The sequence below is a fragment of the Clostridia bacterium genome, from assembly GCA_017554615.1.
GTDB lineage: Bacteria > Bacillota > Clostridia > UMGS1840 > HGM11507 > SIG450.
On the sequence record JAFZHY010000013.1, the window covers coordinates 115,344 to 162,754 of the forward strand.

Annotated in this window: 56 protein-coding genes and 3 tRNA genes (1 of these 59 only partly in view); 5 read left to right on the forward strand and 54 right to left on the reverse strand. The window is 32.9% G+C overall.

Translation table 11 applies throughout. The features are described 5' to 3' along the window. The 24 genes from IKZ35_03210 to IKZ35_03325 form a co-directional block, all read right to left on the reverse strand. On the reverse strand, positions 1 to 207 hold the 5' end (the start) of the coding sequence (locus tag IKZ35_03210; protein MBR4892971.1) for a pyridoxal phosphate-dependent aminotransferase. 996 nt of this gene lie to the left of the window's left edge; the window shows 207 of its 1,203 coding nt (coding positions 1–207); the start codon lies at positions 205 to 207; its stop codon lies beyond the left edge, outside the window. An 89-nt stretch (positions 208 to 296) separates the two neighbouring features. Further along, complete coding sequence (locus tag IKZ35_03215) at positions 297 to 650, reverse strand: YraN family protein (protein MBR4892972.1); 354 nt, start codon at positions 648 to 650, stop codon at positions 297 to 299. Beyond that, positions 647 to 1,240: a ribonuclease HII gene (locus tag IKZ35_03220; protein MBR4892973.1), complete on the reverse strand. Its 594-nt coding sequence runs from the start codon at positions 1,238 to 1,240 to the stop codon at positions 647 to 649. Before IKZ35_03220 ends, IKZ35_03215 begins: the two co-directional genes overlap by 4 nt. Beyond that, on the reverse strand, positions 1,237 to 2,082 hold the full coding sequence (gene ylqF / locus IKZ35_03225) for a ribosome biogenesis GTPase YlqF (GenBank protein MBR4892974.1): 846 nt from the start codon (positions 2,080 to 2,082) through the stop codon (positions 1,237 to 1,239). The genes IKZ35_03220 and ylqF overlap by 4 nt, the downstream gene beginning before the upstream one ends. Beyond that, on the reverse strand, positions 2,079 to 2,783 hold the full coding sequence (gene lepB, locus IKZ35_03230; GenBank protein ID MBR4892975.1) for a signal peptidase I: 705 nt from the start codon (positions 2,781 to 2,783) through the stop codon (positions 2,079 to 2,081). Before lepB ends, ylqF begins: the two co-directional genes overlap by 4 nt. Before the next feature lie 80 nt (positions 2,784 to 2,863). Continuing rightward, the gene (gene rplS, locus IKZ35_03235) at positions 2,864 to 3,205 is read right to left on the reverse strand and encodes a 50S ribosomal protein L19 (protein MBR4892976.1); all 342 of its coding nucleotides are present in this window, start codon (positions 3,203 to 3,205) and stop codon (positions 2,864 to 2,866) included. A 106-nt stretch (positions 3,206 to 3,311) separates the two neighbouring features. Continuing rightward, positions 3,312 to 4,049, reverse strand: a complete 738-nt coding sequence (gene trmD / locus IKZ35_03240; protein ID MBR4892977.1) for a tRNA (guanosine(37)-N1)-methyltransferase TrmD — start codon at positions 4,047 to 4,049, stop codon at positions 3,312 to 3,314. Beyond that, positions 4,046 to 4,543 (reverse strand): 16S rRNA processing protein RimM, encoded by a 498-nt coding sequence (rimM, locus tag IKZ35_03245; GenBank protein ID MBR4892978.1) that lies wholly within the window; start codon positions 4,541 to 4,543, stop codon positions 4,046 to 4,048. Before rimM ends, trmD begins: the two co-directional genes overlap by 4 nt. Next, on the reverse strand, positions 4,540 to 4,767 hold the full coding sequence (locus IKZ35_03250; GenBank protein MBR4892979.1) for a KH domain-containing protein: 228 nt from the start codon (positions 4,765 to 4,767) through the stop codon (positions 4,540 to 4,542). The genes rimM and IKZ35_03250 overlap by 4 nt, the downstream gene beginning before the upstream one ends. Positions 4,768 to 4,777: 10 nt before the next feature. Then, positions 4,778 to 5,020, reverse strand: a complete 243-nt coding sequence (gene rpsP / locus IKZ35_03255; protein ID MBR4892980.1) for a 30S ribosomal protein S16 — start codon at positions 5,018 to 5,020, stop codon at positions 4,778 to 4,780. Positions 5,021 to 5,062: 42 nt separating this feature from the next. Continuing rightward, entirely contained in the window at positions 5,063 to 6,388 is a 1,326-nt protein-coding gene (ffh, locus tag IKZ35_03260; GenBank protein MBR4892981.1) for a signal recognition particle protein, read from the reverse strand. 21 nt (positions 6,389 to 6,409) lie between these two features. Next, a complete protein-coding gene (locus IKZ35_03265) occupies positions 6,410 to 6,772 on the reverse strand; it encodes a DNA-binding protein (protein ID MBR4892982.1) in 363 nt (120 codons plus the stop codon). 181 nt (positions 6,773 to 6,953) lie between these two features. Beyond that, positions 6,954 to 7,487 carry a ribosome-associated translation inhibitor RaiA gene (gene raiA / locus IKZ35_03270; GenBank protein ID MBR4892983.1) on the reverse strand — a complete coding sequence of 178 codons (534 nt, stop codon included), beginning with the start codon at positions 7,485 to 7,487 and terminating at the stop codon, positions 6,954 to 6,956. A gap of 272 nt (positions 7,488 to 7,759) precedes the next feature. After that, a complete protein-coding gene (locus IKZ35_03275) occupies positions 7,760 to 8,983 on the reverse strand; it encodes a U32 family peptidase (protein MBR4892984.1) in 1,224 nt (407 codons plus the stop codon). Positions 8,984 to 9,002: 19 nt separating this feature from the next. Next, on the reverse strand, positions 9,003 to 9,647 hold the full coding sequence (locus tag IKZ35_03280; GenBank protein ID MBR4892985.1) for an O-methyltransferase: 645 nt from the start codon (positions 9,645 to 9,647) through the stop codon (positions 9,003 to 9,005). A gap of 9 nt (positions 9,648 to 9,656) precedes the next feature. Next, positions 9,657 to 10,676 (reverse strand): endolytic transglycosylase MltG, encoded by a 1,020-nt coding sequence (mltG, locus tag IKZ35_03285; protein MBR4892986.1) that lies wholly within the window; start codon positions 10,674 to 10,676, stop codon positions 9,657 to 9,659. Further along, positions 10,670 to 11,626, reverse strand: coding sequence for a CPBP family intramembrane metalloprotease (locus tag IKZ35_03290; protein MBR4892987.1), 957 nt, complete (start codon positions 11,624 to 11,626; stop codon positions 10,670 to 10,672). The genes mltG and IKZ35_03290 overlap by 7 nt, the downstream gene beginning before the upstream one ends. Then, entirely contained in the window at positions 11,623 to 12,147 is a 525-nt protein-coding gene (locus IKZ35_03295; GenBank protein MBR4892988.1) for a 5-formyltetrahydrofolate cyclo-ligase, read from the reverse strand. Before IKZ35_03295 ends, IKZ35_03290 begins: the two co-directional genes overlap by 4 nt. Position 12,148: 1 nt before the next feature. Continuing rightward, positions 12,149 to 12,685, reverse strand: a complete 537-nt coding sequence (locus tag IKZ35_03300; GenBank protein MBR4892989.1) for a DJ-1/PfpI family protein — start codon at positions 12,683 to 12,685, stop codon at positions 12,149 to 12,151. Positions 12,686 to 12,694: 9 nt separating this feature from the next. After that, positions 12,695 to 13,495, reverse strand: a complete 801-nt coding sequence (locus IKZ35_03305; protein ID MBR4892990.1) for a GNAT family N-acetyltransferase — start codon at positions 13,493 to 13,495, stop codon at positions 12,695 to 12,697. Then, a complete protein-coding gene (locus tag IKZ35_03310; protein MBR4892991.1) occupies positions 13,482 to 14,351 on the reverse strand; it encodes a DUF2156 domain-containing protein in 870 nt (289 codons plus the stop codon). Before IKZ35_03310 ends, IKZ35_03305 begins: the two co-directional genes overlap by 14 nt. After that, positions 14,341 to 15,012, reverse strand: a complete 672-nt coding sequence (locus tag IKZ35_03315; GenBank protein ID MBR4892992.1) for a thymidylate kinase — start codon at positions 15,010 to 15,012, stop codon at positions 14,341 to 14,343. Before IKZ35_03315 ends, IKZ35_03310 begins: the two co-directional genes overlap by 11 nt. Continuing rightward, positions 15,012 to 15,773, reverse strand: coding sequence for an FAD-dependent thymidylate synthase (locus IKZ35_03320; GenBank protein ID MBR4892993.1), 762 nt, complete (start codon positions 15,771 to 15,773; stop codon positions 15,012 to 15,014). Before IKZ35_03320 ends, IKZ35_03315 begins: the two co-directional genes overlap by 1 nt. Further along, positions 15,773 to 16,498 (reverse strand): WecB/TagA/CpsF family glycosyltransferase, encoded by a 726-nt coding sequence (locus IKZ35_03325; GenBank protein MBR4892994.1) that lies wholly within the window; start codon positions 16,496 to 16,498, stop codon positions 15,773 to 15,775. Before IKZ35_03325 ends, IKZ35_03320 begins: the two co-directional genes overlap by 1 nt. A gap of 147 nt (positions 16,499 to 16,645) precedes the next feature. Here IKZ35_03325 and IKZ35_03330 point away from each other — a divergent pair, with 147 nt between their 5' ends. The 3 genes from IKZ35_03330 to yajC all read left to right on the forward strand — a co-directional run bounded on the left by IKZ35_03330 (position 16,646) and on the right by yajC (position 18,966). Further along, entirely contained in the window at positions 16,646 to 17,590 is a 945-nt protein-coding gene (locus IKZ35_03330) for a Gfo/Idh/MocA family oxidoreductase (GenBank protein ID MBR4892995.1), read from the forward strand. A gap of 18 nt (positions 17,591 to 17,608) precedes the next feature. Continuing rightward, positions 17,609 to 18,601 (forward strand): hydroxyacid dehydrogenase, encoded by a 993-nt coding sequence (locus IKZ35_03335; protein MBR4892996.1) that lies wholly within the window; start codon positions 17,609 to 17,611, stop codon positions 18,599 to 18,601. Between the two features lie 107 nt (positions 18,602 to 18,708). Next, entirely contained in the window at positions 18,709 to 18,966 is a 258-nt protein-coding gene (yajC, locus tag IKZ35_03340) for a preprotein translocase subunit YajC (protein MBR4892997.1), read from the forward strand. 177 nt (positions 18,967 to 19,143) lie between these two features. Here yajC and pyrE read toward each other — a convergent pair whose 3' ends face one another. From pyrE to IKZ35_03490, 30 genes are all read right to left on the reverse strand, one after another. Then, positions 19,144 to 19,725: an orotate phosphoribosyltransferase gene (pyrE, locus tag IKZ35_03345; GenBank protein ID MBR4892998.1), complete on the reverse strand. Its 582-nt coding sequence runs from the start codon at positions 19,723 to 19,725 to the stop codon at positions 19,144 to 19,146. 18 nt (positions 19,726 to 19,743) lie between these two features. Beyond that, on the reverse strand, positions 19,744 to 21,147 hold the full coding sequence (locus tag IKZ35_03350; protein ID MBR4892999.1) for a peptidoglycan-binding protein: 1,404 nt from the start codon (positions 21,145 to 21,147) through the stop codon (positions 19,744 to 19,746). A gap of 26 nt (positions 21,148 to 21,173) precedes the next feature. Further along, positions 21,174 to 22,865 (reverse strand): arginine--tRNA ligase, encoded by a 1,692-nt coding sequence (locus tag IKZ35_03355; GenBank protein MBR4893000.1) that lies wholly within the window; start codon positions 22,863 to 22,865, stop codon positions 21,174 to 21,176. A gap of 11 nt (positions 22,866 to 22,876) precedes the next feature. Further along, on the reverse strand, positions 22,877 to 23,293 hold the full coding sequence (locus tag IKZ35_03360; GenBank protein ID MBR4893001.1) for a DUF1934 domain-containing protein: 417 nt from the start codon (positions 23,291 to 23,293) through the stop codon (positions 22,877 to 22,879). Positions 23,294 to 23,296: 3 nt separating this feature from the next. After that, positions 23,297 to 24,103: a glutamate racemase gene (locus tag IKZ35_03365; protein ID MBR4893002.1), complete on the reverse strand. Its 807-nt coding sequence runs from the start codon at positions 24,101 to 24,103 to the stop codon at positions 23,297 to 23,299. A gap of 21 nt (positions 24,104 to 24,124) precedes the next feature. Continuing rightward, positions 24,125 to 25,174 (reverse strand): D-alanine--D-alanine ligase, encoded by a 1,050-nt coding sequence (locus tag IKZ35_03370; GenBank protein ID MBR4893003.1) that lies wholly within the window; start codon positions 25,172 to 25,174, stop codon positions 24,125 to 24,127. A gap of 29 nt (positions 25,175 to 25,203) precedes the next feature. Further along, a complete protein-coding gene (locus tag IKZ35_03375; protein MBR4893004.1) occupies positions 25,204 to 26,742 on the reverse strand; it encodes an ABC transporter substrate-binding protein in 1,539 nt (512 codons plus the stop codon). An 8-nt stretch (positions 26,743 to 26,750) separates the two neighbouring features. Beyond that, entirely contained in the window at positions 26,751 to 27,536 is a 786-nt protein-coding gene (gene pgeF, locus IKZ35_03380) for a peptidoglycan editing factor PgeF (protein MBR4893005.1), read from the reverse strand. Next, a complete protein-coding gene (locus IKZ35_03385) occupies positions 27,526 to 28,449 on the reverse strand; it encodes a bifunctional riboflavin kinase/FAD synthetase (protein MBR4893006.1) in 924 nt (307 codons plus the stop codon). The genes pgeF and IKZ35_03385 overlap by 11 nt, the downstream gene beginning before the upstream one ends. Positions 28,450 to 28,505: 56 nt before the next feature. Further along, complete coding sequence (gene truB, locus IKZ35_03390; GenBank protein ID MBR4893007.1) at positions 28,506 to 29,420, reverse strand: tRNA pseudouridine(55) synthase TruB; 915 nt, start codon at positions 29,418 to 29,420, stop codon at positions 28,506 to 28,508. Then, entirely contained in the window at positions 29,421 to 30,371 is a 951-nt protein-coding gene (locus IKZ35_03395) for a bifunctional oligoribonuclease/PAP phosphatase NrnA (GenBank protein ID MBR4893008.1), read from the reverse strand. Continuing rightward, on the reverse strand, positions 30,371 to 30,724 hold the full coding sequence (gene rbfA / locus IKZ35_03400; GenBank protein MBR4893009.1) for a 30S ribosome-binding factor RbfA: 354 nt from the start codon (positions 30,722 to 30,724) through the stop codon (positions 30,371 to 30,373). The genes IKZ35_03395 and rbfA overlap by 1 nt, the downstream gene beginning before the upstream one ends. Before the next feature lie 6 nt (positions 30,725 to 30,730). Beyond that, entirely contained in the window at positions 30,731 to 33,079 is a 2,349-nt protein-coding gene (gene infB / locus IKZ35_03405; protein ID MBR4893010.1) for a translation initiation factor IF-2, read from the reverse strand. Between the two features lie 20 nt (positions 33,080 to 33,099). Further along, entirely contained in the window at positions 33,100 to 33,393 is a 294-nt protein-coding gene (locus tag IKZ35_03410; protein ID MBR4893011.1) for a ribosomal L7Ae/L30e/S12e/Gadd45 family protein, read from the reverse strand. Continuing rightward, positions 33,383 to 33,649, reverse strand: coding sequence for a YlxR family protein (locus IKZ35_03415; protein ID MBR4893012.1), 267 nt, complete (start codon positions 33,647 to 33,649; stop codon positions 33,383 to 33,385). The genes IKZ35_03410 and IKZ35_03415 overlap by 11 nt, the downstream gene beginning before the upstream one ends. 21 nt (positions 33,650 to 33,670) lie before the next feature. After that, on the reverse strand, positions 33,671 to 34,708 hold the full coding sequence (gene nusA / locus IKZ35_03420) for a transcription termination/antitermination protein NusA (GenBank protein ID MBR4893013.1): 1,038 nt from the start codon (positions 34,706 to 34,708) through the stop codon (positions 33,671 to 33,673). Between the two features lie 3 nt (positions 34,709 to 34,711). Further along, positions 34,712 to 35,185, reverse strand: a complete 474-nt coding sequence (locus IKZ35_03425; protein MBR4893014.1) for a ribosome maturation factor RimP — start codon at positions 35,183 to 35,185, stop codon at positions 34,712 to 34,714. Positions 35,186 to 35,299: 114 nt separating this feature from the next. Further along, on the reverse strand, positions 35,300 to 35,896 hold the full coding sequence (locus IKZ35_03430) for a hypothetical protein (protein MBR4893015.1): 597 nt from the start codon (positions 35,894 to 35,896) through the stop codon (positions 35,300 to 35,302). Between the two features lie 17 nt (positions 35,897 to 35,913). Further along, a complete protein-coding gene (locus IKZ35_03435) occupies positions 35,914 to 36,990 on the reverse strand; it encodes a citrate transporter (protein MBR4893016.1) in 1,077 nt (358 codons plus the stop codon). Between the two features lie 27 nt (positions 36,991 to 37,017). Next, the gene (gene nadE, locus IKZ35_03440; GenBank protein ID MBR4893017.1) at positions 37,018 to 37,749 is read right to left on the reverse strand and encodes an NAD(+) synthase; all 732 of its coding nucleotides are present in this window, start codon (positions 37,747 to 37,749) and stop codon (positions 37,018 to 37,020) included. Between the two features lie 70 nt (positions 37,750 to 37,819). Continuing rightward, positions 37,820 to 38,281, reverse strand: a complete 462-nt coding sequence (locus tag IKZ35_03445) for a hypothetical protein (GenBank protein MBR4893018.1) — start codon at positions 38,279 to 38,281, stop codon at positions 37,820 to 37,822. Between the two features lie 91 nt (positions 38,282 to 38,372). Next, positions 38,373 to 38,456 (reverse strand) — tRNA-Leu (locus tag IKZ35_03450). Positions 38,457 to 38,490: 34 nt separating this feature from the next. Next, positions 38,491 to 38,898 carry a methylglyoxal synthase gene (locus tag IKZ35_03455; protein ID MBR4893019.1) on the reverse strand — a complete coding sequence of 136 codons (408 nt, stop codon included), beginning with the start codon at positions 38,896 to 38,898 and terminating at the stop codon, positions 38,491 to 38,493. A 32-nt stretch (positions 38,899 to 38,930) separates the two neighbouring features. Further along, the gene (gene minD, locus IKZ35_03460; protein ID MBR4893020.1) at positions 38,931 to 39,713 is read right to left on the reverse strand and encodes a septum site-determining protein MinD; all 783 of its coding nucleotides are present in this window, start codon (positions 39,711 to 39,713) and stop codon (positions 38,931 to 38,933) included. Between the two features lie 70 nt (positions 39,714 to 39,783). Beyond that, entirely contained in the window at positions 39,784 to 41,826 is a 2,043-nt protein-coding gene (gene mrdA / locus IKZ35_03465) for a penicillin-binding protein 2 (GenBank protein ID MBR4893021.1), read from the reverse strand. Then, positions 41,826 to 42,338, reverse strand: a complete 513-nt coding sequence (gene mreD, locus IKZ35_03470) for a rod shape-determining protein MreD (GenBank protein MBR4893022.1) — start codon at positions 42,336 to 42,338, stop codon at positions 41,826 to 41,828. The genes mrdA and mreD overlap by 1 nt, the downstream gene beginning before the upstream one ends. A 4-nt stretch (positions 42,339 to 42,342) precedes the next feature. Beyond that, a complete protein-coding gene (mreC, locus tag IKZ35_03475; protein ID MBR4893023.1) occupies positions 42,343 to 43,176 on the reverse strand; it encodes a rod shape-determining protein MreC in 834 nt (277 codons plus the stop codon). Positions 43,177 to 43,236: 60 nt separating this feature from the next. Continuing rightward, positions 43,237 to 44,268, reverse strand: coding sequence for a rod shape-determining protein (locus tag IKZ35_03480; GenBank protein ID MBR4893024.1), 1,032 nt, complete (start codon positions 44,266 to 44,268; stop codon positions 43,237 to 43,239). A gap of 173 nt (positions 44,269 to 44,441) precedes the next feature. Next, positions 44,442 to 46,505 (reverse strand): U32 family peptidase, encoded by a 2,064-nt coding sequence (locus tag IKZ35_03485; GenBank protein MBR4893025.1) that lies wholly within the window; start codon positions 46,503 to 46,505, stop codon positions 44,442 to 44,444. 61 nt (positions 46,506 to 46,566) lie between these two features. Further along, positions 46,567 to 46,983: a hypothetical protein gene (locus tag IKZ35_03490; GenBank protein MBR4893026.1), complete on the reverse strand. Its 417-nt coding sequence runs from the start codon at positions 46,981 to 46,983 to the stop codon at positions 46,567 to 46,569. 232 nt (positions 46,984 to 47,215) lie between these two features. Here IKZ35_03490 and IKZ35_03495 point away from each other — a divergent pair. Beyond that, positions 47,216 to 47,289 (forward strand) — tRNA-Gly (locus IKZ35_03495). Positions 47,290 to 47,295: 6 nt separating this feature from the next. Continuing rightward, positions 47,296 to 47,372: transfer RNA gene (locus IKZ35_03500), tRNA-Arg, on the forward strand. Positions 47,373 to 47,411 lie beyond the last annotated feature (39 nt).

Genomic DNA, 47,411 nt, shown 5'->3' on the forward strand with positions numbered 1-47,411 from the left:
TGATGCAGGGGTGTACTTTGTAGCCCCGTCCATTATTGCTTTAATAGCAGCATCTTTTATATGTTTAGGTGTATCAAAATCAGGTTCTCCTGCTCCAAAGCCTACAACATCAATGCCTTCTTGCTTCATCATTTTAAATTTTGAATCGATAGCAAGGGTTGGAGACGGTGAAATACCTGCTGCTTTATTACTTATGGTTAAGCCCATTCTCATTTCCTCCGTGAATTTTAAAGATAAATTTATTTCATTTTATCATAAAATTCCATATATTTCAAGCAATTTTTGAAATTTCTAGATTAAAAAATTTCAAAAGCGTGTTTAATATGATTAATTTTAAGTTTTGGAAGATAAACTTCGATTATATCAAACCTTACCTTTTTATCAAATAAAAAATTTTTATTTAAAAATACTTTGGTTCCATATATTATATGCTTTGCTTTATTTTTATCAACTGCTTCTTTCGGAGCGCCAAAATTATCATTTTTTCTTGTTTTTACTTCTATAATTACAATTTCATCATTTTTTGAGGCTATTATATCTATTTCTCCGCCTTTTAGAGTATAATTTCTTTTTAAGATTTTATAGCCTTTTAAACTAAGGTATAAAGATGCAATACTTTCGCCTAAGTTACCTTTTTCTCTTTTTTTCATAGGTTTTTTAAAAAAGTCTTTCTGTGAATTTTTAAAGGCCCGTATTTTCTTAATGCTTCCATATGCTCTTTTGTACCGTAGCCTTTATGATTTTTAAAACCGTATTCTGGATAGATTTCATCCATTTTTAAAATAAATCTGTCCCTGCTTACTTTTGCAATTATAGATGCTGCTGCAATATTATATGATTTTGCATCGCCTTTTACCACTGTACGGTTATTTAAGATAATACCTCTGTTTTGGTTTCCGTCAATCAAAGCTAAATCAGGCTTTATTTTAAGGTTATTTATAGCCATATCCATTGCTTTTAATGTGGCATTTAAAATATTTATCCTGTCAATTTCTTCCTCGTCTACTGATGCGACAGAATAACAATATGCGTTTTCTAAAATTATATCGTAAAGCGCTTCTCTTTTCTTCTCGGTAAGTTTTTTAGAGTCGTTAACATCAGGTATTATGAAGTCTTCTTTCATAATTATTGCACAGGCATACACAGGACCTGCAAGAGGACCTCTTCCTGCTTCATCTACCCCGCATATTATATTATATCCTTCTTTTTTAATTTCTCTGTCAAATTCTATAAGGCTCATAATGGTTTCTCCAGACTTATTCTGCCAAGTTTCAATCCTCTGAATTCATCTAAAATTGTATTGGCGCATCTTGTTAAATCAATTTCTCCCCCTCTTATAACAAAGCCTCGTTTCTTTGCTATTTCTTCCATAAGTTCATAAGTATCAGCCTCAGGGGTAAAATCAACCTTATATCTATCCTTTAAATTATCAGGATAATTATTTTTTAAAAAATCGAGAAGATAAAAAGCAAGTTCTTCAATATCTAATATCTCGTCTTTTATAGAGCCTACAAATGCAAGTTTTCTTGCGACAATTTCATCGCTGAATTTATGCCATAAAATACCAGGAGTGTCAAGCAATTCATACCCTTTTTGAAGCCTCACCCATTGTTTGCCTTTTGTAACGCCCGGTTTATCGCCTGTTTTTGCACCTGCTCTTTTGGAAATCTTATTTATAAAAGAAGATTTACCCACATTAGGTATTCCTACTACCATCATTTTTATAACAAGATTAAGGTTATTTTCTTTATATTTTTCTATTTTTTCTTTTAAAACTTCGTTTATGCCCTCATATACATTGCTAAAACTTTTTGAGTCAATCGAATTTGTTTTAACCACTTTAATATTCTGTTTTCTGTAATAGTTTATCCAGTCGTTTGTGATATTATCGTCTGCCATATCCGATTTATTAAACACAACAAGACGAGGCTTATTTTTAATAATCTCGTCTATCAAAGGGTTCTTGGATGCAAGAGGAACTCTTGCATCAACAAGTTCAATTACTATATCAACTAATTTTAAGTTATCTTTTATAAGCCCCTCGGTTTTTTTCATATGACCGGGAAACCAGTTTATATTCATTTTATTCCTCCGAATTTATTTAACGGTAACAGTCTGAAAACTGCTTTTCCTACAATCTGCTCTCTTCTTACAATGCCGACTCTTGCGTCTCTGCTGTCTGAAGAGTTGTTTCTGTTATCTCCCATAACAAAAACACAATTTTTCGGAACTGTTAAAGGAAGTTCGGTAGACTTTTCTAAAGTGAATACGCCCTCATCAAGATATGGCTCATCAATTAAAGCACCGTCTACATAAACTCTGCCGTCTTTAATATCTATTGTCTGCCCTTCGGTTGCAATTACTCTTTTTATATATAAAGGCTTTTCTTTTGAATTATAGGAAATAATGCTTTTTCCTACAATAGTGCCTTCTTTTAGGGTAGGCGCAAGTACCACTATATCAGAATTTTTCGGTGTGTAAAAAAGCCTTGAAACAAAAAGCCTGTCTCCATGTGTTAAGGTAGAATTCATTGATGCACCGTCTACCTCAACATTTACAAAAACGTATAGATGAAGAACGGTTACTATAAGCAGAGCAACAGCGATTGACACTACCCAGTCAAAAAGTTCTTTAATAAAACTTTTCTTCTTTTTCGGCTCATTTTCTTCAAATACTTCAAATATTATTTCCTCGGAAGAATCGTTTTTTACATCTTGTTCGTTATTTTCTATATTTTCAAATGTTTCATCATTCATATTGTTGTTTTCAATATTTTCGCTCATTAAAATACCTCCAAAAAGTAAAACAGGCTTAAAAACATCTCACACATAATGCAAGTGCTTTCAAGCCCCTTTTTTTATTATTAGATTCTTTCTTTAACTTTAGCTGCTTTACCAACTCTGTCTCTAAGATAATAAAGTTTAGCTCTTCTAACTTTACCTTTTCTAATAATTTCGATTTTACCTATATTAGGTGAGTTAACAGGGAATGTTCTTTCAACACCTACACCGTAAGAAACTCTTCTAACTGTAAATGTTTCTGCGATTCCACCATTTTTCTTTCTGATAATAGTTCCTTCAAAAGCCTGAAGTCTTTCTCTGTTACCTTCACGAACTTTAACGAAAACTCTAACAGTATCACCAATATTTAATTCAGGCAAATCTGTTCTTATAAGATCAGCAGTAATAGATTTAATGATATCCATTGCTTTATCCTCCCTTCTTGCCTGGGAATTCATAAATAGCCCTTAAGCAAAATTCATTGCTAACTATCAGAGGAACACCCTAATACAGTTTAACATTGTATCATAATTATTTGTCTTTTGCAAGACTTTTTTTAATATTTTCTAAAATTTCTTCCTGTTTTTTACTTAAATTGGCATTTTCAAGAAGATCCGGCCTTTTTTTAAATGTTGCTTCCAATGATTTTTCAAAACGCCAGTCTTCTATGTTTTTATGATGGCCTGATAATAAGACCTCGGGAACTTTATGCCCCTCATATTCTTCGGGCCTTGTATATTGCGGATATTCCAAAAGATTATTTTCAAAAGATTCTTCTTTTATAGAATTTTCGTTTCCCAAAACTCCCGGAAGAAGCCTCAAAATACTATCGCATATAGGCATTACAGCCAGTTCGCCACCTGTTAATACAAAATCGCCTAAAGATAATTCTTCAGGGTTTAGTATATCAATAACCCTTTGGTCCACTCCCTCATAATGACCGCAAAGAAATATAAGGTGTTCTTCTTTTGAAAGTTCTTTTGCCATACTCTGATTAAAGGTTTTACCGTGAGGAGTTAAAAAGATAAACCTTGAATTTTCTTTTTTTACATGGTTATACGCTCTTATAACTGGTTCAACCTGCATAACCATTCCGTCTCCTCCGCCATACGGATAATCGTCAACCCTTCTGTGCTTATCCAGTGTGAAATCTCTTATATCAACTAAGTTAAGTTCAAACAGGTTGTTTTTAAGGCCACGCCCTGTAACCGATTCTCCCAATACTCCCATAATCATATCTGGAAACAAAGTTAAAATATCTATTCTCATATTTCATCTAAGCCCGGTATAATATGCACAGTCATACGGTTAGAGTCAAGGTCTGTGTTAATAATAACATCCTTAATAGCAGGAAGATACATAGGCTTTTTACCGTCTCTTTCAACTTCGTAGACATCGTTGGAACCTGTTCTTAAAACATTTTTTATAATTCCTAACTTTTCTCCGTCGTCTTTTACAACTTCCATGCCCAATATATCTTTTATATAAAATTCTCCGTCAGAAAGTTCTGGCAAATCTTTAACATACACTTCTGCTAATTGATTTTTTAAACTTTCTGCCGCTTCAACAGAGTCTACACCAAAAAAGGTAACAAAAACCATATTTTTAAAGAATTTTATTCCTTTTATTTTATATTCCTTATTATCAACTAAAAGATATTCAAACTCGTTAAATACCTCAATCTCGTCTAAATAAGGATATATTTTGACTTCGCCTCTTAAACCTCTTGTATTGACAATTTTGCCAACTTCAACTTTACTCATATTATATCAACTATAATCCTTTTATCAGTTTTTGCACCGGCGGCTTTCATAAGAGTTCTTATAGCCTGAGCATTTTTGCCCTGTTTACCGATGATTTTACCCATATCTTTTTCGTCAACTTGAAGGGTATAGTAAATAGTTCTTTCTTCTTCTCTTTCCTCAATTTTAACACTTTCTGGGTTGTCAACCAATGAGGAAGCAAGATAGTTAAGTAAGTCTTTCATAACTTCACCCTTAAATTATGTTGTTCTTTTTAAGTAAATCTCTAACAGTATCTGTAGGCTGAGCACCGTTTGCAATCCATTTCTTTGCTTTTTCAGCATCTACTTTGAATTCTTTTTCCTTTGTTAAAGGATTGTATGTGCCGATTTCTTCGATAAATCTACCGTCTCTTGGTGATCTTGAATCTGCTACTACTACTCTGTAAAAAGGTGTTTTCTTAGCACCCATTCTTTTTAATCTGATTTTAACTGCCATGTTAAATTCCTCCATTTTTTTATTTATTTATTTTTTTATTAACTAAAACATACCTCGAAAATGCTTTGGAAGTTTTTTACCTGAAAACTGCTTCATCATTTTCTTCATTTGCTCAAATTGTTTTAAAAGAGCATTTACTTCGGGAACGGAAGTTCCGCTTCCTTTTGCAATTCTTTCTTTTCTTGAAAGATTTATAATTGACGGATTTTCTCTTTCCTTTAATGTCATAGAAAGGATAATCGCTTTTGTTTTATCAAACTGATTTTCAGGAATTTTTACTCCTGCAAGTGCTTTTTTATTAACACCCGGAAGCATTCCTAAAATATTTTCAATAGGCCCTAAATTCTTTATCTGATCTATCTGGTCAAGAAAATCTGTGAAAGTGAAAGTTTTGGTTTTCATTTTCTTTTCAAGTTCCTGGGCTTTTTTTAAGTCGAATGCTTCTTCTGCTTTTTCAATAAGAGTAAGAACATCGCCCATTCCTAAAATTCTTGACGCCATTCTGTCTGGGTAAAAAGGCTCAAGTTCGTTAAGTTTTTCTCCCATACCGACATATTTAACACTTTTGCCTGTAATCGCTTTAACTGAAAGAACGCTACCGCCTCTGGCATCACCGTCAAGTTTGGTAACAATTATGCCTGTAATATCAAGCCTTTCGTCAAACTTAGTTGCAAAATTAAGCGCATCCTGACCTGTCATAGCATCTATAACAAGCAAAATCTCGGTAGGTTTAACACTTTCCTTTATGGCTTCTAACTCTGCCATTAAATCCTCGTCAATATGAAGACGCCCTGCTGTATCAATAATTACAACATCATTTAAATCTCTTTTTGCTTTTTCTATTGCATTTTTTGCTATTTTAACAGGCTCTTTTGAATCTTCCTCGTAATATACGGGAACATTAAATGATGAGCCTACTGTGATAAGTTGTTTAACTGCTGCAGGACGGTAAACATCACAGGCTACAAGCATTGGGCGTTTACCCTGTTTTTTAAGTATGCCTGAAAGTTTTGCGCAGGTAGTGGTTTTACCTGTACCCTGAAGACCGACAAGCATTATAACCGTAGGCGGACTGTCTGAAAACTTTATTTTCTCGTTTTCTCCCCCCATAAGAGCACATAACTCTTCATTAACGATTTTTATAACCTGCTGACCGGGAGTAAGACTTTCTAAAACCTGCTCTCCGACTGCTTTTTCACTTACTGATTTAACAAAATCTTTTGCAACTTTAAAGTTAACATCTGCTTCCAAGAGTGCAACTCTTATTTCACGCATTGCAACCTTAACATCATCCTCGGAAAGTTTACCCTTTTTTCTTAAATTTTTAAATATATCGGATAATCTGTCTTTTAAATTATCAAATGCCACTATATCTCACATCCTTTATAATCAAAAATCAAGTTCCAAAATAGTATCGGCAATTTCTTTTATAAGGTTACTGATATGACTGTTTTTTACTTCTTTATTATTAAGAGTGTCAATCTCTTCTAAAATTACCCCTATTTTTTCTAATTTTATACGGTTTGCAAGAAACTTTTCGCTAAGTTTAAGTTTTTCTTCACTCTCTAAAATACTTTGCTCTGCTCTTTTTATTGCATCTCTTACTCCCTGACGGGTAATATTTAACTGCTCACTGATTTCTTTAAGAGAATAATCCTGATTATAATAATAATCCATCACTTCATATTGCTTTTCGGTGATAATCTCTCCGTATATATCAAGAAGAACACACATTTTTAAATCTTTTGCCAAGAAACTCACCTCTTATTTCGGCAATGTAAAGTACTTTGCCTTTACAACCTAAGTTATTATATTACACCAGTCTTAGTTTGTCAATACTTTTTAGGTAAAAAAATTTGATTTTTCTTTTTTAAAAAGTAACAAAAAAGCAGAGGGCAAAAACCCTCTGCATATATTAAAAAATTCTTATTATCTATTTAGTTTCTATTAAACCGTAATCTCCGTCTTTTCTTTTATACACTATATCGGTAAGACCTGATTCTGCATTTTTAAAGATAAAGAACTGGTGGTTAAGAAGATTCATCTGAAGTATTGCCTCTTCTACAAACATTGGTTTAACGGAAATTGTTTTAGTTTTTATAATATTGAAATCTTCTTCGGAGTACTCATCCTGAAAATCATATGGCTCCCAGTCGATTGCTTCAATTTTCTTTCCTTTAAAACGTTTTTCCAGTTTTGTTTTATATTTTCTTATCTGTTTCTTTAAATTTTCAATACATTCGTCAAAAGATTCATACATATCTCTTGTAGACTGCTCTACTCTAAAGATAGTATCTTTTGTGTGAATAGTTATTTCAACTATTTCTCTTTCTTTTTCCTTAATCAAAACAACCTGGGCTTCTGAATTGTCTTCGAAAAAATTATCGAACTTAGAAAGTTTCTTTTCCATTTTTTCTTTCATTTTTTCGGTTGCGTTGTATTTTTTTTCGATTATTTTGATTTTCATAATAAGTCCTCCAATGTTACAAAATATTTGTAATATGCCTTTTAAATAATATATATTAAAGGCATATTATAATTCCTTAAAGGAATGTGAGGCACTTATATATAGCGAAAAATGCACCGTTTTATCCGCATATATATACATACCTTTAAACTCTTTTTCTTCTAAGTCTTGCGGTCTCAACGGTAACACCTCTTTTCGTTGCTTTCTATATTATAATTTCGACAAATTAAAAAAATATCCTTTTTATCAAAGGATATTTTTTTAGCATTACTTTAAAGTAATTTTTCTTTTCTTACAAACGAACCAGGTTTAATTTCTATATCACAAGGAATTCTTACTTTATTCATTGGATGAGGAGCAATATCTATTTCTTCATTATCTTCATTTATAATTTTTGTTGCCTTTAATTTTAAACACGGTTGGTCAGGCATTAAAATTTCAAGTTCGTCGTCTTTAAAAAATCTGTTTCTTTGCTCTATTACCACTTCTTTTGTATCTTTTAAATACTCGGTTACAGTGCCTATAAGTTCATAACTTCTTACATATGAATTAGTTGTATAAACCTGTGCTGTGTTATCAGGTTTTCCAAAATAAAAACCTGTGGTATATTGTCTGTGGCTTATTTTTTTAAGTTCGTCTTCTAATTCCTTATTGAACGGTTTATTGTTAAAATAATCGTCTATGGCGTCTCTATATGCTTTTACAACCGTTGCAACATAATATTCGCTCTTAACTCTTCCCTCTATTTTAAAACTTGAAACTCCTGCTTTTACAAGTTTATCAATATGCTCTATCATACATATATCTTTTGAATTAAAGATAAATGTTCCTCTCTCATCCTCATAAACTGGAAGATATTGTCCCGGGCGTTTTTCTTCCATAAGATGATACTTCCATCTGCAAGACTGAGCGCAGTCCCCCTCGTTTGAGTTTCTGCCTGTCATATAGTTAGATAAAAGGCATCTTCCTGAATAGGATATGCACATCGCTCCATGCACAAAACATTCTATTTCAAGGTCAGGGTTATTATCTTTTATTTCCTTTATTTCTTCTAATGACAGTTCCCTTGCAAGAACAACTCTTGTTGCACCAAGCGCTTCTTTATAAAACTTAACTGTTTCGTAATTGGTTATACTTGCCTGAGTGCTTACATGAAGATTTAAAGACGGTGCATATTTTTTAATAGTATTCATAATACCTAAATCGGCAACTATTACTCCGTCAACCTTTAACTCTTCAAGTTGCTTTAAATATTCTGTGAGATTATATAAATCTTTGTTATGGGCAATTATATTTAATGCAACATACACCTTCTTACCTCTTGTATGCGCGTACTCTATTCCCTCTTTCATTTCATCATAAGAAAAATTATCTGACGCAACTCTTAAGGAAAAGGCTTTTCCGCCTATATATACTGCGTCTGCTCCATAGTCAATGGCTGTTTTTAATTTTATTAAATCTCCGGCGGGTGCCAGAAGTTCAGGTTTTTTACACATTTTTATCACCTTTTTAAAATCACTTTTTTATACTTATTGCAACTCCGTCGCCCATTGGGATAAACGAAGTATCAAAATCTTTATCTTCTGATAACATTTTATTAAAATCCATAAGGTCGTTAACTATTCCTCTTTTATTTTTCTGGACAATACTTTCGTTTGCAACCATTCCTTTAAAGAGGATATTATCACTCATTAAAACTCCGCCTGTTTTTACAAGTTTTTTTACAGGTAAGTAATAGTCGGTATACTGCCCTTTTGCCGCATCCATAAAAATAAAGTCATATGATGTTTCAAGATACGGAAGAACATTTCTTGCATCGTCTAATATTAAATTTATCCTGTCGCTGTACCCTGCTTTTTTAATATTTTTATATGCCAAATCAAACATTTCTTCGTCAATTTCAATAGTTGTGATTTTTGCGTCAGGAAGGATATTTGCAAAGGTTATTGCAGAATAGCCGATGGCTGTTCCTACCTCCAAGATTTTTTCAGGTTTTAGAATTTTTAAAAACACTTCTAAAAATCTTCGTGTGTCCTTGGTTATTATAGGCACATGATTATAATAGGCAAAAATCTCTAATTTTTGCATAAACTCACTGGTAGGAGGAGTTAAATCTTCTATATACTTTTTTATATAATCGTAGTTAATAAGATTTTCCATTATTTACTCCTAATTTACATATACATTTTTAACTTTGTTATGCTCGTCTAAAGTTTTGGAAAAATAAAGTTTCCCGTTTTCGTCATTTAAAAAATAAAGATAGTCTGTGTTATTCGGGTTAATTGCCGCATCTATTGCTCTTTCTCCAGGGGAGGATATAGGGCCTATCGGAAGACCTGGGTTTATATAGGTATTATACGGTGAATCAATTTTAGTGTCGGCAACCGATAAAACTGCTTTTCTGTCTTTTAAGATATACTGCACGGTAGCACATGACTGAAGACGGTTAAGATAATCGGTTCTTTTTAGTCTGTTATGAAAAACGGAGGAAATATTATAAAAATCTTCGTTTGATTTTCCCTCTCTTTCAATTATTGATGCTAATGTTATTATTTCATAAACAGAATATCCCGAATTGTTATTTTCATATTTTTCATAAATTTCTAAAAATCTTTGAAGCATTGTTTTAATTATTAAAACTTCGTCTGTTCCTTCTTTTGCAAAAATATAGGTGTCAGGAAATAAAAAGCCTTCCAGTCTGTTTTTTTTGTTTTTTATTTCGCTTTTATATTTAAAGTCAAAGTCATAAGTGTCTGCAACTTTTAAAAACTTTTCTTTATCACATAAGCCTTTTTCTTCAAGAAGTGCTGCAATTTCCCTTAATTCAAAACCCTCAGGGATAGTTACGCTGACTGTTCCATATTGAGGCTCGTTTGATAAAATCTTTATAATGTTTTCATAACTTAAGTTTTTACCAAAAGTATATTTTCCTGCTTTTATGTTATTTATTTTATCGCTGTGAAAAACTTTGGCATAACCTTTAAAAAGAGTTTTAGAAAAAATCATATCTTCTTCTTTTAGTGTAGATAAAACATCCGAAAAAGTTTCTCCGCTTTTAACTTCTATCACGCAACCGTCATTTTTAGTAAAAACTCCGTTTATTTCTAAAACAACAAGTAAAGACAAAGCAAGGATAAGTGATATAAAAACACCAAGTATTCTAAAAAGTTTCTTACCTTTTACTACCATAAGTTACTTCCTCCAAGATAGATAAAGAGCGCTATTATAATATAAACATACACTGTTGAAAACAGTTTGGATAAAGCCATAGGAAGATTATTTTCCTTAACACTATGCTCAATAATTTTAATACTGCTCTCTTCGTTTATTTTAACAACACTTTCTACCTTTTTTTCGTATTTTTCCATATCCTTATAAGGAAGATACTCTGCCCTGTCTCTTACAACTGTCAAAAGATAGATAATAAGAGGAATTGCCACAATAAAGAGTGCAGGTAACCAATCGTTATATAAATCGGTTAATACATTTGATTTTAGTATGTAAGAAGAGGATAGGGACACAAAATTTACCATAAAGTGAATAATCATTGAATAGACTATTCTGTTGGTTTTAGATACGGTATATGCACATATTGCTCCTATTAAAAAGGTTGCAAAGAAATTAGTAAAATCACAATGCATAAGCGCAAATAAGAATGATGATATTAAAATTGCCGCCTTTTTACCGTACTGCCTAAAATAGTTAAATACAACCCCTCTAAACATTACTTCTTCATACACTGCAGGAAGTACACAAACAGCAAAGGTTGCTAATAAAAACATTCCAAAACTGTTAATCGGCAGGTTATATGATGAAATAATCCCTCCGAATTTTTTAACAAGTAAAACTGACGGAATGTTTACAAGAATGGAGGCATACTGACCAAACAAGCCTATAAGTAAGCAAACTGCCATTAACATATTGGGTTTAACACCTGAAAAACAGTCTGTAAAATACCCTCTTTTTTTATCTTTTAGATATAAATAGGCAGGTAAAAATATGCTTAAGGTTGATACTATCATAAGTTCAACATAATAAACAAATGGTATTGATAAAGCGCTGGATAACACTAATTTAACAATCAGCCTTATAAGCAGTTGAATTATCAGTGAAAGCACTAAAATAAAACTCACATTCATATTTTTATCTCCTTGGTCGGTGTGATAATCATATCAAGTTTAACATCAAAAGAATCTGTCGGAATTTTGTCAAATAAAAGTTCGTCAGAAGACAAACCGACAGAGAAAGTTTTATGGGTTTTTAAAAACCTGTCATAATACCCTTTCCCATAGCCTATTCTGTATCCATCCTTTGAAAAGGCAACCCCAGGAACAAGAGTAAAATCAATATTTTTTGTATATTCTATCGGGTTTTTTGGCTCTAAAATAGAAAATCTGCCCTCTTTAACATCACTTAAACTATCTATTTTACAGGCTATCATATTTCCTTTGTCATCAACACAATAAGGTACAAGAACTGTTTTTTCCTTAAGTGCTTTATGAAGTATTCCCATAGTATCAATCTCAAATGGGGTGGAAAGATATATAAACACCGTTTTTGCATTTTTATATTCTTCTAAACCAAATACTTTTAAATCTAAGTTCTGCCTTTTAATTTTCTCTCTTTTTTCAAGGCATTCTTTTCGGAATTTACTCTTCATTTTATTTTGCGAATATTCCTTCCATAATTTTTTCTGCCAACTCTTCGCCTTTAAAATATTTAACTATTTCTCTGCCGAATAAAAAACTTGCACCCATACCTTTTGCAGTAATAATATTACCGTCTCTTACTACCTTTTTATCTAAAATATCTGCTCCTTTTAAGTAAGACTCAAAACCTGGAAAACAGGTTGCACTTTTTCCTTTTAAAAGCCCCATTTCTCCTAAAATATAAGGTGCCGCACATATCGCACAGATTAACTTATTTTCCTTATATGAAAAATTTATAAGTTCTTTTGTTTTTTCACAGTTAAAAAGATTGTCGCTTCCTGGTTGTCCTCCGGGTAAAATTACGCCTGTTAACTTTTCTTTATCGATATCAGAAAATAAAATATCTGTATAAACCTTTATTCCGTGAGTACCTGTTACAACATCTTTATCCCCCACGGTAACTATATCTATATTGCCTCTTTTTATAAAATCATAAGTTGCAAGTGCTTCGGTTTCTTCAAAACCGTCTTTTAAAATCATATAAAGCATAATTCTCTCCTAATTAAGCATTAAATTAACATATTTTTTTGACACCTTTTCTACGGGTAAATCGGTTATACATACACTAAAGGGTTTATCTCCCCATTTTTTATATAAAAACCCCTCGTCTAAATTCTTTTTATTAAGTATTCCTTTTAGTATTTCTTTTGTTCTCTCTTCACTAAAGGAATATTCTACAAGATGTAAAACACCTTCTTCAATAAAATAGATTACATATCCGTCATTAAAAATCATTATGTTTTTATAGCAATCATATATTGCCCCAAAAAACTTTTCGTCTCTTTTTATATAAAGATGGTTTCTAGAATTTTCGTAAAATTTATTTAACGTATTATAATCGTAATCTTTAGTATAAGATGGAAGTGTTACCCTTTCATCCTTTAAAACTTTTTCTTTATCAAGATGGGTAAAAACCTTAAAGCCGCATTTTTTATAAAACTCAAAAAGAGATTCGTTTGCAGGGATAAGATATATTATATCCACATTTTTTATATTCTTTTTAGCATACTCTATAAGTTTTAGGGCATACCCTTTGTTTCTGTATTCTTCCAAGGTTAAAATTCCGCAAAAATATGCACCCTTATATATTTTAGAGTCAATAAAAACATCATTATACTCAACATACAGGGTGGAAACTATCCTGTCTTCTACTCTTAAAACAAAAGTGTTCCCTTCCTTAAATTTATAAGAAAAATACAAATCTATATACGAATCGGTATCTTTAAAGATATCTTTCCATAATTTTTTAAGATAAGGTATTTCACTGCTCTTTGCAGTATCAAATTTAATCTGTTCCATACATTTTCAGTAAAAAGCAAGGCTTATAAGAAAGTTTTGCCTTTCTTAAGCCTTCAGAGCCCATATCTTCCTCTCTGTTTATAAGATTTAAATGCATACATTCGTTTTTAACAAATTCCATAAACATAGTCTGAAATACTCCTTTATACTGAGTATCTCCTTTTTCAAAATGTATTATAAAAGACTCGGTATTAAATTCTTCGCCTAAGGAAAAAGCAACCACCTTAGAATCAACCCTTAAAACCCCGCCTTTTAGGTTAAGAGCATCCATATTTTCAAGGGCAATTTTACAAGCATAAGATTCTGCTTTAAGCCCTGCATCTTCGCTTTCCTTTTTCTCACACCATAAATCAAGAAGTTTTATACATTCTTCTTTTGTTTTTTCATCTATTTTTTCATACTTATAGTTATTTTCTTTTTTGAATCTGTTAACAAAATTTCTTTTAGAATGAAGTTTCTTTCCAGACAGAGTTGCCATATCTAAAACATTGTAATAGTAATTATCACTGCTTCGTTTATGGGAAAAGGAAAATTTCTCAGGATAAAGTTTTTCTATAATATCCACCTGATTTTTAGTTAAATTAGAAATTCTTACCTCTCCTAACGAAAACAATTTATCCATAACTGTTTTTGTAGCGGTTTCATCCGTTTCAGGAAGAAGATAGTATTCATTATTGTTTTTATAACTGTCAAACTTAATTACAATATGCCCTAAAATAAGAGCATATCTAAAATTGACAATATGCTCCCATGTATAAAGGTTTACAAAACTTAAAAACCCTGAATACTGGGGATATTTTTTATAATACTCATCAAAGATAACTTTATCTTCCAAAGTGATTTTTTTAAATTCCATCTGCTATCTTTCTAATTTCCTCCTGAATGTCATCAATAGTTCTTAATTTATTATCCTTTACGCAGTTTATAATATTAAAACCGTAATTTTCGGCAACAAACTTTGCGTTTTCATATGTTTTTTCTAAATACCCTTCGTCTCTTTCGTGGATATCCTTTGCTTCTTCTCCTGAGAATTTATTAAGCCTCTCTTTCATAAGTTCACGACTTATAGAAACAGGAACATCTAAGAAAATTTTAATATCAGGCTGAGGAAGAGAATATAGTCCGTACTCATAATCACAAAGCCAGTTTATAAATTTTTCTTTTTCTTCTTTAGTGTTAAATTTAGACGCCTGATGAATCATATTCGCAGTAACATATCTGTCTAAAACTATAATATAATCTTCTTTATAGAATTTTTCCCATTTGGTTTTATAAGAGGCAAACCTGTCCGCAGCGAAAAAAGTTGATGCAACATAAGGGTTTACATCGTCTGCAGTTTCTCCAAACTCTCCGTTAAGATACATTTTAACAAGTGAAGAAGACGGACTTTCATAATCAGGAAATTCTATTTTTAAAACATTGCCTTTTTTATTTAATAAATACTCATATAAAAGTTTGGTCTGGGTGGCTTTTCCTGAAGCGTCCACACCTTCTATAACAATAAGTTTTCCCATTATTATTCCCCTTTATAAAACTTAATCATTTCCTGCCTTTTCCCGCAACTTTTTGCTCCTTCAGGGCAAGGACCACTCACACATTTAGGTCCGCAGTTTGCAAATACGGTAGGTGCAACCTCTTTAACAAGCCTTAACATTTCGTCTGCCAATGCTTTTATTTCCCACTGCGCTCTTGTACAGCATCTGTGATGGAAGAAATTAAATAAGCTTCTTGCGTTAAATGTTGCCACAATTTTTGTCTCACAAGAGTTAGGAAGAACAAATCTTGCATCTTCTATTGCAGTTTTTTCTGCTATAAGTTTTGCTTCTTTTTCTGTTTTTCCTTCTTTTATAAGGCACTCAAAATGCTCGTTAAAAAGAATTTCGGTAAGTTCATCATAAACTCTCTGGTCATCTTCCATCGCCTTTATGTAAATTTCTTTTGCTTTTTTATTGTTTTCAATATAAGGAGGGGTTACATACGAAAATGAGCCTTCCTTAACATATCTTTGGCTTTTTACAGAATATGAGGCAATTCTGTGCCTTGTTATCTGCGCTAAAAGGCTTCTTGAAACGCCCTCTATTCCAAATGTGAAACTCATATGCTCAAATGGGCTTTCATGGTTCATAGAGGCAAGTCTTTCTAAAAAACTTGCAGTATTTTCGTCATTAAGATTTTCACAAATATCATCAATTCCTGCCGGAGAGTAGCATAGTTTTGCCGCAGCGGCAACAATTTTTTCACAGTCCTTTGTATAGGTAAGTAATTTTACATTAAGCATTATTTATCTCCCTTTCTTGATTTTATTACTGCAAATCCAAATTTAGGAAGTGCCATCATTCTTCCTATTCTTGACGGGTTTTTTAAAAGGCGGTAAAGCCACTCTATGTTAAGTTTTATAAAAATCTCAGGTGCTCTTTTTGCTTCGCCCGAAAACACATCCAAACTTCCGCCAATTCCCATAAGCACTTTTGCTTTAAGTTCTTTTTTATATTCGTTTATCCATTTTTCCTGTTTTGGTGCGCCTAAGCAGACAAACACCACATCAGGCTCTTTTTCATTTATACTGTCAATAATTTTTTTGGAACTTTCAAAATATCCGTTTTCTATACCACAAATATCAATATCAGGATATTTTTTTAAGATGTTTTCCTTTGCTCTTTCTCCCACTCCTTCTTTTCCGCCGAAAAGAAAAAGTTTTAATTTATTTTCGTTTAGATATGGTAAAAGAGCACATGCTATATCATACCCTGCCACTCTCTCATCAATCGGGTTTTTTAAAATTTTTGAAGCATATACAACGCCGATACCGTCTGCAGTGTTCAGGTCTGAATTATTTAATATATTCTTAAACTCTTCGTCATCCTTTGCAAGATATATAATTTCTGAATTAGGCGTAAAAACAGAACAAGCCTTGTCCCCTTTTATAAATTCCTTTATTTTTAAAATAGCCTCTTTAATATTAACCTTATCAATTCTTACTCCTAAAATGTTAATACTATCCATATATATCTCCTTTTCTCATTTTTTAATATCCTGCTTCACTTTATCATAACACAAAAATCAAAAATGTACAACAAAAAGATAAAAAAAACTAAATACAATCAAAAAATATTGTGATAAAATTAAAAAAAATGAAAAAAGGGTGATTTTATGGTAAAAGTTGGTTTAGTTAATTTAGACATTACCCATCCTAAAGCATGGGGCGAAAGAATGGAATATTTTTGCATGGATATTAAATACCATTATCTTTGCAATAAGGGCTTTCGTAAGGCAGACGAGGAAGACTGGTTTGTTAAAAGATACAATCTTGAAGGCAAGGTTAATGAAATTGAAGATATGGTTGATAAAGTTGATATCGGATTTATTCAGTCTTGCAACTGGGATAACCATCTTGACTATGCAATGCCTTTTATCAAAAAAGGAAAGCCTGTATTTATAGACAAACCTATGGTAGGCTCTGTAAAAGACATTAAAAGGGCTAAAGAACTTGTTAAAAATGGTGCAAAAATCATCGGCTGTTCATCAGTAAGATACGCTAAGGAAATAAGAGAATTTTTAGCAAAGCCTGTTGAAGAAAGAGGCGAGATAATTTCCGTATTCGGCACAAGCGGTGTTGATGAATTTAACTACTCTGTTCACATTGTTGAAGCGTTATCAAACATTGTTGGATGTAAAATTGTCAACAATAAATTTGTAGGAAAAACTGAAAAAGATGGTTTTAGCTGCGAAATTTATAATATGGAATTTGAAAACGGTGTTGTCGGTACATATCACGTTGGCTCAGGCATGTGGCGTCCTTTCCACATTGTTATTTTCACTACAAAGGGTACATTCCATATTGATATTGATACTAAAGATATCTATGTTAACTTTATAAGAGAAATATATAAAGAAGTTATGGGTAAACCAAACGAAATTGCAGATATTGATACAATTCTTAACTGCACAGAGGCTATGCTTTGCGGCAAAATTTCCAAAGAAGAGAAAGACGGAGAAAAGATATGGGTTAAAGATTTACCCCAAGATGCTGCTTTTGACGGTAACGCTTTTGAAAAAGAATATGCCGCTAAATCTTTAATAGTTTATAAAGACTAATTACAGGAGGAATAAAGAATGAAAATTACAGTTTTGGTTAATAAAGACAGAAGAGATACAATATTCAGCGAAAAATACTATGAAAGACTTAGAAAACAGGGCGAACTTAAAATTTTTGACAAAGATGATTTTTCCGATATGGACTATGTTCATGACTTTGTTAAAGGAAGTAATGTTATTATTACTTCATGGGCATCCCCTGTTATCTCAAAAGAAATTTTAGATTTATGCCCTGACCTTCAGCTTGTTCTTCACGCTGCAGGTACAATTAAGCCTATTATGTCTGATGAATATCTTGCAAAGAAAATTCCAATCACAAACTCTGCATGTGCTATCGGCGAAGGTGTTGCAGAAACTGCTTTAGGTTTTGCTTTATCTGCATGTAAAGGTTTTTATCAGTTAAACGCCAACACTTCAAAAGGGTTATGGGCTGAAAGCAAAACTTTAATTGTTAAAGACTTCTATGACATTAAAGTTGGGGTTATCAGTGGTGGCTTTGTTGGAAGACATATGGTTAAACTTCTTAAAAACTTCCACGTTGATATTTTAATGTATGACCCTATTCTTACTAAAGAACAGATTGAAGAAATAGGTGCTACAAAAGTTGAACTTAACGAACTTATGTCAGAATGTGATGTTGTATCAATTCATGCACCGTCTATCCCTGCAACAGATAATATGATAAATAAAGATAACTTATCTCTTATGAAAGAGGGCGCTGTTTTAATCAATACTTCCCGTGGTTCTGTTATAAACGAAGCGGACCTTATAGCCGAACTTCACAGACACAGAATTTTTGCTTGTATCGACGTTACAAACCCTGAACCACCTCTTGCAAATAATGAATTAAGATTTATGGATAATGTTGTTCTTACTCCTCATATTGCAGGTACTGTTTCAAACGGTCTTAAGAGAATTGCTCTTCACGTTTGCGAAGAACTTGAAAGATTTGTAAACGGCGAAAAACTAAAAGCAGGAGTTAACTTAGACAACCTTGATAAACTTGCTTAAAATTAGTTTTTAAAAAACACTTGTATAATTGGTAAAATTTGTGTATAATATATACAGTAAATTTTGGGAGGTATCATAATATGGGACAGTTAGGTCAACTTGCTCCAATGATAGGTCTTGTTGTATTCTGGGGTATCATTTTTTACTTTATGTTAATAAGACCTCAGAAGAAAAAAGATAAGATGTTCAAAGAAATGATTGCAAGTATGGAAGTAGGAGATAAGATTACTACAATCGGTGGTTTTCGCGGTAAAATTACTAAAATCAAAGATGATGAAGTAGTTTTCAGTTGCGGTCCTCTTGGCTCTGAATCTCAGTTAACTATTTCCAAACAGGGAATCAGCAAAGTTACAAAAAAAGACTAATTGGAAAACTAAAAAAGTCTGAAACAATAATATTGTTTCAGACTTTATTTTTTTAAGTGATATTCTTTACTTTGTAAAGAGTGATATTTTATTCGTTTCTTAACTGAGAAAGCAATATAACTTGCAAAGCAAATATCACTTACACAGTAAATATCACTCGCCATAAGGCGAATAAAACTATTTTTTTATGTTACGACTTCCAGGTTTAACAACAGGAATTTTTCCTTCTTTACAGATAGGGCAATCTTCAGGCTCAAATGCTTCAACATCAATTTTAATAACTGAAGAGAATGGTACGCCAAAATCTGCGCTTCCGCCGCTTCTGTCAACAATAGAGCCAACCCCTACTACAACGCCGCCCATATCGGTTAAAAGTTTAATAACTTCTTTAACAGAGCCGCCTGTTGTAATAACATCTTCAACAACTAAGATTCTCTGCCCTTCTTTAATTTCAAAGCCACGTCTTAAAGCCATTTCGCCATTTTCTCTTTCAGTAAAGAAATTTGGCACTCCAAGATGTCTTGAAACTTCATAACTCATAATAACTGCTCCCATAGCAGGGCCGACAACAACATCAATATTTTTATCCTTAAACTGCTCTGCAAGGTCTTTGCATAAAACTTCGGAATATTTTGTATTCTTAAATATTTTTGCACACTGTAAGTATCTGTTACTGTGCTTTCCTGATGTTAAAAGAAAATGACCTTCAAGCAACACTTCTGCTTCTTTTAAAATTTCTAAAACTTTTTCTCTTTCCATAATTTAAACCCCTTTATATTATTTTAATAATTCTATTGCATATTTTAACTGGCTGTCCTCAGTAAATTCAGCCTCTGCATACGCTGATAAAAGATATGTCTGAGTGGTTAAATCACATACTCCGTACGGATAAAGATTCTTTTCACTCTGGAATTTTGTAACAGCCGACATTGTATTTTCATCATAAACTGTATCAGGTGTAACTGACAGGTAATTTAAATTATACAGCATTGTTTCAATTTTTTCAACCTCTTCGTTGGTATCCCCGTTTTTAAATTTATAGGTATAACTTAATTTTGGCAGTTGGTCTTCTGAAAGTTTATATTTTTCGTTTTCTACAAAGTGGGTAACCTTTATTCCCTCTTTGTTAATAAACGTTCCGTTTGGTGTGTAATAATTAAGCACGGTTAGTCTTAATGCTCCACCTACTGCAATCGGATAAAGCCCCTGTGCACACGCTTTGCCAAACGTTGTTTTACCAACACTTACAGCGTATCCGTTATCAATAAGGGCACATGCAAAAATTTCTGATGCAGATGCAGTGTATTCATTGGTAAGAAGAACTGTGTTAAAATCATATCCGTCTTTTTGGGACATATAATATTTAATCTCATCATCTTTATCTTTTGTAGATATTATTACCTTATCCTTTTCCATAAAGAGTTCGGCAGTGGCAATTCCTGAATCCATAACACCGCCACCGTTATATCTTAAATCGATAATAAGGTCGTCAATTTTTTTATCCTTTAATTCTTTAAGTACCTTCTCAACTTCTATATGAGTGTTTTCTGTAAAAGAGTTTATAAGTATATAGCCAATACTGTCATCTAAAACAGTATTTGTTACAGACGGAACAAGCACCTTTCTTCTTTGGAGGGTATAGGAAACTATATCTCCGTTTGGTTTTTTAACCTTTAAGTTAACATAAGTTCCTTCCTCGCCTGTAATATAGGAAGAAGCATTTTCTGCTCTTTGACCTGTTATATCCACTCCGTCTGCTTCTATAATTTTATCTCCTCGCTCAATTCCTGCCTCTTTGGCAGATCCACCGTCAAGAAGGGTAACAACCATAAAAGCACCGTCTTCTACAATGGCAGTAACACCTATTCCGTATACTGTTCCTGATATGTCTTTTAAAAACTCATTATATTCTTCTTCAGGGTAGTACACAGAATACTCGTCAACAGTAGATGCTATAGAATTTAAAACTCTGACAAGAGTCTCTTTATCTTCATTTGCTAAGTTCGAAAGTGCTTCTTTAATAATCTGACTATCGCTTTTATCTGTAATACCAAATAAATCTATAAGCTGTAAGGTTATAGCAATACCTCGGTCAGATTCAGTATATCCTTTGGCATTTACGCTGACTCCCGATCCCATTATTAAGACGAATGTTATTATAAATGCTGTAATTCTCTTCATGTGTTCATTCCTCCTATATTAAAGTATTACATTCTCTCAGGTGCAGAAATTCCAAGAACGTCCAAAGCGTTTTTAATAGTTACTTTTACTGCTTTAATAAGCATTATTCTTGCCTTCATTAAGTTTTTATCTTCCACTTTTACTCTCTTTGCGTTATAGAAAGTGTGGAATAGGGAAGCAACACCCACTACATATTTTGTAATCTTTGACGGGTCAAAACTTAGGGCTGCATCTTCTATTTCCTGAGGGAAGCAACTTATTTTTTCTATAAGTTCAAGCTCTTCTTTATCCTTTAAAAGAGAAAGGTTACTAAAGTTATCTTCGTCTATGTTTATACCCTCTTCTTTAAGAATGGAAAGAATACTCTCAATTCTTGCGTGGGCATACTGAACATAGAAAACAGGATTTTCATTTGTTTTAGAAACTGCCAAGTCCATATCAAAATCAAAATGGGTATTGGCTTGTCTTAAATTAAAGAAAAATCTTGCGGCATCTGTGCCGATATCTTCTAAAAGGTCGGTTAAAGTAACTGCCTTTCCTGACCTTTTGGATACTTTGTAAACCTCTCCGTTTTTCATAAGACGGACAAGCTGCATAAGAATAACATTTAGTTTTTCCCCGCCTAAGCCTAAAGCAGTCAACGCTCCCTGCATTCTTGCAACATGACCGTGATGGTCTGCCCCCCATATATCTATAAGGGTTTCATAGCCTCTTTCAATTTTATTTTTATGATATGCTATATCTGCCGCAAAGTAGGTAGGAATATTATTACCTCTAATAAGAACAACATCCTTTTCAGAGCCGAACTCTGTTGCCTTAAACCATACTGCGTCATCCTTTTCATAAGTATATCCATTTTCGGTTAATTCTTCTATAACCTTTTTAACTGCTCCACTTTCGTGAAGTTCGCTTTCAAAAAACCATTTATCATATGTTATACCATACATTTTGGTATCATTTTTAAGTTTTTCTATATTCTTATTAAGCGCAAATTTTACAAGATGTTTTTTTCTTTCCTCTTCAGGCATATTGATATAATCTTCGCTGCCGAATTTTTCTATAAAATCATTCACATTATCAATTATATCCTGTCCGTGATATGCATCTTCAGGGAATTCTATTGCATCTTCTCCATAAATTTTCTGTATAAATCTTGCGTTTAGTGAAACTGCGAATTTTTCTATCTGGTTACCGTAGTCATTTACATAGAACTCTTTACTTGCCGAAAATCCTGCAAAGGATAAAAGGTTTGCAAGGCTGTCCCCCAACGCTCCCCCTCTTGCGTTTCCTATATGCATAGGGCCTGTCGGATTGGCTGAGATATATTCTACCATTACCTTTTTCCCGTTACCTACTGTAACTTTACCGAAATCTTCTTTATTTTTTAGTATGTATTCTACATTCTTATAAAGCCAGTTATTGTTAAGAAAGAAGTTTATAAAACCAGGACCTGCAACTTCAAGTTTATCAATTAAATCAGAGTTTCCCATTTCCTCTGCTAATATTGTTGCAACTTCTCTTGGGTTCTTACCTAATTGTTTTGACATTTTAAGCGAAAAATTAGTTGCAAAATCACCGAATTTTTTTTCCTTTGTATTGTCTATTTCAATAAAAGATACTTCTGCTTCTTCAAGTTTACCCTTTTCGCAAGCAGTTTTATATGCATTTAAAATTACTTCTCTTAAACTGTCTTTAACCTCTTTAATAAGATTTATCATTTTTATCACTCCTATAATTCTTCAAACTTAACATCTATTGTATTCTGTGTTGTAAGCACATTATTAAACTCTACACCGTATTTTAAAAGGATGCTTCCCTTTTTTTCTTTAAGGTTTATATCCACCTTATCTCCGTATATGCCCATAAGGAAAGTTCCCTCGCCTGTTTCGTAATAATTAAGATGCTTTTTCCCCTGTTCTACGGTTATCTGGGTATTAACCTCGCCAAATCTCATTATAGTAACTTTTTTATCTTCTATTTTTAAAGTGTTTGCCACTTTATTATCGTTTATCTCTTCGCTGTAACTTAAGTAATACTTTCCGTCTTTATTATAAAATGTACCTGCAGTCTGGAAAACTACTGCATCATTTTCGTTAAATTCATAAGCATTAGAACTGCTGAAAGTAACTAAAACTTCCTTTTTCATTTTTTACCATTCCTCAATATTTATTTTTTCAACCGTACCTGTTATTTTCTCATTTAAGAACATTGATGCAAGATAAGAAAATTTCTTAGTATCATCACTTACATAATATTTGGTTTGACCTTGTTTATTTGCAAGATTAATAATGCCTTCTCTTTCAAGTAAATCTTTAGTATAAACTGCAGTTTCTACCCCGGGGCTTATAAGAGAAACTTCGTCCCCCATAATATCTTTTATCACATCTGTTAAAAGAGGATAATGGGTGCAACCTAAAATAAGCGTATCAACTCCCTTTTCTTTTAGCAAAAGAAGATAGTCGTTTGCTATTATTTTTGTTGCTTCGCTGTTAAAATACCCGTTCTCTACAAGCGGAACAAATAACGGACAGGCATTTTCAAAAATTTCAAAGTCGGCTCTTTCTTTTAAGATTTTATTCTTATAAGAACCACTTTTAATTGTTCCCTCTGTTCCGATAATTCCTATTTTACCGTTTTTGGTAATATTTATCGCCTTTTTACAAGTTGGCTCTACCACACCTATTATAGGAACATTTACTTTATCCTTAACCTTATCAAGCGCAACAGAACTTACAGTTCCACAGGCAACAACTATCGCTTTTAAAGGGAACGAACTTAAAAATCTTAAGTCCTGAAGCGTATATTTAATTATTATATCATCAGAGCGTGTTCCGTAAGGAACTCTTCCCGTATCTCCGAAATATATTATATTTTCGCCGGGCAGAATTTTATGAAGTTCTTTAACATTGGTAAGTCCGCCAAGACCTGAGTCAAAAACTCCTATGTATTTATTCATGCTTTTTACTCCCTTTTTAAGTTATAATGACGCTATTTTTATAAGTTCTCTTACTAATTCTTTATAACTTAAGCCTTTATTTATAAAGAGTTTCGGATACATACTGATATTTGTAAACCCTGGAAGAGTGTTTATTTCGTTTAGGTATATATCCAATGTATCTTTATCTATAAAAAAGTCGATACGCGATAACCCTTTACAGTCAAGAACTTTATATGCTTTTTTAGCATATTCTATAATCTTTTTAGAAACATCTTCTTCCAACTTTGCAGGGATATCATATCCCACGCTGTCAGTATGATATTTGGTGTCATAATCGTAAAACTCGCTCTGGGAAATTATTTCCCCAGGCCCTGCAACTTCGATATCGTCATTTCCTAAAACTGCAGTTTCAATTTCTCTGCAGTTTATAAATTTTTCAACCATTACTTTTTTATCGTGTGAAAAAGCATCGTCTATTGCTTTTTTAAGGCTTTCTAAATCACATGCTTTAGATGCACCCATGCTTGACCCTGCATTAACAGGCTTTACAAAACAAGGAAAGCCCAACTTATTTTCAATTTCATCTGTAACTTCTTTTTCATTTTTCCAGTCGGATAATTTTATGGACACATAAGGAGTCTGAGGTATATCATTTTTTTCAAGCACAATTTTAGTCATAACCTTATCCATACATAAAGCCGAAGACATATAAGAGCAACCTACAAACTTTATTCCTGCCAATGTTAACAAGCCTTGAACTGTACCGTCTTCTCCGTTTTTTCCGTGAAGCACAGGAAAGCAGATATCAATATTAACTTTTTTAACTTCCTCATCAAATATTATTATACCTTTATGAGATTTGCAAGGAGAAATAATTGCCTTGGAAAGTTTTTCATCTGACCATGTGGCATCTTTTATTTTTTCTATATCCTTATCATAGTAAAACCATTCTCCCGATTTGGTTATACCGATTAAATGTATATTAAATTCATCCCTGTCTACCGCATTTAAAATATTATATACGGATATGCAGGAAATTTCATGTTCGGAAGATTCTCCCCCAAATAGAAATAACACATTTTTTTTCATTAAACACACTTTCCTTCCGATAATTTACTTTATTTAAAAGACCAGTTTTCTATATTATTAAACATATTAAACTCTGTCGGATTAAGACCTTTTTTAACTTTTCCTGAACTGTAAAGCACTTCTTTTGTATAATACAGGCTTATATGAGGTGCATCCTCTAAAAAAAGATTCTGAAGTTCTCTTAAATAACTTTTTTTAATACTTGCATCTTTTTCAAGCGCTGCTCCGTTTATGATGTTTTGGGCAGTAGAATTTTTATAATTGCTGACATTTTCTTCCCCCATAAACAAGGATAAATCAAAATCATAAGTCATAGGCACTGAGCCTAAAAATGCTTCATATGTTTTATTTATATAACTGTCTTTATATTCTTCAAAAGATACTACTTTAACCTTACAGTCTATTCCTATATATTTTAAATTTTCGCTTATTTTATTTGCAACCTGAATTCTGAAATTATTATCGCTGTTAACTAAGATATTAAACGACAAAATTAAAGTTTCTCCGTCATCCTTTTGCATAATTCCTGTATTGACATTATTATAAAAGCCTTCTTTTTTAAGAATGTTTTTCGCTTCTTCTATGTTGTATATATCAACTGCATTTTCATTATAGCACCACGCACCGTTAAATATCGGTGTGGCAACGGGCATAGCCTTTGAAAAAAGCACATCTTCTGCTATTGCCTCTTTATCTATTGCTTTGTTTATTGCCTGTCTTACATTCACATTATTAAAAAGAGGGTTATTATGGTTTAAAAGAAGAAAACCGTAATTTGTGCTTACATACTCTTTTAAAGATTCAGAATTTTTAGAATTGGAATTTATACTGTTATCAAATATATCCTGTTTAAAAATATCTGCCATACCGCTTGAATATGCATAATTTGCAGTTTCTTTATCAGGAACAAGCTGAACTTTAATGCACTTTATCTCTTCGTTTTTTTGCCCGTGATAATTATCAGACGGGATAAGACTCATACTCTTTCTTTCCACATAATTATCTATTTTATATCTTCCTGTTCCGTTAAAGGAAAACCCGTCTGACATCTCTTTGGAACTTACAACAGGAAAGGTTAAAAGAGACGCTAAATTTACAACAGGTTTTTTTAATGTGATATTAACACTATAATCACTTACTGCCTTAACTTCCAAAATGTTTTTTACATTATAATCATAGTAGGTAGAATTATTTAAAAGATAGTTAACAGTTGCAACAACATCTTTTGATGTGCATTTTATTCCACTGTGAAATGTAACATTTTCTTTTAAATCGACTTTATAACTAAGTCCGTCATCTGAAAGAAGAGTAATATTTTTACCTAACACTCCTACTGTATAAAAATTTTCATCCAGTGTAAACAAAGGTTCGTATATAAGAGAAAAAATTTCTCTGTTTATATCGTTTTTTATAAGAAGCGGGTTTAATTCAATAAAATTATACCCCACAGTAAAAATTGTATCTTTGCCCTGAGGGTTTATCTGTTCATTTTTACTTTTACCATTCTCTTTACAGCCTGACGCAAAACAAAGAGAGGCTATCATTAAAACAAGAATAAACTTTTTCATTCTCACACCTATAACATTATAAAACCGGCATTTCTTCCGGCATTTTCCTTTTCTCTTCTGAACGAATGGAATAAATCTTTTTCGCATTTAGTGCAAAAGTTGCACACATCTATATTTTCTTCTAAAACGCCCTCGTTTAAAAGAAGTTTTTTATTTATATTTTTTAAATCAATATAAAATTTATCCAAACTTATTTTTTCATAAAAATCAGAAATTTTAGTAACTTCGCTTATTTTTTCTATAACTTCCCCTGATACTTCATAACAGCATTTTCCAATAGCAGGGCCGATAGCACATATTATATCAGACGGTTTTACATTGTATTTTTCTTTTAAAATACGAACACCTTTACCTGTTATATCAAGGCTACTTCCCCTCCATCCTGCGTGGACTGCCATTACAACGCTATTTTGTTTATCTGAATAAAGAATGGGAACACAGTCGGCAGAGAAAATACATAAAGGTATATTTTTCTCCTTAGTATAAATTCCATCAGCATTATCAAAAACAGTTTCTTTAACTATACCCATTCCCATATGAAGGGGGGTAATTTCTTCTATATTATCCTGATGGATCTGGGTAGACTTTACTATATTATTAAGAGAAACATCAAAAATATCTGCTACCCTTTTATAATTTGATAAAACCATTTCCCTATTTAAAATATTAAAACCAAAATCTAATCTTTCACTCTGGCAGTCTGCTTTAGTAGTTGTAAAAAGATGTTTTATGCCATATTTTTCAAAAAGTGAAGAAGTAATATAATAAAAACCGTTACTGTTTTTAATATTCATAAAGTTCTGACTCCTTAAGTTGCTTTTTTGCTGTATCAAGATTAAGTTTTATTGTGTTCTTAAGTTCCTCAAGGTTTTCAAATTTCTTTTCGTCTCTTATAAAGCCTAAGAAATATACTTTCATATATTTATTATATAAATCGCCTGTAAAGTCCATTATATAAGTTTCTGCAATAACTTCATTTTTCTTACTTACAGTAGGCGAAGTGCCGATATTTGATATAGAGTTATACATCTTATCCCCTAAAAGAACTTTAGAGGAGTATACTCCCGGTTTAAGCAGGGTAACATACTTTTCAACAGGCATATTAATAGTAGGAAAATTTATCTGTCTTCCTAATTTTTTACCCTCTAAAACCACGCCTGATACTCTGTACGGTTCGCCAAGAAGAAGATTTACTTTATCTATTGCCCCCTGTTTTATATATTCTTTAATAAGAGTGCTTGATACTGTTTCTTCATTAACTTTAACTTCTGGAATAACAGTTAAAGAATATGCACCCATACTCTCATTTTTAAGGGTATTTATATCCCCCATCCTGTCTTTTCCAAATTTAAAATTATAACCGCACACCACAAAGGATGCTTTTATATATTCTATAAGATATTTATCTATAAAATGCTTGGGAGAATAATTTTTAAATTCATCCGTAAAATTAACTGCAAAAACCGTATCAATACCCAAGTTTTCCAATATTTTAAGATTTTCTTCAAAAGGGTAAATCTTATTTTTTTCAGTCGGAGTTAAAAATGTTAAAACCGATGATTTGATATTGTTCTTCTTTGCTAATCTTTTGGTTTCTAAAATTAATTCTCTATGCCCTTTATGAACACCGTCAAACATTCCAAGGCATACTGCATATTTATCATTATTTTTAATTTCGATATTACTGTCTATTAAAATAATATTCATATTATCCTCTTTTTAGAAAACTTAAAAATTTCCTGTTTTGTTGTAAAAATTCTTTTCTAATAAAAACTTTTCAGCACTTTAAGCACCAGATTGTCATTATGATTTATAATAACTCCAAGCGCCATAAATTCTCCTGCAGTGCTGTATACTCTGTAAATGGTGTCTTCTTCGGTATCTTCTTTTTTAAACCCTAAGTCATTAAGAGTAATGAAAATACCGTTTTTAAATCTTATTTCAAGATTATAAGAAAGAATTATCTTTTTAAAATTTGTAAAAACTTTATCAGGGCCAATAAGATTTTTAATAAAACTTATATTCCCTTTTTTTACTTCAAAAATGTCAACTATTCTTTCATCGTCTATCGAAAACATACCGCTTTTTGTTCTTGTAAGTTCAGTCATAACAGCATATGTGCCAAGTTTTGTACCTATATCGTCAATAAGGCTTCGTATATATGTACCTTTAGAGCATAAAACACGCATTTTTACAAGGCCCAAAGGTAGATTAATCTCTAATATTTCTATCTTTTTAATCTCAACTAAAACAGGGTCTCTTTTAATTTCTATGCCCTCTCGTGCAAGTTCATAAAGTTTTTTACCCTTTATTTTTTTAGCAGAATACATAGGGGGAACCTGCATTATTTTTCCTAAAAAAGAATTTACCACAAATTTTATATCCTCTATACTAACATCAAATTCCTTTTTTTTAAGTACAGTTCCTGTAATATCTAACGTGTCTGTTTTTATTCCTAACTTAAACTGAGCGATATATTCTTTATCCCCTAAAGATATATAGTCTGCAATTTTAGTTGCTTTGCCGATACACACAGGCAAAACTCCCGTAGCCATAGGGTCTAATGTTCCTGTATGGCCGACTCTTTTTATTTTAAGAGCGCGTCTTATAATATTAACGCAGTCATGCGATGTCATATCCTGAGCCTTGTTTACAATAATTATTCCGCTCTCAACCATTTATTCTACCTCTAATTGCTTTTTTATTTCTGTAATAAGACTGTCTTTAATATCAAGAGTAGATTTATCTCTAAATCTTACTCCTGCAGCGCGTATATGCCCTCCGCCGCCGAATGCTCCTGCAACTTTTGAAACATCAACTATTTCATCCGATCTTAAAGATACTTTCACCATTCCCAAAGTTATCTCGGAAATTAAAATTCCCGCTTCAACCCCTATAACACTTCTTGGGAGATGAGCAATACCGTTTAAATCTTCGTCTTTAATACCAAGTTCGGTTGCCATATTGTTATCAATTATACAAACACATATTTTCCCGTCTTCATAAAACTGCATATTTTCAATAAGTTTAGCCGATATGAAATGCCTTTTATAATCTTTTTCCATATGAAGTTTTTTATTAAGATTATAAAAGTCTGCCCCCTTTTCAATAAGGTCTGCGGCTATTATATGAGTTTTCTTAGTTGTATTAGAAAACATAAAAGCGCCTGTATCGGTTAAAATTGCTCCGTACAGTTTAGATGCCATATCAGGACATACAGGTATATTTATATATCTTATAATATCATAGATAATCTCGCCTGTTGCGGCAGCATCTTTATCAATATAGTTAACATCAGCAAACGCTTCGTTGGATACATGATGGTCAATACACATAGTATTTCCCTTAAAGTATTTTGCTCTGTCTCCAAGCCTTTTTATATCCCCGCAGTCTAATGCAACAACCAGGTCAAACTCCTCGTCTGTATCTTCCCATATAAAATGGTCTCCGAATACTAAAAACATTTCGGGCAATTCTTTTTCTAAAAGTATTACTGCTCTTTTACCCATTTTTTCAAGCATCAGTTTAAACCCAACGGATGAGCCTAAGGCATCACCGTCAGGGTTTATATGAGTTAATATTAAAATACTGTTTGCTTTATTTAGGGTATCTAAAACTTCTTTAAACATCAGTTGTTATCCTTTTTGTTGATTTTGTTTATAACTTCTAAAATGTGATTTCCGTACTCAATGGAATCGTCTATAACAAAGTTAAGTTCAGGAGTTACTCTTAAATTAAGGTTTTTGGAAACTTCTCTTCTTAAATATGAAGATGCACTCTTTAAACCTTTAAGAGCATTCTTTTTCTGCTCCTCTGACCCCATAATGCTTACAAAGATTTTAGCAAATTTTAAATCTTTTGTAACCTCGCATTTCATAACTGAAATAAGTTGAGGCACACGAGGGTCTTTAATATTTCTTAAAAGTACGGATAATTCCCTTTTTAGTTCTGTGTTAATTTTTTCTTCTCTTACAGATGGCATAAAATCTTACCTTTCAACTTCTACTTCTTCAAAACATTCAATAATGTCGTCAACTTTAAGGTCGTTATATCTTTCTATACCAAGACCGCATTCATATCCTTCATTAACTTCTTTTGCATCGTCTTTAAATCTTTTTAGTGAATTTAGAGAACCTTCAAATATAACAATATTATCACGGACTACTCTTACGCCGCAGTTTCTCTTAATTTTACCGTCGCGAACATAGCAACCGGCAATAGTTCCAACGCCTGAAATTTTAAATGTTTCTCTTATCTGTGCATGGCCGATAATTTTTTCCACATATTTTGGCGCAAGCATACCTTTCATTGCCGCTTCCATTTCTTCGATTGCCTGATATATAACCTTATAAAGTCTGATTTCTACTTCTTCTCTTTCTGCAGAGGTTGTTGCTCCCTGGTCAGGTCTTACATTAAAGCCTATGATAATAGCGTTTGATGCATTGGCAAGCATAACGTCTGATTCGTTGATACCACCAACGCCGCCATGGATAACATTAAGCCTTACTTCGTCGTTAGACAGTTTAACCAAAGACTGTCTTACAGCCTCAACAGAACCCTGAACATCGGCTTTAACAATAATATTAAAGTCTTTTATCTGACCGTCGTTAATATGGTCGAAAAGATTATCAAGGGTAACCTTTTGTCTTGCACTGAACATTTCTTCTTTTTTATCGAATTTTCTTAGTTCAACAAGTTGTTTTGCTTTTCTTTCGTCGGTTACAACATTAAATGTATCCCCGCCGACAGGAACTTCGTTAAGACCTACAATTTCAACAGGGCAGGACGGACCTGCTTCTTTAATTTTCTGACCTTTATCGTTTATCATAAGTCTTACTTTACCGAATACTGAACCTGCTATTAAATAATCGCCTGTGCGAAGTGTACCTTTCTGAACCAAAACAGTAGCAACAGGGCCTCTTCCTTTATCAAGTTTTGCTTCGATAACTGTACCCTCTGCAACTCTGTTAGGGTTTGCTTTTAATTCTTTAACTTCTGCAACAAGTAATACATTTTCCAAAAGTTCGTCAATATTAAGTTTCTGTTTAGCAGAAACAGGAACACAGATTACATCCCCGCCCCATTCTTCAGGAACAAGTTCGTATTCCATAAGTTGCTGTTTGATTTTATCAGGGTTTGCGCCCTCTTTATCTATTTTATTTATAGCAACAATTATGCTTACATCTGCTGCTTTTGCGTGGTTAATCGCTTCTATTGTCTGCGGCATAATACCGTCATCAGCAGCAACAACCAATATAGCGATATCAGTAACCTGAGCACCTCTTGCTCTCATAGCAGTAAATGCTTCGTGGCCAGGAGTATCTAAGAATGTGATTTCGCTTCCGTTTATTTTTACTCTGTATGCCCCGATATGCTGTGTGATACCACCTGCTTCAGTAGAGGTAACATCTGCGTTTCTTATAGCATCAAGAAGTGATGTTTTACCATGGTCAACATGCCCCATAACAACAACGACAGGTGAGCGAGGAACTAAGTCTTCTGCTTTATCTTCGATATCTGAAATAACCTGTTCTTCAAGTGATACGATAATTTCTTTTTCGTATTTTACGCCATATTCTTCACAGATAAGCGCAGCAGTATCAAAATCGATAACCTGATTTACACTTGCCATAACGCCTAAAAGCATAAGTTTTTTAATAACATCTGCAGCAGTTTTCTTAATTCTCTGAGCAAAATCGCCTACTGTTATTTCATCAGGAATTTTAATGTGAAGAATTTCAGGCTTGATAACTGTCTGCTTCTTAGCCTGGTTTGCAAATTTTTCAAACTTCTTGCTCTGTTGCTGACCGCCTTTTTTAAGTTTCTGCTTTTTATCGTGTGTTCCGTATATATCATCTGTTTTTAAGATGTTTTGTATTCTTTCATCATCAATATTACTGATTTCAACATTAGAACTTCTTGTATCAACATATCTGACTTTCTTTTCAATCGGTTTTTCAATAACCTTTTTAAGTTCTTCTTCGCTAAATTCAAATTTTTCCTGTTCTTTCTTTTTAGGCTGAGGCTTAACTTCCTCTTTTTTAGGCTGAGTATTTTTAACCTCTTTTGTTTCCTGTTTATTTTGAGTTTTTTTAGTTTCAGCCTTTTCTTCTTTTTTAGGCTCTTCTTTCTTTATAGCATCTTCTTTCATAATTTCTTCAATAGATGCCACTTCCACTTTATTTGTTATTAACTGAAAGAATAAATCTAATTCATTATTATCCAATTTGCTTTTTGTACTTTTCCCTGCAAACCCAAGTTCTTTTAATGTGTTCACAAGTTCTTTGACTTCGACTCCAAGGTCTAAAGCCAGTTCACTGACTTTTTTTGTTTCCATACTTTAAAAGCACCTCCATTTTAATTCTTTATACCGTTTATAAAGTTTATATCCGTAATAACCAATGACATGGTTTCTTCCTTGCCAAGAATTTGTCCCAATTCTTCTTTTGTGCCGTAAATAATATAGTCTGTATTATAAAATTTAAGTAAGTTTAAAAGTTTCTCCTTTTGTTTTTCTGACCCGTCATTTGCCACAACCACAAAAGGTGCTTTTCCCTCTTTGACAAGTTTTTCGGTTATAAACGTTCCTGCTCTTACCTTTCCTGCACGGTTAGCAAGACCGATAAGCCTTATTTTTTTATCAATTAACATTTTTAAAAAACTCTTCTCTTAAATTTTCGTAAACTGAGGCGTCTACTTTATCTTTGAAAGCATAATCAAGTTGCTTTTTCTTAAATGCTGTTTCAAGGCATTTTTCCGATTTGCAGATATATGCTCCTCTTCCGTTCTTCTTCCCTGTAAAATCTAAGGATATTGTTCCCTCAGGGCTTTTCACTATTCTTACTAAGTCTTTTTTATCGAATGATAATTTGCATCCGATACATCTTCTCTGAGGCAGGGTTTTCATTAAGTATCTTCCTCTCTTATATTAGTCTTTTACACTTTTGATATCTATTTTCCAGCCTGTAAGTTTGGCAGCAAGTCTTACATTCTGCCCCTCTTTTCCTATCGCAAGGGATAGTTGGCTTTCAGGAACTAATACCTGACAAGATTTTTCTTCTTCGTTAACAGAAACTTCAAGAACCTTTGCAGGAGATAATGCCTGAGTAATGTACTGTTCAGGATCTTCGTTATAAACGATAATGTCTATCTTTTCTCCTCTTAGTTCGTTTAAGATATTAGATACTCTCATACCTTTAGGCCCAACGCATGAACCAACAGGGTCAACATCTTTATTATTTGAAAATACTGCAATTTTAGTTCTTGAACCTGCTTCTCTTGAAATTCCCTTGATTTCAACTGTTCCGTCCTGAATTTCAGGAACTTCTTTTTCAAATAATCTTTTAATAAGACCAGGATGGCTTCTTGATAAAACAATCTGAAGACCTCTTGCATCATCTTTAACATCTATAACATAAAGATATATTTTTTCTCCTGGACGGATATTTTCCCCAGGTGTCTGTTCGCCCTGTGCTAAAATTGCTTCCTGTGTGCCTATTTCTATCATAATATTTTTATGAGGCCCCTGTTCAATTCTCTGAACAAGACCTAAAAGAATTTCCCCTTTCTTTTCGGAAAATTCATTACAAGCAATAGTTCTTTCCGCTTCTCTTATTCTTTGCACTATAACCTGTTTTGCAGTTTGCGCTGCAATTCTGCCGAAAGTTTTAGGCATAACGTTGATTTCAATTTCATCGCCTACCTGATAGTGCTTATTGATTTTTGATGCTTCTTCAAAAGAAATTTCCAAAGAAGGATCTTCAACTTTTTCAACAACTTTTTTAAGAGCATAAACTCCCATTTCCCCTGTTTTTCTGTTAACTATTCCTCTTATTTCGCCTGTCTGAGTGAATTCTCTTTTATATGCTGATAAAAGAGCAGTTTCAATAGCATCTATAAGAAGTTCTTTGTCAATGCTTTTTTCATTGGCTACTGCTTCTAAAGCAGCTAAAAATTCTTTGTTCATTTTTTAATTACCTCCAAATTCAAAATATATTTTAACATCAATAATATTACCTTTTTCAATTTCAACCTCTTTAGTGTCTACATCTATTACAATACCTGTGTCTAAAGAGCCTGAAACAAGTGTACCAACTAAAAGTTTGGTATCTTTAACTTTTTTAAAAAGTTTAACCTGCACTTTTTTGCCAACACTTTCTTCAAAGTGCCAGTCATATTTTAAGTTTCTCTCTATCCCCGGAGATGAAACTTCAAGAATATAAGCCTCTTTTATTAAATCGACTCTGTCAAGTTCGTCAGATAAAAATCGGCTTACCTCTTCACATTCGTCAATAGATATTAAACCGTCTTTCCTATCTACAAACAATCTTAAAACCTTATCTTTCCCCTCTTTTACAAAAACCGTATCATAAATACGAAGGCCTTTTTCATTAAGAAAAGGAGTAACAAGAGTTTCAACTTCTTTAATAATTTTTAAAGACATAAAAACCTCCTATTAAACTTGAAAGAGTGGGTTGCAACCCACTCTTTCATAGTCCTTATGTTAAATCTATCGTGATTATATCACACTTTTTCTTACATTTCAATAGTTTTTAGATTATTTTACCATAATTTTTTCTATAAGTTCTAAACTTTTCTCTTCAACACGCTTAATCATTTCATCATTGTTGTTTTCAAAATACTTTCTTACACATAAATACACTCTTTTATCTTTTGGTAAATAAGGCTTTAGTATTTCGTTTTCGGTAACATCTATATACGGTTTATATCCCTTATCGGTTTTAATTACTCCGTTTGCACCCCTTGATATAAACTGCTCTAAAATATGCTCGTCAACAAGGTAAATATAACTTTCCGCATTAACCAGGTCCATATCCACTCTCTGCCAGAACTGAAGGTCGCCCTTTGCTTCAACATTCTCTCTTGTGTATATATTATTTACCTCTACCCTTATAAGACCGTCATTATTTATATCGCCGATTACATCACTATATTCGGTTTCAAGCATTTTTGCTAAACCTTCTCCGTTCATATAATCGCCGATATATGTAATGTTAAAATCTATTTTCTTATGAGTGGTAAATTCAAAAATGGTAAAAACCACACAAAAAACTGCAAAAATGCCTAACCATGTATGCCATTTGTAGTGATACCAATAGTTCTCCCATTTTTCTCTTCTTTCATTTGATGTCATTTATTTATCCTCCCTATTTATACTAAAAACCACATTACAGAAGTTAATATTATAACAAACAAGAAATTGTAAAGTGTAAATTTTATAAGATATGAAAGTGTGCCTTTCGGGTTATGCGCAGTATATTCCCTGAAAGTTATAAGACTTGCCAAAGATGCAATAAGTGTTCCTGCACCGCCTATATTTACGCCTAATAAAAGTTCCCTGTAATTATCGGTAAACTGAGAAAGTAATATAGCAGACGGAACATTGCTTATAAACTGACAGGACAAGACGCTAAATACCAGTGTACTTTTATTTAAAAGATAATTAAAAAATTCTCTAACTATATCAATTCTTGCCATATTCCCTGCAAATATAAAGAAAAATACAAAGGTAAACAGCAGTGGATAATCAACTGCTTTTAACGTTTCTTTATCTATAATAAGAAGAGAAATTAAAATTATCAAAAGACCTATGTAATACGGAATAACCCTGAATACCATAACTATTGATAAAATAAAAAGAATAAGATAAATTGCACACTTTTTCTTATCAATTTTAACATCTTTTCCCTTTAACTCTAAAGGAATACTTTTTACTGTAGCAAGGCACAAAAGGGTTATAAGAAGTATTGAAATAATAAAGGGAACTAACATTATACCCATAAATTCCAATGTGGGAATTTCAAACTTTGTGTAAAGATATAAATTCTGGGGGTTGCCAAACGGAGTTAACATTCCTCCTAAATTGGCAGCAATATTTTGCATTATAAAAGTAAATGCCATATAGTTTTCGTTATCTGTTGCTTTAAGCACAAAAAAACCAAGGGGCAAAAAAGTAAGGAGTGCCATATCGTTTGCTATAAGCATTGAGCCGATAAAAGTTATGTAAATAAGAGCAAGAATACATATTCTTAAATTCTTAAAAGTTCTTATAACCTTTCTTGCTAAGATGTAAAAAAACTTAATACTCCTTAATGCACAAACAACAGCAAGAACTGAAAACAGACAAGCAAGTGTTTTAAAATCAAAATACCCTATGTAACTTTTATCTATCGGCACAAAAAACACAGTTATCGCCGCTAAGATAAAAGCAATAATCATAACCACCATAATAATTCCCCATTGTTTAAAAAAGTCTTAAATTGTCGGTTTAAAACTTGGCATAAGTTCAAGTTTAAATAAATTCATCTTATGTTTTTTATCTATAAGCGCTTTTTTATCTTCATCTTCAATTATGCCTTCTCTTATATATCTGTCAAGTTCATTATAAGTAAACCCTAAATTTTCTTCATCAGTTTTACCGCACAGACCGTCTATCGGTGTTTTTTCAACCAATTCCTTTGGAAGACCTAAAATGTAACCGATTTGTTTAACTTCATTTACTGTTAGGTTAGACATAGGCGAAAAATCTCCCGCTGCATCTCCGTACCTTGTAGAATATCCCACCCAGTCTTCCGATAAGTTACAGGTGTTACATACTCTTCCGTTTAAACTCTGGGATATTGCATAAAGAGTTGTCATTCTTACTCTTGGTGGGATGTTTATCTTTGTCTGCTCACTTATTTTAAGGTCATCAGGCATATTATCAAGTATAGCATCAACCGTATCTTTTATATTTACAACATAATGTTTAATTCCAAGATGGTTAACAAGCATATATGCCATATCAATATCGTGCTGCTCCCCTTTAGGCATAAGAACTCCAATTACTCTGTCTTTACCCAGCGCTTCTACGCATAAAGCAGCAGCAACAGAACTGTCCTTCCCGCCTGAAATACCTATAACAGCATTACATCCTTTACCGTTTTCTTCAAAAAAATCTCTTATCCATTTAACACATTCGTCTTTAACTTTATTTAGGTCAAACATTTTTATCTCCGCCTTTATATATAAGTATCTTTATTCTTCCCCGTTTTTTTAAAATTATCATAACTAAAATTTAAGTTACACTTAAATATATCCTTACAATCATAAATATTCCCAATCCTAAAATAAGATATGACGACCAGGTAGTTGTAGTATAATACCAGTCAGATGGCTGGGCATCGGAAATATTTGATATCACATTCATATATGTAATTTCAAAAAGGAAATCAGGATGAAAGAAAGAGGCATAAAACGTAAGTGGTATTAAAACAAGAAGTAAAAAGAAAAATAAAAGCCCTGCTCCAAAACTGCCCATCGCTTTTGCCGAAATAAAGAAAAGAGGAGTAACAATTATAAAATAAAGTACCAGTAAAAAGTAGTTTATAATATTTATTATTTTTTCTTTTCTTTCAAGTTTTTTAAAAAACTTTTCGCTTGTTTCCTGGCTTTTCTCATTATCTAAAATACTATAACAATTTTCGCAAACAGTAACACTGTTTGGATTTTCACATCCACACTTTTTACATTTTTTCATATACTCTCTCCTTTCGGTAGTATTTATATTATAACTTTAGCAATAATTTATAATGATGAAAAAACGACTTGGCGTGGCAAGTCGTTTCTTCTGGTGCGGCAAATGGGACTTGAACCCATACGTCAAAGACACACGCCCCTCAAACGTGCCTGTCTGCCGATTCCAGCACTGCCGCATATTTTAAGGGGGATAGTTTTTATCCCCCGATTTTAATTATTCTTAGGGTTAACAATATTTCTCCAGTCAAGGTCCCCTCTTTCCAAACCTTTGATAAGAACTTCTGCAGTAGCAACATTAGTTGCCAAAGGAATATTATGTACATCGCACAATCTGAATAATGCGTTAACATCAGGCTCGTGAGGCTGAGCAGTAAGAGGGTCTCTGAAAAACAGCACAAGGTCTATTTCATTATATGCAATTCTTGCACCTATCTGCTGGTCGCCCCCCTGAGGGCCTGACAAAAATCTGTGAACTCTTAAAGATGTAGCATCAGATACTAAACCGCCTGTTGTTCCCGTAGCAAACAAATTATGATTTTTTAGTATAGGTTTATATGCTATACAAAACTGAACCATAAGTTCTTTTTTCATATCGTGTGCAATAAGTGCAATATTCATAAGCTCCTCCTTAAAATGTCTTAATATGTAATCTATAAACCAAAAATTCTTCTAAACAGCCCTCTTTTACCTTTTATCTGGGTAATAGGGATATTTTCCCCTGTAATTCTTTTTGCAACATCTAAAAACTGTTTACCTGCCTTAGAGGAAGATTCCAAAACTGCAAGGGTATTTCTTCTCTGGCTTTTTATAACTATTTCGTCTTCTTCAATAATACCGATAGGCGATACGCCTAAAATATCAGTAATCTCATCAATAGAGAGCATATCCCCTCTTCTTATCATATCTTCTCTTACACGGTTTATAAGAAGATAAATTTCTCCTTTGTTTGCCATTTCAAGCAGGGTTATAACCTTGTCGGCATCTCTTACGGAAGCCATCTCAGGAGTAAGGGCAACTATCGCAAGGTCTGCTGCGGCAACTGCCGATTTAAAGCCCTTTTCTATCCCTGCAGGGCAATCAAGAATTATATAATCATAGTCTTTTTGCGCCTTATTAAAAACTTCTTTAAAACTATCAGGATTTAAAAAATCTTTATCGGTAGACTGAGCTGCGGGTAAAAGATGAAGATGCCCGTACTTTTCAAACTTAAAAATGGCTTTTTCTAATGAGCATTTCCCCTCGATAACATCTATAATATCATAAACAATTACATCATGAAGCCCCATAGCAAGGTCAAGATTTCTAAGGCCGATGTCTATATCTGCCATAAGAACCCTCTTGCCAAGGTTAGCTAGTGCAACTGCAATATTTGATACGCCAACGGTTTTACCAACTCCGCCTTTTCCGGAAGTTACAACAATTGTCTTAGCCAATTTATAAAACCCCCTCTTCCAGTTTTGTATTTTATCACAAATAATTTATAAAATCAATAATTAGTTAAATTTATCTTGTTATTTGCATTGGGTTTTTACCCTCGGTGTATTCTAAAATATCGTCTGTAAAATGTTTTGCAATAATCTCTTTTGCAACAGGCGCAATAGAGTTTCCGTGGGAGCCGTGTTCAACTATAACAGAAATGGCTATCTGTGGATTTTCATACGGAGCAAAAGCAACAAACACACCGTTATTAGACCCATTCGGAACTTCGGCAGTTCCTGTTTTTCCGCCTACTGAAATTTCAAAATCGCCAAAAACTGAAGATGCTGTACCTGCTTCCGTAACCGAACGCATACCCTGCATAATCAGTCTGTGATGAGTCGGGTCAATTTCAATTTTATCTTCAACAACAGGATGATATTCGGTTATAATATCCGATGTGGAATATTCTTTTACTTTTTTTACAAGATGTGTTTTATACCTTGTACCTCCGTTTGACAAAGTGGCGATATAGTTTGCCATCTGAATAGGTGTGAACAGATTTTTAGACTGTCCTATTGCCGCCTGAATAGTATCCCCAGGCCACCACTGTTCGCCGATACTCTGAACATATTTAGGCCCTGCAACTATTCCCTTTTCCTCTTCCGGAAGTTCTATTCCTGTTTTTTCGCCAAAACCTAACTGTCTTGTTACGGTGTTAAGTCGGTCAATACCTGCTAATCTTCCTGTTTCATAGAAGAATACATTACAGGAATTTTCAATAGCACCTTTTACATCCAACTCTCCGTGCCCGTCAAGTTTCCAGCATTTAGGAGCATAACTTGGCGCATAATGAGTATATACGCCTGTACAGTTTATAATAGTGTTTTCATTTATAACACCTGATGTAAGCCCTGCAAGAGCAGTTGCCATTTTAAATGTTGAGCCTGGCTCGTATGTTCCTGCTATTGCTCTGTTCCAGAACGGTTTGGCAGGATTTTTATAGTTTGTTTCATAATCTTTATTAAATAAAGATAAATCATATGTCGGATATGATGCAAGTGCTAAAATTTCTCCCGAATGAACATCTAAAACAACAACAGCGCCACTGTCTGCATCCCATCCCTCATTATTTACAGCATACTGTGAATTTGCATTTATAGAATAAATGATATTTCTTAATGCTTCTTCTGCAGTTTTTTGCAACTCTAAATCAATAGTTAAAATAACATCATTACCAGGTACAGCGCTTACAGTTGATAAAGATGATATAACTCTTCCGTCTTCTTCTTCCTCAACGCTTACAATACCCTCCGTGCCTTTAAGTATGGACTCGCAGTATTTTTCTATTCCGTCCTTACCTATAAGGTCATTCATATTATATCCTTTGTCTTTTAAAACATCATACTCTTCTTTATAAATCTGCCCTACTCTTCCAAGAATATGGGAAGCAATTCCAGGCTCATTATAATATCTTAAATATTCTGTAATAACTGCAACACCTTTTAGCGAGTGAGTAGATTCTTTGATTTTAGTTACAATATCCATACTCACATCATTTGCAAAGGTATACGGGTTATTCGAGGAAAAAAGCCTTGATTCCATTTCGCTTCTTACCCCTGCAATATTTCTTTTATCTTTAGCACTTAAAGATAAGTCTATTTCGTAACGAAGATAAAGGTTAAACAATGTATCATTTGCAGATAACTTTTTATTAAGCCCCTTAGAGTCTTTAAAATCTTCCTCGCTTTTTATTTCATCATAAGTAAACTCATAAGGATATTCTTTTGTTATTTTAAGTCCGTCAATGTATTCCACATTATCTTCTTCAAAGATTCTTATAAGTTTTAAAATTAAATCGTTAAGTTCCCTATCATCCAAGTCTGTTTTTGAAATGGATATGGAATATCCGACACGGTTGGTAACAAGGGGGCGACCGTATCTGTCAAGTATCTCTCCCCTTGGCGCTTTCTGCGGAATTGTTTTTGTAAGACGGGACTCTGTGATTTCCCTGTAATTATGCCCGTCTATAACCTGAAGCATAAAAAGTTGTGCAATTACTAAAAAAGCAATTACACCTAAAATACAGTATAAAACGATAAATCTGTTTTTAACACTGTCGCCCTTCACTATCTTACCCTCCAAGCAGATTTTCTTATGTTTATTATTTTTGTATAAATAAATATTACTGCTATCGAAAGAAGTGCATTATAGATAAATTCTATTAAAGAAATTCTTATTAACACACTTATAAACCCTGCTCCCCTTAAGCCGAAGAAAACTGCAAAAAGAAGACTGTATAAAAAACAGCCTAAAACTGCAAGCAGAGTTTTAACCGAAATCATATTTTCAAAATAGGTATGATAAATTTCGGAAAGAATATATGAAAGGAGTAAAAATAAAATAACATGTACTCCCATAATTTTGCCATTAAAAAAATCAAACAATAAGCCAAAACCCAAAGCATAGTAAATGTTTGACAAACTATTCTCAATCAAAGATGCACATAACACAACCACAAACATAAGGTTTGGGGCAACATTTAATATTTCTGCCTTGTTGGCCAATGTCTGATTTAAAAAGAAAATCAAAGTAAAGGCAAGTATTTTTATAAAGTTATACTTAGCACCGTATGAATTCATAATCTCACCTTGTTTTATTATGATTTGTAACAACAAAAACTTCTCTTATATAGTCAAAATCTTCTGCCGGCTTAATAACTGCATATTGATTTTTGGTTATACTTTCGTTTTTAAGTTCTTTAACCCTGCCTATAACAAGCCCTGCAGGATATATTTCCCCAAGACCTGAGGTTTCTATAATATCCCCTTCAACTATGCTCATATCCTTTGACACATATGTCATAGTCATAAGCCCGTCTTTTAAAAGGTTGGTATCCCCCTCACAAACTGCAATATCGCCTGTGCGTGTAATAATACAGCCTAAAGAACTTCCGCCTTCAATAACGGTCTGCACTTTTGAAAAGGTTGCACCTGTCTGCACCACATAGCCCACTACTCCCTTAGAACCTACAACGGGCATAAAAGTACGTATTCCGTGGTTTTCCCCTTTATCTATAAGAAAGGTTGAATAATAATTTGAACTGTCTTTGGAAATAACTTTACAGGCAGTGAGGTTAAGTTCTGGGTTTTTATCTTTAAAATTAAGCAAAGACCTTAACCTTTCGTTTTCTATCTCTAAAGACTCTAACTTGGAATTTTTATGTTCAAGTTCTGTAAGTTTAATTTCTAATTTTTGATTTACTCTTACAAGTTCCTTTTTGTCTTTAAAATACTCAAAAAAGTCGTTAAAAGAATTGGACAAAGATGTAAAAACCTTACTTACAGGCGCAACAACATAGCCCACAATGTTATCGTAAGTATCAGTATTTTCTCTGTCAAGCGCACTAAAATATACAACAACAATAGACACTATAAGTATACTAAGAACAATTAAATATTTTTTATTTTTAAAAATCAATTTACTTCACTCCATATATACTTTTTTGCCTGTAAGTACATTTTTTAATACAAAAATTTATTACCATCTGTTTCTTGGGCGTTTATCATTGTGAACAAGTCTTAATGTTTCAAGAGTATCAAGCACCATACCTGTACCTTTCGCAACACAGTCAAGAGGGTCTTCAGCAATTTTAACAGGTAATAAAGTTCTTTCAGAAAGCAGTCTGTCAAGCCCTTTTAAGAAAGCTCCGCCGCCTGTTAAAGTAATACCCTGAGTAACAATATCTGCAGAAAGTTCAGGAGGAGTGTTTTCTAAAGTTACCTTAACAGTATCCACTAAAGTTTCTGCACATTCGAAAAGTGCTTCTCTTATTTCAGCACTTGTAACTGTAATGTTTCTTGGAAGACCGCTTAGGTTATCTCTACCTCTTACATCCATAGTAGGCTCGTCATCTGAAAGTTTATAAACAGAGCCTATTGCAATTTTTATTTCTTCGGCAGTTCTCTCACCGATTAAAAGATTATGCTTTTTCTTTATATAACTTGCTATCGCTTCGTCAAATGCGTTACCTGCAACTCTTACAGTTTTTGCAGTAACGATAGATCCTAAAGAAATAACAGCCGCTTCACTTGTACCTCCGCCTATATCAAGAACCATATTTCCTAAAGGCTCGGCAACAGTTAAACCTGCACCAATAGCAGCAGCCATAGATTCTTCTACAATATATACTTCTTTAGCCCCTGACTGAATAACAGCCTCTTCAACTGCTCTTCTTTCAACTTCTGTAACACCTGACGGAACACAGGCAACCACACGAGGTTTAGTGAAAGCACCTGATTTTAAAACTTTTTGTAAAAATCTTTTTATCATTTCATAGGTCATTTTATAATCAGAAATAACCCCGTCTTTAAGAGGTTTTATAGCAATTATATTATCAGGAGTTTTACCTACCATTTCCTTTGCATCATAACCTACTGCATGTACTTCTTTGGAATACCTTGCAACAGCAACAACGGAAGGCTCTCTTAATACAATTCCTTTTCCTTTAACATAAATAAGAGTATTGGCAGTTCCTAAATCGATACCTATATCTTTACTTAAAAAAGCCATATTAAACTCTCCTTTCGAAACTTTAAATATTTTAGAAAAATCATCATTAAATGTAGTTATAACAAAAAATGCTATGTATTTTAAACCCATTTTTTTCTATACTTATTTTATTATAACCGAAGGATGAATTTATTTCAATAAAATTATTACAATTATTGCTAAGTTTTATTACTTTATAGAGCACCCCTGTAAAAATGGCCTCTTGTAAACTTTTCAAATAAGTTATCATTAGATTTATACATATTTAAAACTTCTTCGCATCTTTTCATATTTTCCGAGTAAAAAGAAAGAAGAACATAGTCAATTCCACTCATTTTTAAATCATTCATTTTATCACTCATAACAATAGGATAAGGGTTTAAGATAACATTTCTGCAGTCCTCTCTGCAGTCTATTATAAACTTTTCTCCCTTTCTGTCGACCAAGGTCTGAGGCCCTTTAACACATTCGTTAAGAACGCTTCTTTTTATACAATTTCTTAAAGTCATTGATTCTATATATCCGTACCCCATAGCAAAAACAGGCATATCAGGCATAAAGTAAGATATGTCCTTTAAAGTTATTTCACTTGATGCGCCTACCATAAATACATTGTTTTTAACTAAAAAGTCTTTGGAATATGAATTTGTAATGTTAAGATAAATATCTGTGATAAGTTTAAATTCTTTTAAAAGTTCAAAATGGGATATATTGCTTACAAGTCCGTATTTAAACCCTGCTTCCTTTAATTTTTTAAGCCTTGATTTAACCTTATCCATCTCGTTTTCGGATATGATTTTAGGCAGGGTAATAACCATTTTTTCTTTGTCTATAAAATCTTTGTTTTTAAGAAGAAGATTATAATTTGCAAAAACAAATTCTATCTCTTCTTTTGAATCTGCCCAGGTAAGTTGGCTTTGAAGATTTGCTTTTACTATAAATTTAAGATTTCTTTCCTGTCTTTTTTTATTTTCAATTTGAACAGTGTTTATAACCTTATCTTCTTTTTCCATCAATTTTTCGCATAGATTTCTTCTTAGTTCATTAACAGACTTTAAAGGAATAAACACCCCGTCTTCTATATCCCCTTTTAAATCATTAAGATAAAAAGGAGTGTCATTTAGTTTTACTAAAGATTCTTTAACCTTTTCATATGTTGCAGGAGCATTTTTTGCCTCGCCTAAAATTTCTTCGCCAACAACATATGCTTCTTTACCCATAGCATAACCGTAAAGGGTTGGATATGCATTTTTATATAGGCTAATTTCCATATTAAGAGGAATTTTTGCCTGATTGTCGCTTATATTTTTATTTATAATATCCTTAAATTTTTCTTCTGCTTTTGTTTCATAATGAGAATACGGGTTTTCATTTTTATTATAACAGAACATTTTTTTATTTTTATAGTCGTTAAAATAATCAGTATAACCGCCGCGATAGAAAATATTATTCATTAAATCAATATCTTCCTTTGAAAGTTTTTCTCCGTCTAAAAGACGACGGTATCCGTCAACGACTACTGCAACATAGTATTCATTCTTAAGTCTTCCCTCTATTTTCAGCGAGTCAATTTTTAGTTTCAAAAAAGTGTCAATATAATTTATGGAATTTAAATCTTTTATTGAAAGAAGAGTTCCCTTTTTGCCCATAAATTCATAATTTAATCGGCAAGGTTGGGCACACTTGCCCCTGTTTCCGCTTCTGTCCCCTATAAAAGAACTCATATAGCATTGCCCTGAATAACATACGCAAAGAGCACCGTGAATAAATATTTCGATTTCACAGTCGGTATTCTTCTTAATATGTTTTATTTCGTCTAAAGATAATTCTCTTGATAAAACTATTCTTTTAATACCGTTATTATATAAAAAATTTACCCCTTCTAAATTGTGGACAGTCATCTGGGTTGAACCGTGAATTTCAAGGTTTGGCGCAACATCTTTTATAAGAGAAATCGCTCCTATATCCTGAACTATTACACCGTCAGCACCGATTTTAACTGCATTCTCAATCTCTACGATAAAATCTTTTATTTCACTGTCTTTTATAAGGGTATTAAGTGTTATATATCCCTTTTTTCCTCTGTTATGAAGATATGAAAGCCCTGCTTCTGCATCAGATAAACTAAAGTTCTTGGCGCCATATCTTGCATTAAAAGAATTGAAACCAAAATAAACAGCGTCAGCTCCTACATTAGCTGCCGCTTTCAAAACTTTTAATGAACCTGCCGGGGATAATAATTCTGGGTTAAATTCCATTTTCTTTCCTTTTATCCTTTTTAATATAAAAAGGGGCATCTGACTGCCCCTTTCGAAATTATTATATATTTACTAAGTATTTTCCGATATTTGCACCGGCTTCTTCTTTTGGAGCACTGATTGATATTGTAAAATCAACATTAAAATCAGCAGCAAGTTTTTCCAATGAAGGAATAAGAGCATCAAATTCTGATACTGTAATATCAGTAATTTTAGTAACACTGTCTATAAATATATGTGTAATATCATAGTTCTGAGAAATCATACCACCGATAAAACCATAAAATTCTTCTTTAGTCTTGATATTAAAATCATCAGTTTTAACCATTCTGACTTTTGAAGAAATATCAAAAGTATGTCTATCCCCTTTAGTAACGCAAACAACGTTGCCCTTTTCAGTGTCAAGCGCTTTGTTAACGATGTCGATAAACACTTTTGTTTTACCTGTGCCTTTTGGGCCAATAAGAACATTAATCATAATTATTCCTCCCGAATATTTATTTATACTCATTATACAATAACATAAGATAAATTTCAATATCCTATTTTAAAAATTATATATTTTTTTATGAATATTTATAAAAGACAGGGAAAGACTAATGTATAAAAGTAAAATTTTAATAATTTTCAATTTTTTTTAAAAAAAGTATTGACAAACGCGTCGAAAGTTGATATTATTATGTAGTCGATTTTATTGTGTGCCTCGTTATGCGGGTGTAGTTCAATGGTAGAATCTCAGCCTTCCAAGCTGATTGCGTGGGTTCGATTCCCATCACCCGCTCCACATTGTGCGCCTGTAGCTCAGTTGGATAGAGCAACTGCCTTCTAAGCAGTAGGCCAGGAGTTCGAATCTCTTCAGGCGCGCCACTTTATATGGTGGGTATAGCTCAGTTGGTTAGAGCACCA

Coding starts and splice junctions, on each gene's coding strand:
- IKZ35_03215 (MBR4892972.1), bottom strand. CDS start 650: ATGAAAAAAAGAGAAAAAGGTAACTTAGGCGAAAGTATTGCATCTTTA.
- IKZ35_03220 (MBR4892973.1), bottom strand. CDS start 1,240: ATGAGCCTTATAGAATTTGACAGAGAAATTAAAAAAGAAGGATATAAT.
- ylqF (MBR4892974.1), bottom strand. CDS start 2,082: ATGAATATAAACTGGTTTCCCGGTCATATGAAAAAAACCGAGGGGCTT.
- lepB (MBR4892975.1), bottom strand. CDS start 2,783: ATGAGCGAAAATATTGAAAACAACAATATGAATGATGAAACATTTGAA.
- rplS (MBR4892976.1), bottom strand. CDS start 3,205: ATGGATATCATTAAATCTATTACTGCTGATCTTATAAGAACAGATTTG.
- trmD (MBR4892977.1), bottom strand. CDS start 4,049: ATGAGAATAGATATTTTAACTTTGTTTCCAGATATGATTATGGGAGTA.
- rimM (MBR4892978.1), bottom strand. CDS start 4,543: ATGAGTAAAGTTGAAGTTGGCAAAATTGTCAATACAAGAGGTTTAAGA.
- IKZ35_03250 (MBR4892979.1), bottom strand. CDS start 4,767: ATGAAAGACTTACTTAACTATCTTGCTTCCTCATTGGTTGACAACCCA.
- rpsP (MBR4892980.1), bottom strand. CDS start 5,020: ATGGCAGTTAAAATCAGATTAAAAAGAATGGGTGCTAAGAAAACACCT.
- raiA (MBR4892983.1), bottom strand. CDS start 7,487: ATGAAAATCAAAATAATCGAAAAAAAATACAACGCAACCGAAAAAATG.
- IKZ35_03275 (MBR4892984.1), bottom strand. CDS start 8,983: ATGTGTAAAAAACCTGAACTTCTGGCACCCGCCGGAGATTTAATAAAA.
- IKZ35_03280 (MBR4892985.1), bottom strand. CDS start 9,647: ATGGAAAATCTTATTAACTACGATTATATAAAAAAGTATATAGAAGAT.
- mltG (MBR4892986.1), bottom strand. CDS start 10,676: ATGGTAGTAAAAGGTAAGAAACTTTTTAGAATACTTGGTGTTTTTATA.
- IKZ35_03290 (MBR4892987.1), bottom strand. CDS start 11,626: ATGAATGTGAGTTTTATTTTAGTGCTTTCACTGATAATTCAACTGCTT.
- IKZ35_03295 (MBR4892988.1), bottom strand. CDS start 12,147: ATGAAGAGTAAATTCCGAAAAGAATGCCTTGAAAAAAGAGAGAAAATT.
- IKZ35_03300 (MBR4892989.1), bottom strand. CDS start 12,685: ATGCTTTATATGATTTTAAAAGACGGTTTTGAAGAAACCGAAGCACTT.
- IKZ35_03305 (MBR4892990.1), bottom strand. CDS start 13,495: ATGGAACAGATTAAATTTGATACTGCAAAGAGCAGTGAAATACCTTAT.
- IKZ35_03310 (MBR4892991.1), bottom strand. CDS start 14,351: ATGGAATTTAAAAAAATCACTTTGGAAGATAAAGTTATCTTTGATGAG.
- IKZ35_03320 (MBR4892993.1), bottom strand. CDS start 15,773: ATGCTTAATGTAAAATTACTTACCTATACAAAGGACTGTGAAAAAATT.
- IKZ35_03325 (MBR4892994.1), bottom strand. CDS start 16,498: ATGGATAGTATTAACATTTTAGGAGTAAGAATTGATAAGGTTAATATT.
- IKZ35_03330 (MBR4892995.1), top strand. CDS start 16,646: ATGGTAAAAGTTGGTTTAGTTAATTTAGACATTACCCATCCTAAAGCA.
- IKZ35_03335 (MBR4892996.1), top strand. CDS start 17,609: ATGAAAATTACAGTTTTGGTTAATAAAGACAGAAGAGATACAATATTC.
- yajC (MBR4892997.1), top strand. CDS start 18,709: ATGATAGGTCTTGTTGTATTCTGGGGTATCATTTTTTACTTTATGTTA.
- pyrE (MBR4892998.1), bottom strand. CDS start 19,725: ATGGAAAGAGAAAAAGTTTTAGAAATTTTAAAAGAAGCAGAAGTGTTG.
- IKZ35_03350 (MBR4892999.1), bottom strand. CDS start 21,147: ATGAAGAGAATTACAGCATTTATAATAACATTCGTCTTAATAATGGGA.
- IKZ35_03355 (MBR4893000.1), bottom strand. CDS start 22,865: ATGATAAATCTTATTAAAGAGGTTAAAGACAGTTTAAGAGAAGTAATT.
- IKZ35_03360 (MBR4893001.1), bottom strand. CDS start 23,293: ATGAAAAAGGAAGTTTTAGTTACTTTCAGCAGTTCTAATGCTTATGAA.
- IKZ35_03365 (MBR4893002.1), bottom strand. CDS start 24,103: ATGAATAAATACATAGGAGTTTTTGACTCAGGTCTTGGCGGACTTACC.
- IKZ35_03370 (MBR4893003.1), bottom strand. CDS start 25,174: ATGAAAAAAAATGTGTTATTTCTATTTGGGGGAGAATCTTCCGAACAT.
- IKZ35_03375 (MBR4893004.1), bottom strand. CDS start 26,742: ATGAAAAAGTTTATTCTTGTTTTAATGATAGCCTCTCTTTGTTTTGCG.
- pgeF (MBR4893005.1), bottom strand. CDS start 27,536: ATGAATATTAAAAACAGTAACGGTTTTTATTATATTACTTCTTCACTT.
- IKZ35_03385 (MBR4893006.1), bottom strand. CDS start 28,449: ATGAATATTATTTTAATAGACAGTAATATCGAAATTAAAAATAATGAT.
- truB (MBR4893007.1), bottom strand. CDS start 29,420: ATGGTTGAGAGCGGAATAATTATTGTAAACAAGGCTCAGGATATGACA.
- IKZ35_03395 (MBR4893008.1), bottom strand. CDS start 30,371: ATGTTTAAAGAAGTTTTAGATACCCTAAATAAAGCAAACAGTATTTTA.
- rbfA (MBR4893009.1), bottom strand. CDS start 30,724: ATGCCATCTGTAAGAGAAGAAAAAATTAACACAGAACTAAAAAGGGAA.
- infB (MBR4893010.1), bottom strand. CDS start 33,079: ATGGAAACAAAAAAAGTCAGTGAACTGGCTTTAGACCTTGGAGTCGAA.
- IKZ35_03410 (MBR4893011.1), bottom strand. CDS start 33,393: ATGTTAATTGATAAAAAAATAAGGCTTATCGGTCTTGCTAACCGTGCA.
- IKZ35_03415 (MBR4893012.1), bottom strand. CDS start 33,649: ATGAAAACCCTGCCTCAGAGAAGATGTATCGGATGCAAATTATCATTC.
- nusA (MBR4893013.1), bottom strand. CDS start 34,708: ATGAACAAAGAATTTTTAGCTGCTTTAGAAGCAGTAGCCAATGAAAAA.
- IKZ35_03425 (MBR4893014.1), bottom strand. CDS start 35,185: ATGTCTTTAAAAATTATTAAAGAAGTTGAAACTCTTGTTACTCCTTTT.
- IKZ35_03430 (MBR4893015.1), bottom strand. CDS start 35,896: ATGACATCAAATGAAAGAAGAGAAAAATGGGAGAACTATTGGTATCAC.
- IKZ35_03435 (MBR4893016.1), bottom strand. CDS start 36,990: ATGGTGGTTATGATTATTGCTTTTATCTTAGCGGCGATAACTGTGTTT.
- nadE (MBR4893017.1), bottom strand. CDS start 37,749: ATGTTTGACCTAAATAAAGTTAAAGACGAATGTGTTAAATGGATAAGA.
- IKZ35_03445 (MBR4893018.1), bottom strand. CDS start 38,281: ATGAAAAAATGTAAAAAGTGTGGATGTGAAAATCCAAACAGTGTTACT.
- IKZ35_03455 (MBR4893019.1), bottom strand. CDS start 38,898: ATGAATATTGCACTTATTGCACACGATATGAAAAAAGAACTTATGGTT.
- mreD (MBR4893022.1), bottom strand. CDS start 42,338: ATGAATTCATACGGTGCTAAGTATAACTTTATAAAAATACTTGCCTTT.
- IKZ35_03480 (MBR4893024.1), bottom strand. CDS start 44,268: ATGGCTTTTTTAAGTAAAGATATAGGTATCGATTTAGGAACTGCCAAT.
- IKZ35_03485 (MBR4893025.1), bottom strand. CDS start 46,505: ATGGAATTTAACCCAGAATTATTATCCCCGGCAGGTTCATTAAAAGTT.
- IKZ35_03490 (MBR4893026.1), bottom strand. CDS start 46,983: ATGATTAATGTTCTTATTGGCCCAAAAGGCACAGGTAAAACAAAAGTG.